55 protein-coding genes, 4 tRNA genes and 3 pseudogenes (2 of these 62 cut by a window edge) are annotated in these 57671 nt (G+C 53.1%); 44 read left to right on the top strand and 18 right to left on the bottom strand.

Features of this window, described 5'->3' with window-relative positions:
- The 6 genes from uvrY to RW65_RS10605 form a co-directional block, all read left to right on the top strand.
- A protein-coding gene (gene uvrY, locus RW65_RS10630) for a UvrY/SirA/GacA family response regulator transcription factor (RefSeq protein ID WP_039056693.1) crosses the window boundary here: on the top strand, positions 1–632 show its 3' portion. The gene continues 25 nt to the left of window position 1, outside the view; the window shows 632 of its 657 coding nt (coding positions 26–657); its start codon lies beyond the left edge, outside the window; the stop codon is at positions 630–632.
- A complete protein-coding gene (uvrC, locus tag RW65_RS10625) occupies positions 629–2461 on the top strand; it encodes an excinuclease ABC subunit UvrC (RefSeq protein WP_039056692.1) in 1833 nt (610 codons plus the stop codon). The genes uvrY and uvrC overlap by 4 nt, the downstream gene beginning before the upstream one ends.
- A gap of 56 nt (positions 2462–2517) precedes the next feature.
- Complete coding sequence (gene pgsA / locus RW65_RS10620; RefSeq protein WP_039056691.1) at positions 2518–3066, top strand: CDP-diacylglycerol--glycerol-3-phosphate 3-phosphatidyltransferase; 549 nt, start codon at positions 2518–2520, stop codon at positions 3064–3066.
- 149 nt (positions 3067–3215) lie between these two features.
- A tRNA-Gly gene (locus tag RW65_RS10615) sits at positions 3216–3291 on the top strand.
- A 54-nt stretch (positions 3292–3345) separates the two neighbouring features.
- Positions 3346–3419 (top strand) — tRNA-Cys (locus RW65_RS10610).
- Positions 3420–3432: 13 nt separating this feature from the next.
- Positions 3433–3519, top strand: a tRNA-Leu gene (locus tag RW65_RS10605).
- Between the two features lie 91 nt (positions 3520–3610).
- On the opposite strand, the pseudogene RW65_RS22660 reads toward RW65_RS10605, so the two are convergent.
- Positions 3611–3751 (bottom strand): annotated as a pseudogene (locus tag RW65_RS22660) (integrase); the annotation flags it as partial.
- Positions 3752–3815: 64 nt separating this feature from the next.
- Between RW65_RS22660 and RW65_RS10600 the strand changes: the two are divergent.
- Entirely contained in the window at positions 3816–4670 is an 855-nt protein-coding gene (locus RW65_RS10600) for a phage tail tape measure protein (RefSeq protein WP_156123993.1), read from the top strand.
- Between the two features lie 11 nt (positions 4671–4681).
- Positions 4682–5169 (top strand): annotated as a pseudogene (locus RW65_RS10595) (phage tail protein).
- Positions 5170–5241: 72 nt separating this feature from the next.
- On the opposite strand, the gene RW65_RS10590 reads toward RW65_RS10595, so the two are convergent.
- The 3 genes from RW65_RS10590 to RW65_RS23220 form a co-directional block, all read right to left on the bottom strand.
- Positions 5242–6345 (bottom strand): acyltransferase family protein, encoded by a 1104-nt coding sequence (locus tag RW65_RS10590; protein ID WP_039056689.1) that lies wholly within the window; start codon positions 6343–6345, stop codon positions 5242–5244.
- Between the two features lie 232 nt (positions 6346–6577).
- A tRNA-Thr gene (locus tag RW65_RS10585) sits at positions 6578–6653 on the bottom strand.
- 34 nt (positions 6654–6687) lie between these two features.
- Positions 6688–6918, bottom strand: coding sequence for a tail fiber assembly protein (locus tag RW65_RS23220; protein ID WP_072037743.1), 231 nt, complete (start codon positions 6916–6918; stop codon positions 6688–6690).
- A 13-nt stretch (positions 6919–6931) separates the two neighbouring features.
- Here RW65_RS23220 and RW65_RS10575 point away from each other — a divergent pair.
- A pseudogene (locus RW65_RS10575) lies at positions 6932–7234 on the top strand (tyrosine-type recombinase/integrase); the annotation flags it as partial.
- A gap of 496 nt (positions 7235–7730) precedes the next feature.
- Here the strand turns inward: RW65_RS10575 and RW65_RS10570 are convergent.
- Positions 7731–9299, bottom strand: coding sequence for a methyl-accepting chemotaxis protein (locus RW65_RS10570; protein WP_052250301.1), 1569 nt, complete (start codon positions 9297–9299; stop codon positions 7731–7733).
- A 349-nt stretch (positions 9300–9648) separates the two neighbouring features.
- On the bottom strand, positions 9649–10860 hold the full coding sequence (tyrP, locus tag RW65_RS10565; protein ID WP_039056726.1) for a tyrosine transporter TyrP: 1212 nt from the start codon (positions 10858–10860) through the stop codon (positions 9649–9651).
- A 230-nt stretch (positions 10861–11090) separates the two neighbouring features.
- On the opposite strand from tyrP, the gene RW65_RS10560 reads away from it, so the two are divergent.
- The gene (locus tag RW65_RS10560) at positions 11091–11330 is read left to right on the top strand and encodes a YecH family metal-binding protein (protein ID WP_039056687.1); all 240 of its coding nucleotides are present in this window, start codon (positions 11091–11093) and stop codon (positions 11328–11330) included.
- A 40-nt stretch (positions 11331–11370) separates the two neighbouring features.
- Here the strand turns inward: RW65_RS10560 and ftnA are convergent, their stop codons facing one another.
- Positions 11371–11868, bottom strand: a complete 498-nt coding sequence (ftnA, locus tag RW65_RS10555) for a non-heme ferritin (protein ID WP_039056686.1) — start codon at positions 11866–11868, stop codon at positions 11371–11373.
- 207 nt (positions 11869–12075) lie between these two features.
- The gene (gene yecR, locus RW65_RS10550) at positions 12076–12408 is read right to left on the bottom strand and encodes a YecR family lipoprotein (RefSeq protein ID WP_039056685.1); all 333 of its coding nucleotides are present in this window, start codon (positions 12406–12408) and stop codon (positions 12076–12078) included.
- Positions 12409–12644: 236 nt separating this feature from the next.
- On the opposite strand from yecR, the gene RW65_RS10545 reads away from it, so the two are divergent.
- Positions 12645–13283: an RpiB/LacA/LacB family sugar-phosphate isomerase gene (locus tag RW65_RS10545; RefSeq protein ID WP_039056684.1), complete on the top strand. Its 639-nt coding sequence runs from the start codon at positions 12645–12647 to the stop codon at positions 13281–13283.
- A 43-nt stretch (positions 13284–13326) separates the two neighbouring features.
- Here RW65_RS10545 and RW65_RS10540 read toward each other — a convergent pair whose 3' ends face one another.
- Positions 13327–14751 carry an MFS transporter gene (locus RW65_RS10540; RefSeq protein WP_039056683.1) on the bottom strand — a complete coding sequence of 475 codons (1425 nt, stop codon included), beginning with the start codon at positions 14749–14751 and terminating at the stop codon, positions 13327–13329.
- A 212-nt stretch (positions 14752–14963) separates the two neighbouring features.
- Here RW65_RS10540 and azuC point away from each other — a divergent pair, with 212 nt between their 5' ends.
- The 8 genes from azuC (at position 14964) to otsA (ending at position 22368) form a co-directional block, all read left to right on the top strand.
- The gene (gene azuC / locus RW65_RS22655) at positions 14964–15047 is read left to right on the top strand and encodes a stress response protein AzuC (protein ID WP_017458329.1); all 84 of its coding nucleotides are present in this window, start codon (positions 14964–14966) and stop codon (positions 15045–15047) included.
- 121 nt (positions 15048–15168) lie between these two features.
- Positions 15169–15420 (top strand): DUF2766 family protein, encoded by a 252-nt coding sequence (locus RW65_RS10535; protein ID WP_039056682.1) that lies wholly within the window; start codon positions 15169–15171, stop codon positions 15418–15420.
- 121 nt (positions 15421–15541) lie between these two features.
- Positions 15542–16099 (top strand): DJ-1 family glyoxalase III, encoded by a 558-nt coding sequence (locus RW65_RS10530; RefSeq protein WP_039056681.1) that lies wholly within the window; start codon positions 15542–15544, stop codon positions 16097–16099.
- 317 nt (positions 16100–16416) lie between these two features.
- Entirely contained in the window at positions 16417–17397 is a 981-nt protein-coding gene (locus RW65_RS10525) for an arabinose ABC transporter substrate-binding protein (protein WP_039056680.1), read from the top strand.
- Between the two features lie 70 nt (positions 17398–17467).
- Complete coding sequence (gene araG / locus RW65_RS10520) at positions 17468–18982, top strand: L-arabinose ABC transporter ATP-binding protein AraG (protein ID WP_039056679.1); 1515 nt, start codon at positions 17468–17470, stop codon at positions 18980–18982.
- Between the two features lie 14 nt (positions 18983–18996).
- A complete protein-coding gene (gene araH / locus RW65_RS10515) occupies positions 18997–19977 on the top strand; it encodes an L-arabinose ABC transporter permease AraH (RefSeq protein ID WP_039056678.1) in 981 nt (326 codons plus the stop codon).
- A 185-nt stretch (positions 19978–20162) separates the two neighbouring features.
- Positions 20163–20969 carry a trehalose-phosphatase gene (otsB, locus tag RW65_RS10510; RefSeq protein WP_039056677.1) on the top strand — a complete coding sequence of 269 codons (807 nt, stop codon included), beginning with the start codon at positions 20163–20165 and terminating at the stop codon, positions 20967–20969.
- Positions 20944–22368: an alpha,alpha-trehalose-phosphate synthase gene (gene otsA / locus RW65_RS10505; protein WP_039056676.1), complete on the top strand. Its 1425-nt coding sequence runs from the start codon at positions 20944–20946 to the stop codon at positions 22366–22368. The genes otsB and otsA overlap by 26 nt, the downstream gene beginning before the upstream one ends.
- Before the next feature lie 33 nt (positions 22369–22401).
- On the opposite strand, the gene uspC is transcribed toward otsA, so the two are convergent.
- The gene (gene uspC / locus RW65_RS10500) at positions 22402–22827 is read right to left on the bottom strand and encodes a universal stress protein UspC (protein ID WP_039056675.1); all 426 of its coding nucleotides are present in this window, start codon (positions 22825–22827) and stop codon (positions 22402–22404) included.
- 777 nt (positions 22828–23604) lie between these two features.
- Between uspC and flhD the strand changes: the two genes are divergently transcribed.
- The 21 genes from flhD to bglB all read left to right on the top strand — a co-directional run bounded on the left by flhD (position 23605) and on the right by bglB (position 46896).
- Positions 23605–23955, top strand: a complete 351-nt coding sequence (gene flhD / locus RW65_RS10495) for a flagellar transcriptional regulator FlhD (RefSeq protein WP_039056674.1) — start codon at positions 23605–23607, stop codon at positions 23953–23955.
- Between the two features lie 2 nt (positions 23956–23957).
- A complete protein-coding gene (gene flhC, locus RW65_RS10490; RefSeq protein WP_039056673.1) occupies positions 23958–24536 on the top strand; it encodes a flagellar transcriptional regulator FlhC in 579 nt (192 codons plus the stop codon).
- A 125-nt stretch (positions 24537–24661) separates the two neighbouring features.
- Positions 24662–25549, top strand: a complete 888-nt coding sequence (motA, locus tag RW65_RS10485; protein WP_039056672.1) for a flagellar motor stator protein MotA — start codon at positions 24662–24664, stop codon at positions 25547–25549.
- Positions 25546–26505, top strand: coding sequence for a flagellar motor protein MotB (gene motB / locus RW65_RS10480; RefSeq protein WP_039056671.1), 960 nt, complete (start codon positions 25546–25548; stop codon positions 26503–26505). The genes motA and motB overlap by 4 nt, the downstream gene beginning before the upstream one ends.
- A 4-nt stretch (positions 26506–26509) precedes the next feature.
- Positions 26510–28555: a chemotaxis protein CheA gene (gene cheA, locus RW65_RS10475; RefSeq protein WP_039056670.1), complete on the top strand. Its 2046-nt coding sequence runs from the start codon at positions 26510–26512 to the stop codon at positions 28553–28555.
- Positions 28556–28576: 21 nt separating this feature from the next.
- The gene (gene cheW, locus RW65_RS10470; protein WP_039056669.1) at positions 28577–29080 is read left to right on the top strand and encodes a chemotaxis protein CheW; all 504 of its coding nucleotides are present in this window, start codon (positions 28577–28579) and stop codon (positions 29078–29080) included.
- 394 nt (positions 29081–29474) lie between these two features.
- The gene (locus RW65_RS10465) at positions 29475–30044 is read left to right on the top strand and encodes a Csu type fimbrial protein (RefSeq protein WP_039056668.1); all 570 of its coding nucleotides are present in this window, start codon (positions 29475–29477) and stop codon (positions 30042–30044) included.
- Between the two features lie 76 nt (positions 30045–30120).
- Entirely contained in the window at positions 30121–30609 is a 489-nt protein-coding gene (locus tag RW65_RS10460) for a Csu type fimbrial protein (protein ID WP_039056667.1), read from the top strand.
- Between the two features lie 14 nt (positions 30610–30623).
- Entirely contained in the window at positions 30624–31388 is a 765-nt protein-coding gene (locus tag RW65_RS10455; protein WP_039056666.1) for a fimbrial biogenesis chaperone, read from the top strand.
- Positions 31364–33757: a fimbria/pilus outer membrane usher protein gene (locus RW65_RS10450; RefSeq protein ID WP_039056665.1), complete on the top strand. Its 2394-nt coding sequence runs from the start codon at positions 31364–31366 to the stop codon at positions 33755–33757. The genes RW65_RS10455 and RW65_RS10450 overlap by 25 nt, the downstream gene beginning before the upstream one ends.
- A complete protein-coding gene (locus RW65_RS10445; RefSeq protein WP_039056664.1) occupies positions 33757–34716 on the top strand; it encodes a Csu type fimbrial protein in 960 nt (319 codons plus the stop codon). Before RW65_RS10450 ends, RW65_RS10445 begins: the two co-directional genes overlap by 1 nt.
- An 86-nt stretch (positions 34717–34802) precedes the next feature.
- Complete coding sequence (tar, locus tag RW65_RS10440; protein WP_039056663.1) at positions 34803–36467, top strand: methyl-accepting chemotaxis protein II; 1665 nt, start codon at positions 34803–34805, stop codon at positions 36465–36467.
- 403 nt (positions 36468–36870) lie between these two features.
- On the top strand, positions 36871–37740 hold the full coding sequence (gene cheR / locus RW65_RS10435; protein ID WP_039056662.1) for a protein-glutamate O-methyltransferase CheR: 870 nt from the start codon (positions 36871–36873) through the stop codon (positions 37738–37740).
- Positions 37737–38786 carry a protein-glutamate methylesterase/protein-glutamine glutaminase gene (locus tag RW65_RS10430; protein ID WP_039056661.1) on the top strand — a complete coding sequence of 350 codons (1050 nt, stop codon included), beginning with the start codon at positions 37737–37739 and terminating at the stop codon, positions 38784–38786. The genes cheR and RW65_RS10430 overlap by 4 nt, the downstream gene beginning before the upstream one ends.
- A gap of 17 nt (positions 38787–38803) precedes the next feature.
- Complete coding sequence (gene cheY, locus RW65_RS10425) at positions 38804–39193, top strand: chemotaxis response regulator CheY (RefSeq protein ID WP_039056660.1); 390 nt, start codon at positions 38804–38806, stop codon at positions 39191–39193.
- A gap of 13 nt (positions 39194–39206) precedes the next feature.
- Complete coding sequence (gene cheZ, locus RW65_RS10420) at positions 39207–39851, top strand: protein phosphatase CheZ (protein WP_039056659.1); 645 nt, start codon at positions 39207–39209, stop codon at positions 39849–39851.
- A 379-nt stretch (positions 39852–40230) separates the two neighbouring features.
- Positions 40231–41382, top strand: coding sequence for a flagellar biosynthesis protein FlhB (gene flhB, locus RW65_RS10415; protein ID WP_156123992.1), 1152 nt, complete (start codon positions 40231–40233; stop codon positions 41380–41382).
- Entirely contained in the window at positions 41375–43456 is a 2082-nt protein-coding gene (flhA, locus tag RW65_RS10410) for a flagellar biosynthesis protein FlhA (RefSeq protein WP_039056657.1), read from the top strand. Before flhB ends, flhA begins: the two co-directional genes overlap by 8 nt.
- On the top strand, positions 43456–43878 hold the full coding sequence (flhE, locus tag RW65_RS10405; protein ID WP_039056656.1) for a flagellar protein FlhE: 423 nt from the start codon (positions 43456–43458) through the stop codon (positions 43876–43878). The genes flhA and flhE overlap by 1 nt, the downstream gene beginning before the upstream one ends.
- 293 nt (positions 43879–44171) lie before the next feature.
- On the top strand, positions 44172–45746 hold the full coding sequence (locus RW65_RS10400) for an MFS transporter (protein ID WP_039056655.1): 1575 nt from the start codon (positions 44172–44174) through the stop codon (positions 45744–45746).
- A 10-nt stretch (positions 45747–45756) separates the two neighbouring features.
- Complete coding sequence (gene bglB, locus RW65_RS10395) at positions 45757–46896, top strand: beta-galactosidase BglB (protein WP_039056654.1); 1140 nt, start codon at positions 45757–45759, stop codon at positions 46894–46896.
- Positions 46897–46992: 96 nt separating this feature from the next.
- Here the strand turns inward: bglB and RW65_RS10390 are convergent, their stop codons facing one another.
- The 3 genes from RW65_RS10390 to argS form a co-directional block, all read right to left on the bottom strand.
- Positions 46993–47556, bottom strand: a complete 564-nt coding sequence (locus tag RW65_RS10390) for a hypothetical protein (protein ID WP_039056653.1) — start codon at positions 47554–47556, stop codon at positions 46993–46995.
- Between the two features lie 2 nt (positions 47557–47558).
- Entirely contained in the window at positions 47559–48149 is a 591-nt protein-coding gene (locus tag RW65_RS10385) for a ComF family protein (RefSeq protein ID WP_039056652.1), read from the bottom strand.
- Positions 48150–48440: 291 nt separating this feature from the next.
- The gene (argS, locus tag RW65_RS10380) at positions 48441–50174 is read right to left on the bottom strand and encodes an arginine--tRNA ligase (protein WP_039056651.1); all 1734 of its coding nucleotides are present in this window, start codon (positions 50172–50174) and stop codon (positions 48441–48443) included.
- 146 nt (positions 50175–50320) lie between these two features.
- Between argS and RW65_RS10375 the strand changes: the two genes are divergently transcribed.
- Positions 50321–50881, top strand: a complete 561-nt coding sequence (locus RW65_RS10375; RefSeq protein WP_039056650.1) for a VOC family protein — start codon at positions 50321–50323, stop codon at positions 50879–50881.
- A 60-nt stretch (positions 50882–50941) separates the two neighbouring features.
- Positions 50942–51685, top strand: coding sequence for a copper homeostasis protein CutC (gene cutC / locus RW65_RS10370; RefSeq protein WP_039056649.1), 744 nt, complete (start codon positions 50942–50944; stop codon positions 51683–51685).
- A gap of 82 nt (positions 51686–51767) precedes the next feature.
- Here cutC and cmoB read toward each other — a convergent pair whose 3' ends face one another.
- The 5 genes from cmoB to RW65_RS10345 are packed head-to-tail and all read right to left on the bottom strand — an operon-like array spanning position 51768 to position 55345.
- Positions 51768–52739, bottom strand: a complete 972-nt coding sequence (gene cmoB, locus RW65_RS10365) for a tRNA 5-methoxyuridine(34)/uridine 5-oxyacetic acid(34) synthase CmoB (RefSeq protein ID WP_039056648.1) — start codon at positions 52737–52739, stop codon at positions 51768–51770.
- The gene (cmoA, locus tag RW65_RS10360; protein ID WP_039056647.1) at positions 52736–53476 is read right to left on the bottom strand and encodes a carboxy-S-adenosyl-L-methionine synthase CmoA; all 741 of its coding nucleotides are present in this window, start codon (positions 53474–53476) and stop codon (positions 52736–52738) included. The genes cmoB and cmoA overlap by 4 nt, the downstream gene beginning before the upstream one ends.
- A 39-nt stretch (positions 53477–53515) precedes the next feature.
- The gene (locus RW65_RS10355) at positions 53516–53911 is read right to left on the bottom strand and encodes an MAPEG family protein (protein WP_039056646.1); all 396 of its coding nucleotides are present in this window, start codon (positions 53909–53911) and stop codon (positions 53516–53518) included.
- Positions 53912–53963: 52 nt separating this feature from the next.
- Positions 53964–54782, bottom strand: a complete 819-nt coding sequence (locus RW65_RS10350) for a DUF72 domain-containing protein (RefSeq protein ID WP_039056645.1) — start codon at positions 54780–54782, stop codon at positions 53964–53966.
- Positions 54779–55345 carry a hydrolase gene (locus tag RW65_RS10345; protein ID WP_039056644.1) on the bottom strand — a complete coding sequence of 189 codons (567 nt, stop codon included), beginning with the start codon at positions 55343–55345 and terminating at the stop codon, positions 54779–54781. Before RW65_RS10345 ends, RW65_RS10350 begins: the two co-directional genes overlap by 4 nt.
- 263 nt (positions 55346–55608) lie before the next feature.
- On the opposite strand from RW65_RS10345, the gene aspS reads away from it, so the two are divergent.
- The gene (aspS, locus tag RW65_RS10340) at positions 55609–57387 is read left to right on the top strand and encodes an aspartate--tRNA ligase (protein ID WP_039056643.1); all 1779 of its coding nucleotides are present in this window, start codon (positions 55609–55611) and stop codon (positions 57385–57387) included.
- A gap of 1 nt (position 57388) precedes the next feature.
- A protein-coding gene (gene nudB, locus RW65_RS10335) for a dihydroneopterin triphosphate diphosphatase (RefSeq protein WP_039056642.1) crosses the window boundary here: on the top strand, positions 57389–57671 show its 5' portion. 161 nt of this gene lie beyond the right edge of the window; 283 of the gene's 444 nt are visible here — the first part of the coding sequence; it begins with the start codon at positions 57389–57391; its stop codon lies off the right edge, out of view.

The raw sequence follows: 57671 nt of genomic DNA, 5'->3' as shown, positions 1-57671 counted from the left end.
ACCATGAACTCGTGCGCGCAGGGATACGACGCATTCTTGAAGATATTAAGGGCATTAAAGTTATCGGCGAGGTCAACTGCGGTGAGGATGCCATTAAATGGTGTCGCGCTAATCCTGTTGACGTGGTGCTGATGGATATGAACATGCCGGGTATCGGTGGTCTTGAAGCGACGCGGAAAATCGCCCGCAGCAATACCGATACCAAAGTGATTATGCTTACTGTCCATACTGAAAACCCGCTGCCGGCAAAAGTGATGCAGGCGGGCGCTGCAGGCTACCTCAGCAAAGGCGCCGCGCCGCAGGAAGTGGTAAATGCTATCCGCTTCGTCCAGTCCGGTCAGCGCTATATTGCCTCTGATATTGCTCAGCAAATGGCGCTGAGCCAAATCGAACCCGAAAAAACCGATTCCCCGTTTGATAGTTTGTCTGAACGCGAATTGCAGATTATGCTGATGATCACTAAAGGCCAGAAGGTCAATGAGATCTCGGAACAGCTACATCTGAGCCCGAAAACGGTGAATAGCTATCGCTACAGGATGTTCAGTAAACTGAACATTCACGGCGACGTCGAACTGACGCACCTCGCTATTCGCCATGGGTTGTGCAATGCGGAGACGTTAATAAGTCAGTGACTGAAGTTTTTGATTCGAAAGCATTTCTTAAAACGGTTACCAGCAAACCCGGCGTCTATCGTATGTATGATGCCGGCGGTACGGTTATCTATGTCGGTAAAGCAAAAGATCTGAAAAAGCGGCTTTCCAGCTACTTTCGCAGCAATCTGGCCTCACGAAAAACCGAAGCGCTGGTGGCGCAGATACAGCAGATTGATGTCACCGTGACCCACACGGAAACCGAAGCGCTGCTGCTTGAGCATAACTACATCAAGCTGTACCAGCCCCGGTATAACGTGCTGCTGCGCGATGATAAATCCTATCCGTTTATCTTTCTCAGCGGTGATACCCATCCCCGTCTTTCTATGCATCGCGGCGCAAAACATGCGAAAGGGGAGTACTTTGGTCCTTTCCCTAACGGCTACGCGGTGCGTGAAACGCTGGCGCTGCTGCAGAAAATTTTCCCGATTCGTCAGTGCGAAAACAGCGTCTACCGCAACCGATCGCGCCCCTGTTTGCAATATCAAATTGGCCGCTGCCTGGGGCCGTGCGTCGCCGGGCTGGTCAGCGAAGAGGAGTATGCGCAGCAGGTTGAATACGTGCGCCTGTTCCTGGCCGGTAAAGACGATCAGGTGCTGACGCAGCTGATTGCCCGCATGGAAAAAGCCAGCCAGTTGCTGGAGTTTGAAGAAGCGGCGCGGGTGCGGGATCAAATTCAGGCGGTGCGACGCGTCACGGAAAAACAGTTCGTCTCTAACACCGGCGAGGATCTGGACGTGATTGGCGTGGCGTTTGACGCCGGTATGGCCTGCGTGCATGTGCTGTTTATCCGCCAGGGCAAAGTGCTGGGTAGCCGCAGCTATTTTCCAAAGGTGCCGGGCGGGACAGAGCTGGGTGAAGTGGTGGAGACCTTTGTCGGCCAGTTCTACCTGCAGGGCAGCCAGATGCGTACGCTGCCGGGCGAAATTCTGCTCGACTTCAACCTCAACGATAAAACCCTGCTCAGCGATTCCCTTTCCGAGCTTGCCGGGCGACGGGTGAATGTGCAGACAAAACCGCGCGGCGATCGCGCTCGTTACCTGAAGCTGGCGCGTACTAACGCGGCCACGGCGCTCGGTACCAAACTTTCGCAGCAGTCAACGATTCACCAGCGGTTGGCCGCCCTTGCCAACGTGCTGGAGCTGCCGGAAGTGAAACGTATGGAGTGTTTCGATATCAGTCACACCATGGGTGAGCAGACCGTTGCCTCCTGCGTGGTATTTGACGCTAACGGGCCGGTGCGTGCGGAGTATCGCCGTTACAATATTACCGGCATTACGCCGGGCGATGATTACGCAGCGATGAACCAGGTGCTGCGTCGCCGCTATGGCAAAGCGATCGAAGAGAGCAAGATCCCGGACGTTATCCTTATCGATGGCGGGAAAGGGCAGCTGGGGCAGGCGAAAGCCGTGTTTGCCGAGCTGGACGTTCCCTGGGATAAAAACCGGCCGTTGTTGCTTGGCGTCGCCAAAGGGGCGGATCGCAAAGCGGGGCTGGAAACGCTATTTTTTGAGCCGGAAGGTGAGGGCTTTAGCCTGCCACCGGATTCGCCCGCGCTGCATGTGATTCAGCATATTCGCGATGATTCCCACGATCATGCCATTAGCGGACATCGTAAAAAACGTGCGAAAGTGAAAAACACCAGTTCCCTGGAAACGATTGAAGGCGTAGGGCCGAAGCGGCGCCAGATGCTGTTAAAATATATGGGCGGGCTGCAAGGTTTATTGAACGCCAGCGTAGATGAAATCTCAAAAGTGCCGGGGATATCGCAAGGACTGGCAGAAAAGATCTTCTACTCGTTGAAACATTAGGGGCTCTGTAGCAACATAGAGCGAATATTTACAAACAACAGACAGTTAACGCCGCTATGCGATTTAATATTCCTACGTTGCTCACCCTATTTCGCGTCATCCTGATTCCGTTTTTTGTCCTGGCGTTTTATCTGCGTTTTCCGTGGGCGCCGTTTGTTTGTGCGCTGATTTTTCTCTGTGCGGCGGTCACCGACTGGTTTGATGGCTTTCTGGCACGGCGCTGGAACCAAAGCACCCGTTTCGGCGCGTTCCTCGATCCGGTTGCCGATAAAGTGCTGGTCGCGATTGCGATGGTGCTGGTGGCGGAGCATTATCACAGCTGGTGGGTAACCTTGCCTGCGGCCACCATGATCGCCCGTGAGATCATTATCTCTGCGCTGCGCGAATGGATGGCGGAAATGGGCAAACGCAGCCGCGTGGCCGTTTCCTGGATAGGCAAAGTCAAAACGACCTCGCAGATGGTGGCACTGGTGTGGCTGCTGTGGCGGCCGAATATCTGGGTTGAATACGCCGGGATTACGCTGTTTTTCGTTGCCGCCGTTTTAACGCTGTGGTCGATGCTGCAGTACCTCAATGCGGCGCGCGGGGATCTGCTTGAACCGTGATCGTTTCGTCGCAATTTTCAGCAAACGATCTCCGTTTTGAAAAATATCGTTGACTCAGTGCGTCAGGTAAGTAGAATGCAACGCATCGGAAGGCAGCACAGCTTGCCAGAAGATAACAAAATCAAGGGATTAGAACAAAACTTGATTATGCGGGAATAGCTCAGTTGGTAGAGCACGACCTTGCCAAGGTCGGGGTCGCGAGTTCGAGTCTCGTTTCCCGCTCCAAATTAACGCATCGGCTGGATTTAGCGGGTGCGGGTTGCAAAATCTGAAGTTTCTGGCGCGTTAGCAAAGCGGTTATGTAGCGGATTGCAAATCCGTCTAGTCCGGTTCGACTCCGGAACGCGCCTCCAATTTCCTTCCCGAGCCCGGATGGTGGAATAGGTAGACACAAGGGATTTAAAATCCCTCGGCGTTCGCGCTGTGCGGGTTCAAGTCCCGCTCCGGGTACCATGGGAAAAAAACAGAATAATCAAAGCAATAAGCAGTGTCGTAAAACCACCGAAAGGTGGTTTTTTTGTGCCTGTTTTCCGGGTTCATAATATCATTTCGTAATATTTTTCTGTCCTCCAACGACTGGAACGACAGCAATCTTACGGTCATAACGCGCAGTTTGTTCGACATTTTTATGACCTGATATTGCTTGTTTCTCGTAGATGTTCCCCTGTAGATCAGATATTCCTTTACCGGCATTGCGCGGCGGGCTGCTCACAGCATTCCTTTCGCCTGGCGTGGCAGTTGGCTCACTGGTGAAAGGTATCGGCGGTCTGGTATTGCGCCTGACCGGGCTGCCTGCCATCTGGGGGCTGATCACCACGGCGGTATCGGCCTTAGGCGGTGTGCTTTCATTTTTGCTCAGTCCGATAGGGTTGATTGGTGCGGCATTTGTGGCTGCCGGGTTGCTGATCTGGCATTTCTGGGAGCCCATTAAAGCTTATTTCCTCGGCTTTTTTAGTGGAGTCTGGCAAGCGCTGACGCCGCTGACCCTTTTAATGGAGGGGATAGGGTGGGTTCTGCAAAAGCTGGGGCTGATCCCGGTGGGGCTTGATGAAGCTAAGCGAAAAGCGGAGAGCCTGACACCCAAAGCACCGGTTATGTACGAGTGGGATCCCCAGCAGAAAAAGATGGTTCCCAAAAGCTGGAACTGGTCTCCCGATGCACCGGCGAAAACGCCTCCGCCGGTTACCACTCCGCCTGTCATCCCCGAATCGGTAACAGCGCGGCGTCTCAAGGAAATATCAGAGAACACCAAAACCACGGCTGATAACACGAAGAAGATCGGCCCCGGCGATATCGTATTCAAAAACCTGCCGCAGGCGCTGGCATTAAGTGGCGCGTACCAGGAGGCGCGGGTGATCACTCAGCCTGTACCGGGTGTTGCTGCATCGGCGGCTGGCGGGGTGCTGTCCGTTCCGTCAGCCACACAAGGGGCAGTTATTGCGCCGGTTGCAGCACCTTCCGCTGCGCCGGTGTTTCAGATCAATTTCAACGGTGTGGGAAGTAAGTCCTTGCCGGAGCTTGAAAAAATGGTGCGCGATGCCATTCGGGATGCGCTGGCCACCACCAACAGAGCTAACCGTGGTTCGTTCCGCGACCGCGATTAAGGAGCGTTTTTATGATGATGGTCTTTGGGATGTTTGTTTTTATGCTGCGCACCACACCCTATCAGCAGCTGCGTCACTCGCAGGAGTGGCGGCACGTTAAAAACGAAAGGGTTAATCAGTCTGCCAGCTGGCAATACATCGGGCGGGCGACGATACCGTGACGTTCGAGGGGGTGCTTTATCCGGAAATAACCAGCGGTAATCTGTCCCTTTCTGCACTTGAAACGATTGGCTTCGCCGGTCGGCCCTGGCCGCTGATTGAGGGGGATGGACGGATCTACGGGATGTATGTACTGACGCGCCTGGAACGCGGTAAATCTGAGTTTGACCAGTACGGCAATCCCAAAAAAATCGAATTTACCCTCAGCCTTAGCCGTGTCGATACCGATTTCAGGGAGAAATTGCAGAGCGCATCTGTCAGTGATGCGCTGGCTGAATTAAAAAACAGTGCCACAAACGCGATAAACCAAGTGAATTTATTATTGAAAATCATATTATAAAACATATTAGCAACATGAAATACTTGTCTTATGTCATTTACCATGTGGGTGACTGGCACCCACGCTAATTATTTAATAGATTTTTTTAAATAGTGTCTTATCAAATACGACATGTTTAATCATGTCACCGATGCTATATACAAGCCTGGCGAGAGCAAAGCTAGTAATGCATATTGCAACACAAAGAAAAGCATGTTCGAAACCATTGTGATGTTGCAGGTTTATCCTTCCGACAACAATATAAATTATCTGGTGGTGAAATAAAAAAGCAACGAAGGAATATTTTGATAAATATTTAACTATACGGTTTGTAACTTTCCCTCTCATAAATAAATCGTATGTCAGCATGAGCAGGATGAATGATGCTGCCATAAAAGGAATATGCCCAAGAATATCCAGACTATCATAAGAAAATGAGAAGCAAGCCCACGTAATTATTGCCAAAAAAATCACAAGGGCAATAGAGAAGCTTTTTCTCAAGTTAATTATTAATTTATCCATGTATAAGTTGATAATGAAACCACCAGTTGCAATCTCTGGAAGTCTAACAAGTGGGTTCCATGCAAATTCTTTACTCCAGAGCATAAAGTGGTCTTGCATGTACTGGTTATTACTAATAGAGATGTAAGATAGTGTAACCAGGAAAAGCAAAGTCAGATATTTATTCTTTTTATAAAACTTAAGCAATAGAGGGAATATGAAATATATAATAATTATACAGCCAGTAAACCATTCTCCTACAAGATAATATGTTCTAATTTGACTTGAGAGATATCCATCAAGGCCGGTGACTGAAAAAATAATCCTCCATACTTCCAGCTCAAAAAAAGGACGATCACGGGTAAAGAAAAATAAAATGGCAAAGAAGATATATACGACCCAAAAATAAGGAAGTAAATTAGCTATTCTTTTCTTATAAAAGCCCAGTGGTTTTATTTCTATATCCTGATAATGATAAAACAACACAGCGCCAGACAACAAAAGGAAATAAGAAACCCCAATTGCTCCGAACTTAGAAAATAATGGCCATAAGGGTTCGTGAATCCCCACCATGTCAACAATTAAATAAAAATGGAAAATAATAATTATTATTGTCGAAATGGCTCGGATGAAATGAAGATTGTATAACTCTTCTTTCGCAGCCTTTTCGTTCGTCCGCAAAGTCGTTTGTTGCATTGTAATCACTCTATTCAGTTTCTTGATAGTATTACAGGGTGTTAAATGATAATCAACTGAGTAATAAATTGTGCCGATAGCGGATTATATTCTTTCGCCTTTGCGAAACATGAGTGATAAGGGGTGTTGGTAACGGAGCAGAATGCGGTGTTGCTAACACAGTTGTATAATTATTGGTCAAAAGATTACAAGAGATTATAAAAAAACCGGCGCTATGGCCGGTTTATCAATCTGGTGCTGGCTGAATGGAATCGAACCATCGTCTTTCCGCGTACGATGCGGAAGCTCTACCACTGAGCTAAACCAGCGTTGTGCAATATAATATACATTAATTAAAAAAACTCAAATCTTTCCTGTAGTCATATCTGGCGCATTGGGCCAGATAATATGTTTTGGAAAATTTGACTGGTCAGATATATCTCTTAATGAGCGTCTGTACTTCCCCCATGCCACTTTGTCTGTGGGCGCGTCGGGTGTCATTGTCCAATCTGAATCTGCCAGCAACTTGTCTCTCTGAGCCCGAGCAGATGATGCCTGAATTTGAGTTAGCTTTTCAGAATTGGCTACTATCATTCACATGCCTCTGAAGAAGAGAGGGGTGTTATTCACCCCCTGCTATGAGGCATTTAAGGCAGCGGTGAAAAGAGCGCGGATTGAACTGCCTGACGGCCAGCTTACGCATGTGCTACGACATACTTTCGCCAGCCATTTTATGATGCGTGGCGGTAATATTCTGGTGCTCCAACGCATACTCGGGCACACCGACATTAAAATGACAATGCGGTACTCTCATTTCGCGCCGAGCCATCTGGATGCTGCTGTTGCACTTAACCCATTTGATAACCGGGAACAGGTAAGCGATGGCGATGAAAATGGAGCAGCAGCCTAAATAAGCCGTTCTTAGCCTTTTTATTTTATGATTAGAATCATGAGCTTATGATTTTAAAAGCGGCTCGATAGTTTTTAAAATCCCTCGGCGTTCGCGCTGTGCGGGTTCAAGTCCCGCTCCGGGTACCATGGGAAAGCATCAGAATAATCAAAGCAATAAGCAGTGTCGTAAAACCACCGAAAGGTGGTTTTTTTGTGCCTGTTTTTCTGGGTCGCCTTCGTTCCGCCCTTTGGTTTCGCCCTATGAAGAAGGCATTACAGCCCTCGTGACTGAAAATGGCTGAGTAGGAGCCGTCACTTAGGTATCAGCGATCGGGGGTTTACCTTCGGCAAATCGCAGGCATAAAAAAACCAACCGCAATGGGTTGGTTTCTTAGGCATTTTAGGTCGGCACAAGAGGATTTCAACCTCCGCCGCCATACTGGTACTCCTATCAAAACCGCTTTGCGCCATACCTACGTGAAAATTTTACGAGGATTTTACGGGTAGCTCCCTTTTCAGGCGAGTTTAAAAATCGCTGCCGAGCGGTTTAGCTGAGCGGCCTGATCTTCCATAGAAGCGGCAGCGGCGGCGGCCTCTTGAACCAGCGCAGCGTTTTGTTGGGTCACTTCATCCATCTGGGTAATAGCAATGCCAATATGCTCGATACCGTTCACCTGCTCGCCTGTGGCACTGTGAATTTCTGACATAATTGCTGAGACGTTGCTGATTGCGGTTACTATCCCGGTCATGGTTTTGCCTGCCTGCGCCACCAGGTCTGTACCTTCCGATATACGGTGATTCGACGCTTCAATCAGCGATTTAATCTCTTTTGCCGCCGTCGCACTGCGCTGCGCAAGAGCACGCACTTCACTTGCCACTACGGCGAAACCGCGGCCCTGCTCGCCGGCGCGAGCGGCTTCAACTGCAGCGTTGAGCGCCAGGATATTGGTCTGGAAAGCAATGCTTTCAATCGTTCCAATAATCTCGACCACACTTTTTGAACTATCAAAAATTGCAGCCATAGTGGTAACGACTTTCTCCACCACTTCGCCTCCCTGCTGAGCGATCCTGGACGCGTCGGACGACATGCTACTGGCATTTTGCGCGTTGGAGGCGTTTTGTCTCACCGTTGCCGTCAGCTGTTCCATGCTGGCTGAAGTTTCTTCCAGAGAGGCGGCCTGCTGCTCTGTTCGTGCAGCGAGATCGGTATTGCCCATCGCGACCTCTTTTGAGGCACTGTCGATAGAGGACGCGGCGGTCTGAATATCAGAGACCACTTCTTTGAGTTGCTCCTGCATGGTGGTAAGGGCAACGATCAGAATACCGGTTTCATCTTTTGAATGGGCTACCAGACGGGTAGAGAGATCGCCTGCAGCAATTGCTTGAGCCGCTTTTACCGCTTCCGCAAGCGGAAGGGTAATAGAACGTGCCAGGACGTAGCCTAAAGCGCACGCGATGACCAGACCCAACAGCGCGCCGATAAATAAGGTAATCCTGGTGTTTGTTTGAACGGTATCGACAGAACCTTGCCGTTCGTTGAGAAGCGTTGTTTCGGCTTTGATAATTTCATCAATGGTTTGACGCATTTGATCCATCTGCCTCTTACCGGTGTTGGCTTCGAAGGAAGCATTGAAATCTACTTGCGTCATTGCTCCGCTATTTAGCGCGCGACGGTGATTAAGCAACTCAGCGACAAACTTCTCCTGCCACTCTTGCTCCTGCTTTAGCAAACCATCCAGGCGCTTCTGCTGTGCAGCGTTATCGGCAGTTAAGCCTTTAGTTTCCTGCAAAAATTTAACGAAATCCTCTTTGCCTGAACTCCACGGAGCCAGCATTTCCTCTTTGCCGTTAATCGCATAACCGCGCAGACCGGTTTCCATATTCACCAGACTTAAGGTCAGTGCACGGCTTTTATCGATGACGCGCCAGCTATGAATATTCCATTCATTCGTATTAACGATGTTGGAAAAATTATTATAAAAAGTTGCGCATAATGTCAGTAATAAAAGTAAAACGGCGCCAAAGGCAAAAAATATTTTTTTATTGATAAGCAAATTTCTGAACATTTCAACCTCGATCCACATAGTTTGATAGAGCAGCCTGAAGAGCCGTAAAACATATAAGTTATCGGCAAGGTTTTATCTGGCTTTAACTAAAACTTATGAAAACGTCGCCAATGAAGATATATTCTTCTTTAGTGTATTTTTGTCTATATATCAATAGGATAATAAATTACATAAGCAACCAGACATGGATTGTGGTGCGGTGGGTTATTTTGTGAGGACGGGGTCGTAGTTATTATTTAAGTTTTAATGAAAGTTAAATCGTTAAAAATATAATATATTAAATTTGATATGGTATAGAGTAGGTTAGCAAAACAGGTGTTTGACAAAATAATGGTGCGGGCCCGTCAGGTACCCGCATCTTCTGCCCTTAACCCACGGCTGGCAATATGCCCGCGACGATCGAGAACTGAATCACAATAATCGCGATGCCGCAGATAAAGATCACGCTAAGTACCGGTTTACCGCCCATTACGCGATAGCCGCTTTGGGGATGGTGCTTACGGCTTTGCCAGGCCAGCATCGACGGTAGTAATAGCGCCAGCACCGACAGCGCAACGCCAGCATAGCCCAGCGCCATCACAAAGCCGCGCGGGTAAAAAAGTGCAAACGCCAGCGGCGGCAGAAAGGTAATCGCGCCGGTTTGCAGGCGTCCGAATGGCGTGTTGCGACGCTGGAACAGGTCGGCAAGATAATCAAACAACCCGAGCGAGACACCGAGGAATGAGGTCGCCAGCGCCAGATCGGCAAACAGATGGACCGCCAGCTCGACGTGCGGCGAGGCCACCACTTCGCGTAATGCCTGTAGCAGACCGTTCAATCCCGACTGGCTGGCCAGTAAACCGATAAAGGTGGATGAGTCGATACTGCCAAGCGTCGCCAGCTGCCAGAAAATATAAGCGACCAGCGGAATCGCGCTGCCGGTGATAAACACGCCGCGCAGTTTACGGATATTGCCATCCATATAGCTGACGATACTCGGCACGCTGCCATGAAAACCAAACGAGGTAAAAATAACCGGAATAGCGGAGAGGGCGAGCCCCTTTTCCAGCGGCATCGTCAATAAATTGGCCTGATGAACGTGCGGCATCAGCAGTGCGAGCATAATTACCAGGAACAGCAGTTTCGCGCTAAACAAAAAGCGGTTAAACAGATCGACCAGCGCGGTACCCGCGCACACTATGCCCCCGGCAAGCAGCGTGAACAGCAACACGCCCGTCGTGGGTGAAAGGGAAGTATTGAGCCATGCGCTGAGGCTGGAGGCCAGTAGCTCTCCGGCGCCGCTTATATACGCCGCCGTCAGGGCGTACATTAAAAACATCATGCTAAAGCCGGTTACCCATTGGCCGTAGCGCCCCAGATAACGCCGCGCCAGCGAGCCAAGCCCCGTATCCGCCGGGACATGCTGATAGACTTCTAATAGCAGCAGGGCGGTATAACACATCACGGTCCACAATACGAAAAGCAGGATAAACGTGGTTGCAAAACCCACGCCTGCCGCCGCCAGCGGCATCGCCAGCATACCTGCCCCGATAGTGGTGCCGGCCACGATAAAAACGCTGCCAAGTGTTCGATTCTTCACGCTTTCCTCTGTAATAAACCACATTCCCCGATCAAGATGCGGCGCAGAGTAAGGCAATTCAGCGGCTTCGTCAAATACGCGTTACATCATATGTATCAATAAGTTTACGGTGGCGACCGAAGGGTAATAAACCGGCAATGGGCTGTAAAAAGTCGAGGCTGTAAACCTGTTTTAGCGCAACGTCTGCGGCAAATGTTGCGTTTAAGATACCTCTTTTTAGCGGAGGAACTATGACGTCCATTCACGGTCATGAAGTATTGAATATGATGATTGAAACGGGAGAGCGTTACACGAAGGAGAGTCTGGCGACGGCAATTATTCAGCGCTTTGGCGAAACGTCGCGTTTTCACACCTGTTCTGCAGAAAATTTAACGGCGTCGGAGCTGGTTGAATTTTTGGCCTCGCGCGGGAAGTTTATTCCGTCAGATGAAGGGTTTTCCACTCACGTAAGCAAAATCTGCCAACATTAATAAAAAGGGCGGTAAAGAATGTTCTTAACCGCCCGTAATATTAGTTTTGCGTATCCAGCGTGGCCAGATCTTTATCGACGAAATAAAGTGCTTCGCCGCTTTTACCCACCAGCGTTAATTTATCAATGACGGATTTAAACAGTTTCTCTTCTTCGTGCTGTTCCGCCACATACCACTGCAGGAAATTAAAGGTTGGATAATCCTGGCTGGTCATAGCGAAATGGGCCAGTTCGTTAATGCGCTGTGTAATCAGCTGCTCATGGGCATAAGTGGCCTGGAACAACACATCCAGCGACGGGTAGTCTGCCACCGGTGCTTCAACAGTATTGATGCGCGGCAGGCTGCCGGTGTCCGTCAGATAATCGAACAGACGCTGCATATGCGTCATCTCTTCCTGCGCATGGCGGCGCAGAAACGCGGCGGCACCTTCAAAACTGTGGTAGCTGCACCAGGCGCTCATCTGCTGATAAAGCAGGGAAGAAAACAGTTCCAGATTCATTTGTTCGTTTAATTTTTCGATCATTTCTGCTTTTAACATGCTGCGGCTCCGGCAAAATAATTATCAGGCGAAAGTGCGCTCACTATAATTTGTTATTTAATTATTTGCAAAAGGTAAAATAAATAATCATTTCTGATAAAAAAGAGAATGCGAATAACACGCATTGCCAGCGTAATATTTTATAAATGAGAATTGTTTTTATTTTTAATTAAACATTAAGCCAGCAGAAATAAGCTGGCTTAAACATTACCAGGTAGGTTTAATTTGTACAAAGGCGACGCCGCGACACTGATACTGAATGGTCACTTTGGTGTTCATACAGACCGAGCCGCTAATCAGGCTACAGGTTTGCACCGCTTGTCCATAGGGTACTGCGGTAGCGTAACCCATCTGCTGGCACTGTTTATTCGCCGTACCTTGCGCGGTATAGCTATCATACTTCGCGTTTTGCATCATCGACTGGTTAAAACTCAGGCGCACCAGGCCGCTGATGGGATCGACGCTGCTCACTTCTGCTTCTTTGGTCATCGTGCATCCCGCGAGCAGGAGCAGCGAGGCGGCAACAACTATTCTCTTCATGAAATCACTCTATTTCATTGGGGCATGATCTCATCTTAGCGCGCTGCCCGACAGCCAATCGGCAGAATAACCCGCCAATCAACCGTTACTAATCACGACGGCGGAGTAGTAGCGGTAAAACTGTGAAGCTGCTTCTGATTTTTAAAACGTTTTTTCATTAAATTTGAAAGAATGTTTGTCAGGTAGTAAGGTTTACTCAACTTTTGCTATCTGACGCATGTAACAGGAGAGAGAAGATGAAAATTGCACTGATGATGGAAAACAGCCAGGCGGCGAAGAACGCCATCATCCTCAAAGAGCTGAAGACGGTTGCCGACGAGAAAGATTTTCCGGTTTACAACGTTGGGATGAGCGATGAGAACGATCATCATCTGACCTATATCCACCTTGGCATTATGGCCAGCATCCTGCTTAACGCCAAAGCAGTGGATTTTGTGGTCACCGGCTGTGGTACCGGCCAGGGCGCGCTGATGTCCCTCAACATTCATCCGGGCGTGGTGTGCGGTTACTGTATCGATCCGGCAGATGCGTTCCTGTTCGCGCAAATCAACAACGGTAACGCGCTGGCGCTGCCGTTCGCCAAAGGGTTTGGCTGGGGTGCAGAGCTGAACGTGCGCTTTATTTTTGAGAAAGCGTTTACCGGCCGTAAAGGGGAAGGTTATCCGCCAGAGCGTAAAGAGCCGCAGGTGCGCAACGCCGGTATTCTTAACCAGGTAAAAGCGGCAGTGGTGAAAGAGAACTATCTCGATACCCTGCGTGCTATCGACCGCGAGCTGGTGAAAACCGCCGTTTCCGGCGAGCGTTTCCAGAAATGTTTCTTTGAAAACTGCCAGAACAAAGAGATCGAAGCCTTCGTGCGCGAAATCCTTGCCTGATTATCCTAAGCCGCAGCGCCCGCTGCGGCTTGTTTCTCCAGCCTTAAACTCTTTTTTTCTGCGACACCGCGCTACCGGCATCTTTTGTTAAACGCAGCGTATCGACCATGCCGGCCAGACAAATCAACGCAATAAACACAAACGCCAGCCGGAAGCTAATCCCTTCCACCGCCGTTATCTGCAACCAGCCGCTCACCTGTTCGCCGATACGAATACCAATCGCGCCAAGGGTAATGCCTAAACCGACCGCAAGCTGCGTTGCGGTGCTGAACAAGGTATTGGCATAGCTCATTTGCGCCGAAGGCACATCCGCGAAGGCCAGCGTGCTGACGCCGGTAAACTGCACCGAACGGAAGACACCACCCAGAAAGAGAATCACAAACGTCAGCCATACCGGCGTCTGGGAACTCAGTAATGCGCACGCCAGCAGCGCCAGTACATTCAGCGTACCGTTGATCAACAGCAGTTTTTTGAACCCCAGCCAGCGGATAAGCGGTGTCGTTGCCGGTTTGATCGACAGATTACCGGCAAACACCGCCAGCACCAGCAGCCCGGCGTGGAACGGATCCATGCCGAAGCCCACCTGGAACAGCAGCGGCAGCAGAAACGGTACAGCGCTGATTGATGCACGAAACAGGGAACCGCCGTACATCGTTACGCGAAAGGTCGGTACCGTCAGCGCATCGAGGCGGATCATTGGCCAGCGGGCGCGGCGAAAATGGCGCAGGGTAAAAACAAGGCTTGCCGCACCGAGCGCCAGTAAACCTACCGTTAGCGCGCCCTGCGGATGTTGCGAACCGAGGGCTTCCATCGCATACACCAGGCTCACCATCGCTACAGAGGTAGCGATAAATCCCGTCATATCGAACGGGCGGCGCTCCTCTTCGCGAATATTCGGGATAATGCGTAATGCCAGCGCCATTGCCAGCAGGCCCAACGGCACATTAATAAAGAAGATCCAGCGCCAGTCGGCATAGTGGGTAATAAAGCCGCCAAGGGGCGGGCCAATAATCGGTGCCACCAGCGCCGGCCAGGTCAGGGTAGCGATAGCGGTGATCAACTGGTGTTTTGGTGTGGTACGCAGCACCGCAAGGCGACCCACGGGGACCATCAGCGCGCCGCCGCTCCCCTGCAGGATGCGCATTGAGACAAACATATCAACGCTGGTGGAGAATCCGCATAGCACCGAGGCGAGGGTAAAAATCAATAGCGCCAGCGAGAAAACGTTTCGTGCGCCAAAGCGGTCAGCAATCCAGCCGCTGGCCGGAATCAGTACTGCCAGCGTGATTAAATACGCGCTAATCCCAATATTGAGAGCTACGGCTTCGACGCCAAAGGTTTTTGCCATATCCGGCAGGGCGGTGGCGATCACCGTACCGTCGATAAATTCCATAAAAAAAGCGCCGGCGACCAGTAGCGCGGCGGGGGAAAGACCTCCTGTCTTTCGCGAGAGGGTGCTTTCAGTCATCTAAGCTTGCCATTTGCAAAAATAATTGAGGATGCTAAAAAAAATTTTAGCGCGCTAACTGTAGGATTTATAATTTAATTTTTAACAAACCTAGCGCATTTTTCATTTTTGAAACGTGATTTCCATCACAAAGGAATTGCATTTTGTGATGGAGTTCATATTATATGCCCATAGAGACGTAACACCTGCATAACACATCGCCGGAGCAAAAAATGAAACTGCGTAAAATTCTGAAGCACATGTTTGAAACCTATTGCAAAACTTTCAAAGACGTACCGCCAGGCGCTATGTTCTGATGAAAAAAAACCTGCCGCGAGCAGGTTTTTTTATGCGCAAACCGCAGCCTCTTTTCGGCGCGAACCTACTCTTACCCGCCATTTCCCGCTACTATGACGCCCTTGATTAAAGGAGCATCCTATGTCGCAAAATCTGTCCGTAGACGAAGAGCTGGTTTCCGATGTCGTAGCCTGCCAGTTGGTTATCAAACAAATCCTCGATGTTATTGATGTCATCGCGCCGGTTGAAGTGCGTGAGAAAATGGCCAATCAGCTTAAAAGCATCGATTTTACCAGTCATCCCGCCGCCGCCGACCCGGTAACCCGTCGCGCTATCCAAAAAGCCATTGCGCTGATTGAACTGAAATTTACCCCGCAGGGCGAAGCGCACTGATTTTTTCCTCTCTTCGCTGCCTTTAGCCGCTGGTCTGTGACGTAGTGTAAATTTTGAAACGGTGTTTTGATTTACACTAAGGCCCTATATCACAACCAACCTTAAACCTAAGGAGCAGGGAATGAAAAAAGTGGCGGTGTTGTTGGCGCCCGGTTTTGAAGAAGCGGAAGCGATTATCACTATTGATATTCTGCGTCGCTTAGAGATTGAGGTCGAAACGCTGGCCTGCGCCGAATCGCGTGCGGTGGTGAGCTATCACAATGTCCCGATGGTGGCGGACAGCACGCTCACCGAACGGCAGCAAACCCTGTACGACGCCATCGTACTGCCCGGCGGACCGCAGGGCAGCGTCAATCTTGCCGCCAGCCCGGCGGTGGTTGAATTCGTAAAATCCCACGATGCGGCAGGGAAATTTATCTGCCCGCTCTGTTCGGCCGCCGCGCGTGTGCTGGGCGGTAATGGCTTACTGAAAGGCCGCCGCTATGTCTGCTCAGGGGATCTGTTTGAAACCGTCACTGATGGCGTCTATGTCGACGCGCCGGTGGTGGAAGATGGCAACCTGATCAGCGGTAAAGGATTGGGTCTGGCCTTCGATTTTGCGCTAACCCTGGCTGCCCGTCTGCAAGGTGACGAAACCGCGGCGCGAGATCACGCCGATCATATCTACTATAGCTGGTAGCTTTTCCGCCCGGATGTACGTCGCATCCGGGCACAAGGATAAGCTGGCTGATGTTATGGATTATCCTGCTTTTACCCCCGCCATTTGTCCGACAAAATCGGCTATTTTTATGTGCTAATTCGCTGAATTTATGTACGGAATTACTGTAATTCTGCCGTGTGATGCCGCTCTCCTATGGAGAATCAATTTCCCGCTAAAACTAACTCCAGCACAGAGGACCAGGGATACATGGACTCTAATGCCTTGTTTTATGAACTTTTAAAAGAGCTGATTAGTTATTTTCCCTACATATTAGAATGCTAAAGCCGGAGTTTACCATGCACAAATTCACTAAAGCGTTGGCGGCCATCGGCCTGGCTGCCGTTATGTCACAATCCGCTATCGCTGAAACCATGAAGCTCGGTTTCCTGGTTAAACAGCCCGAAGAACCCTGGTTCCAGACCGAGTGGCGCTTCGCTGATAAGGCAGGCAAAGATTTGGGTTTTGAAGTGATTAAGATTGCCGTTCCCGACGGTGAGAAAACCCTCAACGCCATTGATAGCCTGGCGGCCAGCGGGGCGAAAGGTTTTGTGATTTGTACACCTGACCCGAAACTGGGTTCGGCGATTGTGGCGAAAGCGCGCGGTTACGACATGAAAGTAATCACCGTCGATGATCAATTCGTCAACGCGAAAGGTCAGCCGATGGAAAGCGTGCCGCTGGTCATGATGGCGGCAAGTGAGATCGGCGCGCGTCAGGGCGACGAACTGTATAAAGAGATGCAAAAACGCGGCTGGGATGTCAAACAGACCGGCGTGATGGCGATTACGGCGAACGAACTGGATACCGCTCGCCGCCGCACCACCGGTTCGATGGATGCGCTGAAAAAAGCCGGTTTCCCGGAAAAACAGATCTACCAGGTGCCGACAAAATCCAACGATATCCCCGGCGCATTTGATGCCGGTAACTCCCTGCTGGTACAGCATCCGGAAGTGAAACACTGGCTGGTGCTCGGCATGAACGACAACACCGTGCTGGGTGGCGTGCGCGCCACAGAAGGGCAGGGCTTCAAAGCGGCTGACGTTATCGGGATCGGTATTAACGGCGTCGATGCAGTAAGCGAACTGTCCAAATCGCAGGCAACGGGCTTCTTCGGCTCTCTGCTGCCAAGCCCGGACGTTCACGGCTACAAAACCAGTGAGCTGCTCTACAACTGGGTCACCAAAGGCGTTGAACCGCCGAAATTCACCGCGGTCACCGATGTGGTGCTGATTACCCGCGATAACTTCAAAGAAGAGCTGGCGAAAAAAGGACTGTAATTCTCTGTTGGTTGCGCTCCCCGCACGCGCGGGGAGCCAGACGTACAATGAACTGTTTTGCGGAGACGTTATGCAACAGTCTACTCCTTACCTCTCGTTTCGCGGCATCGGCAAGACTTTCCCCGGTGTAAAAGCCCTGAGCGAGATCAGTTTTGATTGTTATGCCGGGCAGGTTCACGCCTTGATGGGCGAGAACGGTGCCGGTAAATCAACCTTACTTAAAATCCTCAGCGGGAATTACGCGCCGACGACGGGAACGCTGGCAATAAAAGGAGAAGAGGTCTCCTTTGCCGATACCACCGCCGCGCTGAACGCCGGGGTTGCCATTATTTACCAGGAGCTCCATTTGGTGCCGGAAATGACCGTCGCCGAGAATATCTACCTGGGACAGTTGCCGCATAAAGGCGGCTTCGTAAACCGCTCGTTACTTAACTATGAAGCGGGTTTACAGCTTAAACATCTGGGGCTGGATATCGATCCGCAAACGCCGCTGAAGTATCTCTCTATTGGTCAGTGGCAGATGGTGGAGATCGCTAAAGCGCTGGCACGTAACGCCAAAGTTATCGCCTTTGATGAACCGACCAGCTCGCTGTCGGCGCGGGAAATTGACAACTTGTTTCGCGTGATCCGCGAGCTGCGTAAAGAGGGGCGCGTCATTCTCTATGTCTCTCACCGTATGGAAGAGATATTTGCCCTCAGCGACGCGATTACCGTGTTTAAAGATGGGCGCTATGTGCGCACCTTTACCGATATGCAGCAGGTCAATCACGACCAGCTGGTGCAGGCGATGGTCGGGCGCGAGCTGGGCGATATTTATGGCTGGCAACCGCGTGAATATGGCGAACAACGCCTGCGTCTTGAAGGCGTGAAAGCGCCGGGCGTACGCACGCCAATCTCCCTTGATGTGCGTCAGGGCGAGATCGTCGGTCTGTTTGGCTTAGTGGGTGCCGGGCGCAGCGAACTAATGAAAGGGCTGTTTGGCGGCACCAGGATAACAGCTGGTCAGGTGTTTATTGATGGTGAGCTCGTCAATATCCAAAAACCTGCCCACGCGATCCGTGCCGGGATGATGCTCTGTCCTGAAGACCGCAAAGCCGAAGGCATTATTCCGGTTCATTCGGTGCAGGAGAACATTAACATCAGCGCGCGGCGTAAATACATTCGCGCAGGCTGCTTAATTAATGATGGCTGGGAGAGTCAAAACGCCGAGCACCATATTCGTTCGCTCAATATCAAAACGCCGGGCGCCGATCAACTGATTATGAATCTCTCCGGCGGTAACCAGCAGAAGGCGATTCTCGGTCGCTGGTTATCGGAAGAGATGAAAGTGATCCTCCTTGACGAGCCTACGCGTGGGATCGATGTCGGGGCGAAACATGAAATCTACAACGTGATTTACGCGCTGGCTTCTCGCGGCGTGGCGGTACTGTTTGCCTCCAGCGATTTGCCGGAAGTGCTCGGTGTTGCCGACCGTATTGTGGTGATGCGTGAAGGTGAAATAGCCGGTGAGTTATTACATGGTCAGTGCGATGAACAGCAGGCGCTAAGCCTTGCAATGCCGAAAGTTAGCCAGGCTGTCGCCTGAGTGAGGAGAATACGATGTCATCTTTAACTACGTCCCGCCCGCCGAAGTCGGCGCTCAGTTTCGGGCGCATCTGGGATCAGTTCGGCATGCTGGTGGTGTTTGCCGTGCTGTTTATCGGCTGTGCGGTTTTCGTGCCGAACTTCGCCTCTTTCGTCAATATGAAAGGGTTAGGGCTGGCGATTTCCATGTCCGGTATGGTTGCCTGCGGCATGCTCTTTTGCCTGGCGTCCGGTGATTTCGACCTTTCCGTGGCCTCGGTGATTGCCTGTGCCGGTGTGACCACAGCGGTAGTCATCAACATGTCGGAAAGCCTGTGGATTGGTATTTTCGCCGGGCTGATGCTGGGCGTGGTCAGCGGCTTTATTAACGGTTTCGTGATTGCACGACTGAAAATCAACGCCCTGATCACTACTCTTGCCACCATGCAGATTGTGCGCGGACTGGCCTATATCATTTCCGACGGTAAAGCGGTTGGCATCGAGGACGAACGTTTCTTCAGCCTCGGCTATACCAACTGGTTTGGCTTGCCTGCGCCTATCTGGCTGACGGTCGGCTGCCTGATTATTTTTGGTTTCCTGCTGAACAGAACCACCTTTGGCCGTAATACGCTGGCGATTGGCGGTAATGAAGAGGCGGCAAGGCTGGCGGGCGTGCCGGTCGTCAGAACCAAAATCATCATTTTTGTGCTCTCGGGTCTGGTATCGGCGGCGGCAGGGATTATCCTTGCATCGCGTATGACCAGCGGGCAGCCGATGACCTCGATTGGCTATGAGTTAATTGTCATTTCCGCCTGCGTGCTGGGCGGCGTATCGCTGAAAGGCGGGATCGGAAAAATCTCTTATGTGGTTGCGGGTATTCTGATTCTTGGTACCGTAGAAAACGCCATGAACCTGCTAAATATCTCTCCCTTCTCGCAGTATGTTGTGCGCGGCCTGATCCTGCTGGCGGCGGTGATTTTCGACCGTTACAAACAGAAAGCCAAACGTACGGTTTGAGGCGTATCGCTCAAATTTTGCCCGCATCTTCTCGTGTAACTTCAATCCCTTACCAGCCGCAAAAGCGGCTGGTAAGTCATGTTTAAAATGGCGAGCTGCGTCACACTGTCTATACTTACATAGCTAATGATAATGAGACGCCGTACTAAACGGCTCTCAGCTAACACTGTAAGGAGGAAACCAGGGTGGAAGACGCATTATCAAAACCGCCTCTCTTTTCCGGTAATTTTGCCTTTTTTTTCGATTTGGATGGCACTCTCGCGGAAATCAAACCGCACCCGGATGACGTTTTTATCCCTGAAAATGTGCTGGCCAAACTTTCATTGCTTGCAAAGATGAATGACAGCGCAGTAGCACTGATTTCAGGGCGCTCAATCGATGAACTCGAACTGCTCGCCAAACCGTATCGTTTCCCGCTAGCCGGAGTACACGGGGCGGAGCGTCGCGACATGGCCGGACGCACCGAACGCATGACCTTACCGGATGACGTTATACAGCCTCTTGAGCGCGAGCTGCGAGCAGGCTTAGCGCCGCTCACCGGCGTGGAACTTGAAGCGAAAGGGATGGCATTTGCACTGCATTATCGCCAGGCGCCGCAACATGAAGAGGCTGTTTTTGCGCTGGCGAAATCGCTGGTCGAACGCTATCCGCAGCTGGCGATGCAGCCCGGCAAATGCGTAGTGGAGATTAAACCGTCCGGGATCCATAAAGGGGCGGCGATTGACGCTTTTTTGCAAACCCCGCCTTTTCTCGGCAGGAAACCGGTGTTTCTTGGCGACGATCTTACGGACGAAAATGGCTTCAAAACCGTTAACAAACTTGACGGCATATCGATAAAAGTCGGCGCTGGCGCAACACAGGCCAAATGGCGTCTGGCTGATGTAAAAAGTGTCTATCAGTGGCTTGAACAACTTGTCGACCATCAACAACAAGAACAACGGGCGCTAACAAACAGGAGAGATGGCTATGAGTCGCTTAGTCGTAGTATCTAATCGTATTGCTCCGCCTGATGATAAAAAATCCAGTGCGGGTGGGTTGGCTGTCGGGATCCTCGGTGCGTTAAAAGCCACCGGTGGGCTGTGGTTTGGCTGGAGCGGAGAGCTTGGGGACGAGGATCAGCCTCTCAAAAAGGTGACGAAAGGGAATATTACCTGGGCCTCTTTTACTCTCAGCGAAGAGCATTACGAGCAGTACTATTCGCAATTTTCCAACGCCGTTCTGTGGCCAGCTTTTCACTACCGTCTGGACCTGGTCAACTTCCAGCGTGAAGCCTGGGAAGGCTATCAGGACGTTAACGCGCTGCTGGCAGACAAATTACTGCCGCTGATTAAAGAAGACGATATTCTGTGGATCCACGATTACCATCTGTTGCCGTTTGCCAGCGAACTGCGTAAGCGCGGCGTGAACAACCAGATTGGTTTCTTCCTGCATATTCCTTTCCCGACCCCGGAAATCTTCAACGCCTTGCCGCCGCACGCGGAATTGCTTGAACAACTTTGCGATTACGATCTGCTGGGTTTCCAGACCGAAAGCGACCGCACTGCGTTCCTCGACAGCATCTCCATGCAAACGCGGCTGACTACGCGCGGGGGCAAAGAGCATGTCGCCTGGGGTAAAAACTTCCGCACTGAAGTTTACCCGATTGGTATTGAACCCGACGAAATCGCCCAACAGGCTGCCGGGCCACTGCCCGCTAAGCTGGCGCAGTTAAAAGAAGAACTGAAGAATGTGAAAAACATCTTCTCCGTTGAACGTCTGGATTACTCCAAAGGTCTGCCGGAACGTTTCCTCGCCTATGAAACCCTGCTGGAAAAATACCCTGAGCACCACGGCAAAATTCGCTATACGCAGATCGCGCCGACCTCCCGTGGTGAAGTGCAGGCTTACCAGGATATCCGCCACCAGCTGGAAACTGAAGCCGGGCGCATTAACGGTAAATATGGCCAACTGGGCTGGACTCCGCTTTATTACCTCAACCAGCATTTTGATCGCAAAGTGTTGATGAAAGTCTTCCGCTATGCGGAAGTCGGGCTGGTGACGCCGCTGCGCGATGGGATGAACCTGGTAGCGAAAGAGTACGTTGCCGCGCAGGATCCGAAAGACCCCGGTGTGTTAATTCTGTCGCAGTTTGCCGGTGCGGCAAACGAGCTGACCTCGGCGCTGCTGGTCAATCCGTACGATCGCGATGATGTCGCGGCGGCGATGGACCGGGCGTTGAAAATGCCGCTGGCGGAACGTATTTCCCGCCATGCTGAAATGCTCAAGGTGATTAAAGAAAATGATATCGATCACTGGCAGCAGAGGTTTATTAGCGATCTAAAGCGCATCGCGCCACGTAGCGACCAGAGCCAGCTACAAAACAAAGTGGCGACCTTTCCTAAGTTAGCCTGATTTAACCCACGCTCCCGCCCCGGCGGGAGCGCTTTACTCCCTCAGCGTCACCAGCAGAACATCTACTTCGCTTGCCAGCACAATGCTTTTCGCCGAACAGGCGACACGGGCTAAAAAGGTCCGGTTATGATTCCCACACACCACTAAATCGACGCTCTGAGTACGACAAACGTGCAGGATATGCTCGCTTAGCTCTCCTGAAGCGATGATTGTTCGTTCTATAGGATAATTCGCGTCGCGTACCAGCCCATCAAGAAACTGCTGGATCTCTTCCTGCAGAACGTTGCGTACGTTTTCCATCATCGGCGCGGCAAGTTGATTATAGAGTTCGGGATCGGAGGCTAAGGTGATAAGGGTAACGCGTGCGTTACATGGACGGGCGATATCGATGGCTTGCGCAAGGAGTTTTTGACTCTCGGTCGTAACAGCAACGGCGACCAGAAGATGAGCATAAGGCATGTTATACCCCGGTTAGAATCAAATTTTTCTCAGCATTACTCTTATTCTTTGACCAGTGCAAGCCGTGTTTATGACAGGGATGTGAAGGTTATCATAAATATTCATAAATTATTCTAACGTAACGGCATGCTTGCGAGCGGTGCGGATTAACCTAATTTAATACATTAAGTAAAATTCACGGGATAAAAGATCGAACTCTTAAACTATCAACCCTATTGATTAACAAAAGCAAAATGGTTACTTCGAGCAATTAATTAACTCCCTCCAGAATTTAATCCATTGTTTTATCGCATTTTTTATCGCTGTATCTCCAGTAGACACAAATTTGTAAATGTCAATGCGCTAGTACAATGCTCCTCAGACCAGTTAAGGATGTTAAGAGGCCTTTTTGCATGTCTATTCGTTCGTTTGGAATAGAAAAGGGCGCTAATTGTACAAAAAATGACCAATTCACAAGCCGAACTGATAGATTTATTGCTCATATTCGGGTAAATTATGTGACGTGGATCACAAAAATTTCAAATTCCCGTATGGGTCAGATTGTATGTCCCACAACCTACGAGTACAGTTGCCTGGAATTAGGAAAAATCTTAGTTTCTTTGTAAGAAAAGATGAAGCGTGTAGGAAGGCAATAACATTTGAGCGAAGCGCCTTCTCGCGAATTCCTGGTTCGTTATGCATTTAGCCTTTCTTTTTTATACCGGGTTTTTTCCCGGCGACATCACGGGGTGCGGCTTAGCCGCATAAGATACAAGTTGGTTATTCGGGATGGGAAAAATGCATACATCCGAGTTGCTGAAACATGTTTATGACATCAATTTGTCATATTTACTTCTTGCTCAGCGTTTAATTAGCCAGGACAAACCGTCCGCAATGTTCCGTCTCGGTATTAGTGAAGAGATGGCATCTACACTGGGTGATTTAACCCTTCCGCAAATGGTCAAGTTGGCTGAAACCAATCAGCTCATTTGTCAGTTTCGTTTTGACAGCCATCAGACCATTACTCGTCTGACCCAGGAATCACGCGTGGACGATTTACAGCAAGTTCACACCGGGATTTTACTTTCCACGCGACTGCTCAATGAATCTACCCAGACCGGCGACGCGGCCAGAAAGAAAAGGGCGTAACGATGAGCGAAAAAAGCATTGTTCAGGAAGCACGCGATATTCAGTTAGCAATGGAACTGATTACGCTGGGTGCGCGTTTACAAATGCTGGAGAGCGAGACGCAGCTTAGCCGCGGTCGTCTTATCAAACTCTATAAAGAGTTACGTGGCAGCCCGCCGCCGAAAGGCATGCTGCCGTTCTCCACCGACTGGTTTATGACCTGGGAGCAAAACATCCACGCGTCTATGTTCTGTAACGCCTGGCAATTTTTGTTAAAAACAGGCCTTTGCAGTGGCGTTGACGCGGTCATTAAAGCGTACCGACTTTACCTCGAACAATGCCCACAATCTGACGAAGGACCGCTGCTGGCGCTAACGCGCGCCTGGACGCTGGTTCGTTTCGTGGAAAGCGGAATGCTGGAGTTGTCTCGCTGTAATTGCTGCGCGGGTAATTTTATTACTCACGCTCATCAGCCTGTGGGTAGCTTTGCTTGTAGTTTATGCCAACCGCCGTCCCGCGCGGTAAAAAGACGTAAACTTTCCCCGGAAGCTGCCGATATTAATCCACAACTGCTGGATGAACAGATCGATCAGGCTGTTTAACCGAATCAGGTGGAAAACACTCCAGCAGCGGTGCAGTAATGCCGCTGCTTTTTTTTGCCTGCTATTCGCGTTAACCCTGTCAATGTTTGTCCCGAGCCCTTAGTCATTAGCAGAAGGATGATGTCGTGCTTATCGTATTAGGTTACCTGGTTGTTCTTGGTGCAGTCTTTGGCGGTTATATGATGACCGGCGGAGAACTTGGGGCACTTTATCAACCGTCTGAACTGATCATCATCGGGGGCGCGGGGGTAGGTGCATTTATTGTGGGCAACAACGGTAAAGCCATCAAGGGAACGCTGAAAGCGATGCCTTTGCTGTTTCGCCGTTCGAAGTACACCAAAAGTATGTATATGGACCTGCTGGCGCTGCTCTATCGCCTGATGGCGAAATCACGTCAGCAAGGGATGTTCTCGCTGGAACGGGATATTGAAAACCCGAAAGAGAGCGAGATTTTCGCCAGCTATCCGCGCATTTTAGCGGATGCGACGATGCTTGAATTTATCGTGGATTATCTGCGGCTTATCATCAGCGGCAACATGAATACCTTCGAAATTGAAGCGTTGATGGATGAAGAGATCGAAACCCATGAGAGCGAAGCTGAAGTCCCGGCCAACGCCCTCTCGGCGGTCGGCGACTCGTTGCCCGCTTTCGGTATCGTCGCCGCAGTAATGGGGGTGGTGCATGCGCTGGCCTCGGCGGATCGCCCGGCGGCAGAGCTCGGTGCGTTGATTGCGCATGCGATGGTGGGGACGTTCCTCGGTATCCTTCTGGCTTATGGTTTCATTTCTCCACTGGCCAGCGTGCTGCGCCAGAAGAGCGCCGAAACCGCCAAAATGATGCAGTGCGTGAAGATCACACTGTTGTCGAACCTTAACGGCTACGCGCCGCCTATCGCCGTAGAGTTTGGTCGTAAGACCCTGTACTCCAGCGAGCGTCCATCGTTTATCGAATTGGATGAACATGTGCGCGCGGTCAGAAACCCTAACCAACAGACGACGACTGAGGACGCATGAAAAACCAGTCTCATCCGATCGTCGTAGTTAGACGAAAAAAACATAAAGGCCATGGCGGCGGCGGACACGGCTCCTGGAAAATTGCCTATGCCGACTTTATGACGGCGATGATGGCGTTTTTCCTGGTGATGTGGCTGATCTCCATCTCCAGTCCTAAAGAGCTTATCCAGATTGCGGAGTATTTCCGCACGCCGCTGGCAACAGCGGTGACCGGTGGGCCGAGAATTTCGAACAGCGACAGCCCCATTCCGGGCGGTGGCGATGATTACACGCAGCAGCATGGCGAAGTGCAAAAACAGCCGAATATTGACGATCTGAAAAAACGCATGGAGCAGTCGCGCTTGAGCAAACTGCGCGGCGATCTGGACCAGTTAATTGAAGCCGATCCGAAACTGCGTGCCCTACGCCCGCATTTGAAAATCGACCTCGTACAGGAAGGGTTGCGTATACAGATTATCGACAGCCAGAACCGGCCGATGTTTAAAACCGGCAGCGCGGAAGTCGAACCTTATATGCGCGATATTTTACGGGCCATTGCCCCGGTGCTGAACGGCATCCCGAATAAAGTGAGCCTCTCTGGTCACACCGATGACGCCCCCTACGCCAATGGCGATAAAGGGTACAGCAACTGGGAGCTCTCCGCCGACCGCGCTAATGCGTCGCGCCGCGAGCTGGTTGCTGGCGGTCTTGATGACGGCAAAGTAATGCGCGTTGTCGGTATGGCGGCATCAATGCGCCTGGTGAATCGGGGTCCGGATGAAGCAATCAACCGCCGAATTAGTCTTTTGGTATTAAACAAACAAGCAGAAGCGGCCATTCTGCATGAGAACGCCGAAAGTCAGAGCGCGCCTTTAAGCGCCATTACACAGCCAGAGCAGGCGGCAACGGTAGCACCGGCGCCAGCAACCTCGTCTCCGGCAGCAGTTCCTGGGTCGCCCCAAGCCAATCCGAGGTGATAGCGTGAGCATGGATATTAGTGATTTTTACCAAACATTCTTTGATGAGGCCGACGAACTGTTGGCCGATATGGAACAACATTTATTGGATCTGGTGCCGGAAGCGCCGGATTCAGAACAGCTCAACGCCATCTTCCGCGCAGCGCACTCGATAAAAGGCGGTGCGGGTACATTTGGCTTTACCATCTTGCAGGAAACAACCCACCTGATGGAAAACCTGCTTGATGAGGCTCGGCGTGGCGAGATGCAGCTCAACACCGACATTATCAACCTGTTTTTGGAAACTAAAGATATTATGCAGGAACAGCTCGATGCCTATAAAAGCTCGCAAGAGCCTGATGCCGCAAGCTTCGAATACATCTGCAATGCTCTGCGTCAGCTGGCGCTGGAAGCAAAAGGAGAGGTCGTTCCTGCCGCGAGTGGTGCAAAACTCTCTGTTGTAGAGTCGGCTGCGCCCGCCTCTGACGCGCAAACCGCGCCGAATGCCGACGATGGGAAATTGCGAATTGTGCTGTCTCGTCTGAAAGAGGGTGAAGTCGACCTGCTCGAAGAGGAACTCAGCAACCTGGGCACCCTGAGCAATGTCGTGAAGGGCAAAGATACCCTGAGCGTCACGCTGGATGGCGGCGTCGGTGAAGATGACGTGATCGCGGTACTGTGCTTTGTCATCGAAGCCGATCAGATTGGCTTTGAAAAAGCGGCTGCCGCACCTGCCGCTGTTGAAGCGACGCCAGAAGTGGCAGAAGCACCGGCCGCGGCCGCTGTTCCGGCAGTGCAGGCTGCACCTGCCGCTGCACCAGCGTTAAAAGCGGTAGCGAAAGAAGCACCAGCCGGTCGTGAGAAACCAGCGGCCCGCGCCAGTGAATCAACCAGTATCCGCGTAGCGGTAGAAAAAGTTGACCAGCTGATTAACCTGGTGGGCGAACTGGTGATTACCCAGTCAATGCTGGCGCAGCGCTCTAACGAGCTGGATCCGGTAACTCATGGCGATCTGATCACCAGCATGAGCCAGCTGCAGCGCAACGCCCGCGATCTGCAGGAATCGGTGATGTCCATCCGTATGATGCCGATGGAATACGTCTTTAGCCGCTTCCCGCGTCTGGTTCGCGATCTGGCGAGCAAGCTGGATAAACAGGTTGAACTGACCCTGCAAGGCAGCTCGACTGAACTGGATAAGAGCCTGATCGAACGTATTATCGACCCGTTAACGCACTTGGTGCGTAACAGCCTCGACCACGGTATCGAAACGCCGGAAAAACGTGTGGAAGCAGGGAAGTCGCCTATCGGCAACCTGATTCTTTCCGCGGAACACCAGGGCGGGAACATCTGTATCGAAGTCACCGATGACGGTGCCGGTCTCAACCGCGAACGTATTCTGGCAAAAGCGATGTCTCAGGGCATGGCGGTCAGCGAGAATATGTCTGATGAAGATGTCGGCATGCTTATTTTTGCGCCGGGCTTCTCCACCGCTGAGCAGGTAACCGACGTCTCCGGCCGTGGCGTAGGGATGGACGTGGTAAAACGTAACATCCAGGAGATGGGCGGCCACGTTGAAATCAAATCTAAGCAGGGCACCGGGACAACAATCCGTATCCTGCTGCCGCTGACGCTGGCGATCCTTGACGGGATGTCGGTGAAAGTGAATAACGAAGTCTTTATTCTGCCGTTGAACGCGGTAATGGAATCCCTGCAGCCACGCGAAGAAGATCTGCATCCGCTGGCGGGCGGCGAGCGCGTGCTGGAAGTGCGCGGTGAATACCTGCCGCTGGTGGAACTGTGGAAAGTGTTCGATGTGCTGGGTGCGAAAACCGAAGCCACGCAGGGCATTGTTGTTATTCTGCAAAGCGCGGGTCGTCGCTACGCGTTGCTGGTCGATCAGCTGATTGGGCAGCATCAAGTAGTGGTTAAAAACCTGGAAAGTAACTATCGCAAAGTGCCAGGCATTTCCGCTGCCACCATTCTCGGTGATGGTAGCGTTGCGCTGATTGTTGATGTATCAGCGCTGCAGGGTTTGAATCGTGAACATCGTATGGCGCATACAGCCGCCTGATTCGTTAAGAAGGTATAAAACATGACCGGTATGAGTAATGTAGCAAAACTGGCGGGCGAGCCATCAGGTCAGGAGTTCCTGGTTTTCACTCTGGGCGATGAAGAATATGGTATCGATATTCTCAAAGTGCAGGAAATTCGTGGCTATGATCAGGTGACCCGCATCGCCAACACCCCCGACTTTATTAAGGGCGTCACTAACCTGCGCGGTGTGATCGTGCCGATTGTCGACCTGCGCGTGAAGTTCAGCCAGGGCGACGTTGAGTATGATGACAACACGGTCGTTATCGTGTTGAATCTCGGCCAGCGCGTGGTGGGGATCGTGGTTGACGGCGTTTCCGACGTGCTGTCGCTGGCTTCCGATCAGATTCGCCCGGCACCGGAATTCGCTGTCACCCTGTCAACGGAATATCTGACCGGTCTCGGCGCCCTCGGCGACCGTATGCTGATTCTGGTTAATATTGAAAAATTGCTCAACAGCGAAGAAATGGCGCTGCTGGACATCGCGACAACCCACGTTGCCTAATTATTGGGGCGGGTGATAAGCAGTCACCCGCCTTATTTTTCCTCTTTTTTGATGCTATAATATATATTCTGTTTTTCACGCCTGTTTATATTTTATATATCCCTCAGTGGTCCTTTTAATAATATTTTCCTAATGTGATTCATTTCACACTCTTAACTATATATTCTCCGCCTGTTTTCTGTTTCAGTATGTTTTTAATTGTTAATTGATTGAATTTGAATGGGAATTCATTTCTATATTAGATTGATTATGATTAATTAGCTAAGTGGTTGAAGCGGAAAACATAAGCTAAATTTCTGTTATTGCTTTATTTCTTGGCGTGTTTCCCTTATTTCCGCCGTGCTTTACTGGCACTGCGAAATAATTTGCACGCGGTCATATCGGAGATGGAAAGATGAACAGAAAATTACTTTATGTGCTGGCAAGCGGTGTGCTGGTGATGGCGGCGCAGAACGCGCGTGCGGTTACCAGCAGCGGGACAATTGGCGCGACATTGACCTTAACCAATGGCTGCTTAATTAATGGCTCACCCAGCCAAAACGGGATTAACTTCGGTACGCTGGACTTTGGTACCCATCCGGCGACTTTCTCGCAGCTGTCGACACAGTTGGCCGGCGCGAATGGCGGCAACAGCTTTGGTATTCAGTGCACCACCTCCGACTACGCTGTACAAATAACCGGCAACAGCAACTCTACTCCGCCGGGGACGGTCGTGGGTACGCCAGGTACACCAGGCCGCTATCTCGTTAACGCCGCCAACACGACGCAAGGGGTCGCCTACAGCCTCTACAGCGATAGCGGCTTTAGTAACGTGATTGCCAACAACACCGATCTCAGCCCCGCGTCCACCACCGGCGGCGTCGATAACTACACCCTGTACGGACGTATCACCGGCGGCGGCAACAGTGTGAGCGTGGTGCCGGGCACCTACACCGATACGATCAATGTCAGCGTGATCTACTAATTATTCGCCGATGATCTCATGCGGCATACATGTTTCCTCATCGGGAAACCGGGGAGCGCTGCGCGCAATTTTGGGGATGATGTTGTCAGGGGTACTGGTGCCGGCAGCGGCGCTTGCGGTGACGACGCAAACCTTCACCGTAGGGGCCACTGTCGCGCCCGGCTGTTCAGTCGGTCGCGATAGCGGAGGCGTGCTCGGTACCCTCAATTTTGGTACCCGCCCTGGTGTACAGAGCGGCAGGGTGACCACCAGCTTTATACCTAACGCGCAGTTTTCGTTGGCCTGTACGCCAGGCGTGGCGCTAACGATGAGCATTAACGGCGGGCAAAACTTCTCTACCGTGCGCAATATGCAACGCAGCGGCGCAATGGATCGCGTGCCGTATCGCCTTTATACCAGCAGCACGCTGGCGCCCAATAGCGAGATTGGGGTGAATCAGGCCGTTTCCGTCACTTATAGCAACAGTAATGCCATTACGCTGGCGATTTTCGGTGCGGCGCAGCTGACCGGTTTCAGCCCGGCAGGCACCTATACCGATCAACTCACTGTGACGTTGTCATGGTAACAAGGGAGAAGTAAATGAAGGTCATTTCGGCTGCGCGCCCGGCAGGCTTACTGTTGGCGGGCGCGCTGACCCTCGGCGCGGGCAATGCCTTTGCCGCGGCCACCATTCTGCTCTGGCCTATCGATCCGTGGCTGGGGGCTGATACTAACGCCACCGAGTTATGGATTCAAAACCAGGGTGACATTCCGGCAACCATGCAGGTTCGTATTGTTCGTTGGGGGCAGGAAGGGGGGCTTGAACGTTATCAACAACAAAGCGATATCGTGGCCAGTCCGCCTATTGTAAAAATCGCCAAAGAGAGCAAGCAACTGATTCGCCTGATCAAGCAGGCGAAGATTCCCGTCGGCGTCGAGCAGGCCTATCGCATCATTATTGATGAAATCCCCCAGCCCGATGATGTCGACAAACCCCAAATGGGCCTCAAACTGCAAATGCGCTACTCGATACCGCTGTTCGTATACGGTAGCGGCATCCAGACCTATACCAACGGCGCGCATCATGCGCTGGTCGATGCACAAAAGTTACGCTGGCAGGTTATTCGCCATAACGGTAAACCGGCGCTGGAGGTTCGCAACGATGACGATGTCCATGTGCGGTTAAGTAAGGTCACGATACGCCAGGGCGGGCAAAGGCGGCAGGTTGGCGAAGGTCTATTGGGCTATGTTCTACCCCACAGTGCGCGCAGCTGGCCGCTGCCCGCCGGGGTAAATCATCCTGAGACGCTGAATGCGACGATTAATAGCAAGGAAAGCGAATGGCAGTCATCCGCAGGCAATTAATTGTACCGCTGACGATTTGGCTGGCGGGCACGACTGCATGGGCGCAACAGGGAGATGATGGGCTTCCGCCGCCGCCGGATGCGGGGGCGATTAATCAACAGGCGGTGTATCACTTAAACCTGGTCATTAATCATTACGATACCCAGCGGGTGGTGGCCGTGACCCGTCGGCAGGACGCCTTTTACCTCTCCAGCGCCGATTTGTTGCAGGCCGGGATCGCCGCTGAACATCTGCCTCAGGGCGAGGTGAATGTCTCAGCGCTGGCAAAAGTGCGCAGTGAATATGACAGCGCGGGCCAGCGACTGCTGCTGTTTGTTCCCCGCGACTGGCTGCCGGCGCAGGATACCGCTTTTAACAATGGCCTGCGACGATTGGTGCCGAAATATGGTCACGGCGCGCTGCTCAATTACGATCTCTATACCAGCACAACGGGCCATTTTGGCTCCCAGGCTTCTCTCTGGCATGAGTTGCGTTACTTCAACGGTAATGGCGTGCTTACGTCAACGGGGGCGATGCGCAAGAAAATCTCCGGCAGCTTTAATCAGGCAGAGGGGTATATGCGCTATGACACCACGCTTACCTTTGCTGATGAAGATGACGCTACCCAGTGGAGCGTGGGGGATGTGATTTCCGATGCGCTCACCTGGAGTAACAGCGTGCGTATCGGCGGGGTCAGCTACGGGCGTGATTTCTCGTTGCGACCGGATCTGATCACCTGGCCGCTGCCCGCCTTTTCTGGCGAGGCGGCGGTACCGACCTCGGTGGATGTGTTTATCAACGGTTACCGCGCCGGGAATACCCAGTTACAGCCAGGCCCCTTTACCCTGACTAACATGCCCTATATCAACGGCGCGGGGGATGCTGTACTGGTCACCACCGACGCGCTGGGGCGACAGGTTAGCACCACCCTCCCTTTTTATGTCGCCAGCGACCTGCTGAAGCCCGGGCTTAGCGACGGCGCGATTACCGTCGGCTCCCTGCGGCGCAACTACGGCATCGATAATTTTGACTACGGGCCGCTGGTGGGAAGCGTGTCGTACCGCCACGGGCTCACGGATTATTTGACCCTGGAAGGGCACGCCGAAGCGGCGCGATCGCTGGCGCTGGGCGGTGCCGGAGCGGTGATCAGGCTCGGCCGCCTTGGGGTGGTAAATGGCGCATGGACACAAAGCCAAATGTTTGGCGATAGCGGTAGCCAACTGGCCTGGGGCTATCAGTACAATACAGGGCTGTTCAGCGTGACCACGCAGCACAGCCGACGCGATCGCGAATTTGGCAATCTGGCGCTCTACGATCAGCGCAATCGCAATCGCTATCAAGTCGATAACCGGACCGGGCCGATCGCAAGTCTAAGCCGCAATACCGACCAATATGCCCTGACCTTTAACATGGGTGATTTTGGAAACCTTGGCGCTGCGTGGATTGGCGTGCGCAGCTTCGATAATAAAAAAACCGAGCTGCTTAACCTCTCATGGAGCCGCAATTTGTGGCACAGCAGCAGTCTTTACCTCGCGGCAAGCCGTGATAATCAGCAGGGCGACTGGACCTTTGCCCTATCGCTGCAAATTCCGATTGGCGATTCCGACAGCGCAGCGGTGAGTGTCGAACGCAGGGCTGATTACGGCACCACTCAGCGTCTCAACTATAACCACGCGATGCCGACAGAAGGGGGCTTTAGTTGGGATATGGCGCTGGCGCGCCAGTCGCAAGCGAAACATTATCAGCAGGGCACGCTGGGCTGGCGCAACAACAATATTGAGCTGCAGGGCGGCGGCTATGGTGAAAGCAATACCATGACTTGGTGGGGCGAAGCCCTTGGCTCGCTGGTGCTGATGGATGGCCAGATCTTCCCGGCGAATTTTATCAACGATGCCTTTGCCGTTATCAGCACCGACGGTCATGCCGGCGTGCCGGTGAGTTATGAAAACCAACCCGTGGGCAAAACCGACCGTAACGGCTATTTGCTGGTAAGCGGCGTTTCCGCCTATTACCCGGCGAGCTACAGCATTGATACCCTCAATCTCCCGGCAGATACCCAGTTGAAAGAGACGGAGCGGAGGATTTCGCTGCGCCGTCGCAGCGGCTATTTGGTGGAGTTTCCGATGGTACAGGAGCGGGTTGCCAGCGTTATTCTCCATGATGAAAACGGACAAGACATTCCCGTGGGCAGCCAGGTCGATCGCGCGGGTAAAAATCCCGCCATTGTCGGTTACGACGGTCTCGCATGGCTGGAGAATCTGGAGGATGTCAACACCCTGCATATCCGTCTACCCGACGGTAAAACCTGCGATACCCGCTTTACGCTGCTTGCCAATCCGCAACATCAATTACAAACCTACGGACCCCTGACTTGCCGGAGGAACCCTTAATGCGTCGGCTATTTTTATTCCTACTCCTGTGTTGTGGACCAGCATGGTCAGCGTGCACCGTGGGTACCACTAATGGCGCATTGGGTGCCGTCACCTCGTTTGTGCTCAACGCCAGCGCGCAAAGCACGACCGCTAATTTGCTGGTGCGCTGCGATACGGTGCTTAATATTCTGACCAACGATTCGGTAACCTTAACGCTGATTGGCGCGAGCGCGACGGCCAGCAACCGGGGGGCAATGAAACGTTCCGATGATGCCACCGTGACGGATGTCATTCCACTGCGCCTTTGCGGCCGCGCCGGTTGTGCTAACAACAGCGAACTGAACATCGGCGGCAACAGTTTTACCTGGAGTGGTTCGGTATTGCTGGGGCTATTGGGAAGCCGAACGTTTACCATACCCCTCTATTTTCTTACCGTGCCGGGACAGAACGTCAGCGCCGGACCCTACACCGTCACCCTCAACTTTAGCGTTGCGTATAACATCTGTGCCCTTGGAGCCCTCAATATCTGTCTCTCGTCGCAGACCGGTACGGCGGCGACCAGCCTGCAAATTACCGGCACGGTGACAAACGACTGCACCACCATTAGCGCGCCAAACGTTAATTTTGGTAGTGCGCCGCTGGTGCGTAACTTCCCGACCGTTTCGCAATCTATTGCCATCACCTGTACCAAAGGTATGGTTTACAGCGTCGGAATCAATAACGGCGGCTATTACAGCGGCGGCGCGCGCAACATGGCCAGCGGCAGCAATCGGCTTAGCTATGAGATTTATAAAGAGGCTACCAGCAACCGCTGGGGCAGCGTGGGTGCGGAGCGCTGGGCAAGCGGCATCTCATCGCAAGTCAGCACTGACGGTCTGTTGCGAACCTACAATTACACCGCGCGGGTGCTGAGCGCGCAGAGCACGCCGCCGGGAGGAACCTATAGCGACACCCTAACCGTCGACATTACGTTTTAAGTCACAATTTTTTTCCCTTTCGCAAATGTAAAGTTCCGTGAGGGCATGCCGATAACACCGTTAAGAACTTTTCAAGAAGGTGTCGCATGTTGAACCGTATCCGCGTCGTTACTCTGCTTATGAGCGTGTTGGTGGTTTTTGCCCTGTTACAGCTCGTCTCCGGAGGTTTGTTTTTCTCATCCCTTAAGCAAAACCAGGATAGTTTTGCGGTCTCTAATGATTTACGGATGCAGCAAACTGAACTCGGTCAGGCCTGGGAACTGATGCTGCAAACGCGTATCAACCTGAGCCGCTCATCCGCACGGATGTTGCTTGATCCGAGCAACCAGCAGAGCAGTGCAAAAACCGATCTGCTGAACAGCGCCAAAGCTTCGCTTGCCGATGCGGCGAAACATTACGACGCTTTCCGCGCGCTGCCGTCGCTGCCGGAAACGGATGCTGTGCGCCAGTCGCTGGATGATAAATACCGTACCTATAGTGCAGCCCTGAGCGAACTGGTGCAGTTCCTCGAAGCGGGCAATATCAACGCCTTTATGGCGCAGCCAACGCAAGGGATGCAAAACGCCCTTGGCGAAGCGATGAAGCAGTACGCGACTCTCAGCGCGGGTCTCTATCGCAACGCATGGGAGCAGAGCGTCAGCGATTACAACTTTGCGAAATGGCAGATGGCGATTCTGGCGCTGGCAATGGCGCTGGTGCTGGGCGGTGTGTGGTACGGCATCCGCCGTATTCTGCTGACGCCGCTGTCGGCGGTGATTACCCATATTCGCGAAATCGCCGCTGGCAACCTGACGCATAAACTGACCATCGCCGGGCGCAGCGAGATGACGGAGCTGGCGCAGAGTGTCGATCATATGCAGAACGCGCTGATCGAAACGGTGACCAACGTGCGCCACGGTTCCGATGCCATCTACTCCGGCACCAGCGAAATTGCCGCCGGGAACAACGATCTCTCTTCCCGTACCGAAGAGCAGGCGTCCGCCCTTGAGCAGACCGCCGCCAGTATGGAAGAGCTGACCGCGACGGTGAAACAGAACGCCGATAACGCCCGTCAGGCTTCACTGCTGGCGCACAGCGCGTCGGAAACGGCGGAACGTGGCGGTAAAGTGGTCGCCAGCGTGGTGAAAACCATGCATGACATTGCCGGCAGTTCACAGAAAATCGCCGATATTATCAGCGTGATTGACGGTATTGCCTTCCAAACCAATATCCTGGCTCTTAACGCGGCGGTTGAAGCGGCGCGTGCCGGTGAACAGGGGCGCGGCTTTGCGGTAGTCGCCGGGGAAGTGCGTAATCTCGCCAGCCGCAGTGCACAGGCAGCAAAAGAAATTAAAGGCTTAATTGAAGATTCTGTCTCCCGTGTCGATACCGGTTCTGTACTGGTGGAAAGCGCAGGGGAAACCATGTCGGACATCGTAAGCGCAGTGACGCGGGTGAATGACATTATGGGCGAAATAGCCTCTGCGTCTGATGAACAGAGTCGCGGCATCGATCAGGTTGCGCTGGCGGTATCTGAAATGGATCGCGTCACGCAGCAAAACGCCTCGCTGGTACAACAGTCGGCTGCCGCTGCCGCGGCGCTGGAAGAACAAGCCAGTCTGCTGACGCAGGCGGTATCGGCCTTCCGTCTCTCCGCGACGAGCGGTAAACCGGCGCAGCGTGCCGTTTCACCGGCCGCCGGCGGGGCACCGGCAGCGGCGCGCAGTCGTCCGCTTGCCAGCGGGTCAGAAGAGAACTGGGAAACCTTTTAACCGTACTTCATGGGGTTCTGGCCTTTGGCGGGCGCAGCGTGAAGGCGAAAGTATCGTGATTTGATGGACGCGTCGGTTTCCCGTGCTCTGCACGCGTGAACACCACCGTGCAGATGATGTGGGAATCATCCGCGCGGTCAATCAGGTCAAGTATCAAGGGCGAGATCGCCTCCGCAGCGTTATGCGTCGCGGGATAGAGCAGGTGGCTCAGGCTGTAACGGACGGTCAGGTGAAATAACAGAACGCTGCGCTGGTCAAAAAGGCAGCTTCAGCAACCGACCCATTGGCAAACCCGCGTGTGAGGGCGCCATTTTGAAGATTAAAGAGCATGACGCAGCAAAACCCGAGATGGCACCGCCTTAGGCTGTGCTTGTTGCAACCTGAACCTAGTTGAGAAGGCGCTATGACATCAACCATGCCTAACGGGCAAACGTCATCCATATTACAACAGATGACACAGCGCCTGGCGCTGTCCGACGCGCATTTCCGTCGGATATGTCAATTGATCTACCAGCGCGCGGGGATTGTCCTCGCGGATCATAAACGCGACATGGTTTATAACCGTCTTGTCCGCCGTTTACGCGAGCTGGGGTTAGATGATTTTGGCCGCTATCTGAGCATGCTGGAGGCGAATCAGAATAGCGCTGAGTGGCAAGCGTTTATTAACTCGCTGACCACCAATCTCACCGCTTTTTTTCGCGAAGCTCATCACTTCCCGGTTCTGGCGGAGCATGCGCGCAAACGCTCGGGGGAATATCGCGTCTGGAGCGCAGCTGCGTCAACCGGCGAAGAGCCGTACTCACTGGCGATTACCCTCGCTGACGCGTTAGGTATGGCACCGGGTCGCTGGAAAGTGTTCGCCAGCGACATTGATACGGAAGTGCTGAGTAAAGCGCGTAATGGCGTTTACCGTCAGGACGAGTTGAAAACCCTCTCGCCTCAGCAGATGCAGCGCTATTTTATGCGCGGTACCGGTCCGCACTCGGGTTTGGTACGCGTACGGCAGGAGCTGGCGAACTACGTCGATTTCACCACCGTGAACTTACTGGATAAACAGTACAATGTTCCGGGGCCATTCGACGCAATTTTTTGCCGTAACGTAATGATTTATTTTGATAAAACGACGCAACAGGACATTCTGCATCGTTTTGCTCCGCTGCTTAAGCCGGACGGATTATTGTTTGCCGGGCATTCGGAGAACTTCAGCAACCTTGTGCGCGAGTTTACCCTGCGTGGGCAGACGGTTTATGCGCTGAGTAAGGAAAAAGCATGAGTAAAATCAGGGTATTGTCCGTCGATGATTCCGCTTTGATGCGCCAGATCATGACAGAAATTATCAATAGCCACAGTGATATGGAAATGGTGGCGACGGCGCCGGATCCGTTGGTTGCCAGGGATCTGATTAAAAAATTCAACCCTGACGTGTTAACGCTGGATGTGGAAATGCCGCGCATGGACGGGCTCGATTTCCTTGAAAAATTAATGCGTCTGCGCCCGATGCCGGTAGTGATGGTCTCTTCGCTGACGGGAAAAGGCTCGGAAGTCACGCTGCGCGCACTGGAGTTGGGGGCGATTGATTTTGTCACCAAGCCGCAAATCGGCATTCGTGAAGGTATGCTGGCCTACAGCGAAATGATCGCCGAGAAAGTGCGCACCGCATCGCGCGCACGTATCGCGGCGCATAAACCGATGGCGCCGCCCGTAACATTAAAAGCCGGGCCGCTGCTCAGTTCGGAAAAATTGCTGGTGATTGGCGCGTCAACGGGAGGAACAGAGGCAATTAGGCATGTACTCCAGCCATTGCCGCTCTCAAGTCCGGGTATTCTTATCACTCAGCATATGCCGCCGGGCTTTACCCGCTCCTTTGCCGAACGCTTGAATAAGCTCTGTCAGATAAGCGTAAAAGAAGCGGAAGATGGCGAACGCGTACTGCCGGGACATGCCTATATTGCGCCTGGGGATAAGCATATGGAGTTGTCCCGCAGCGGGGCGAACTATCAAATCAGGATCCACGATGGTCCGCCGGTTAACCGGCACCGTCCGTCGGTGGATGTACTGTTTCATTCGGTGGCGAAACATGCGGGGCGCAACGCCGTGGGGGTGATTCTCACGGGGATGGGCAACGATGGCGCGGCCGGAATGTTAGCAATGCACCAGGCGGGCGCCTGGACGATTGCGCAAAACGAGGCAAGTTGTGTGGTGTTCGGCATGCCGCGTGAGGCCATCAATATGGGTGGCGTCAGCGAAGTGGTCGATCTTAGCCAGGTAAGCCAGCAGATGCTGGCGAAAATCAGTGCCGGACAGGCAATACGTATTTGAACCAGGAGTAATTTTTTATGGCGGATAAAGAACTTAGATTTTTGGTCGTGGATGACTTTTCCACCATGCGTCGCATTGTGCGTAACCTGCTAAAAGAGCTGGGATTTAACAACGTTGAAGAAGCTGAAGACGGTGTTGATGCGTTAAACAAATTGGCGGCGGGTGGTTTCGGTTTCGTTATTTCCGACTGGAACATGCCAAATATGGACGGTCTGGAACTGCTGAAAACCATTCGCGCAGACAGCAATATGGCCTCCTTGCCGGTACTGATGGTGACGGCGGAAGCAAAAAAAGAGAACATCATCGCGGCGGCGCAGGCTGGTGCGAGTGGCTATGTCGTCAAACCGTTTACTGCTGCCACCCTGGAAGAGAAACTCGGTAAGATCTTCGAGAAACTTGGCATGTGATGAGGACTGGATAATGATTCAACCATCAATTAAACCTGCGGACGACCATTCTCCCAGCGACATCATTTCCAGGATCGGCAGCCTGACGCGTATGCTGCGTGATAGCCTTCGCGAATTAGGTCTCGATCAGGCAATTGCGGAAGCGGCGGAAGCGATTCCCGATGCCCGCGATCGCCTGGACTATGTGGTGCAGATGACCGCACAAGCGGCGGAACGCGCGCTGAACAGCGTTGAAGCCTCTCAGCCGCACCAGGATGAGATGGAAAGAGGCTCGAAAGAGCTGAGCAAACGCTGGGACGAATGGTTCGAAAACCCGATTGAGCTGGCCGATGCCCGCGAACTGGTCACCGATACGCGTAAGTTTCTTGGCGAAGTGCCGGGTCACACCAGCTTCACCAACGCCCAGCTGCTGGACATTATGATGGCGCAGGATTTCCAGGACCTTACCGGTCAGGTTATCAAGCGCATGATGGATGTGGTCCAGGAGATTGAACGTCAGCTGCTGATGGTGCTGCTGGAGAACATTCCGGACCAGTCCGCGCGGCCGAAACGTGAAAATGACAGCCTGCTTAACGGCCCACAGCTCGACGCAACCAAAGCGGGTGTGGTGGCAAGCCAGGATCAGGTCGACGACCTGCTCGACAGCCTGGGCTTCTGATTTGCCGGTCAGCTCTCTTCAATTTCTGTGAAGAAGCGTGACCAACGGGCAAAAGCCAAAGGGAAGGGTTTCCTTCCCTTTTTTTGCCTGTCCTGCGTCTTGCATGGAAAAGTGACTTTTCCATAGCGCAGACGTGATGCATTGCCGTAAAACCAATCAACAGATCGGCGAAATTGTCGGTATATTTTCTGTTTTTGTCGGGTTATCTCTGACCTTTGGCTATTTTTTTAACTCATTCCCTTGCCAGTCACGGCCTCATGCCAAACCCTTATCGAAAATTCAAATAGCGAAAACCCCCTGTTTTTAGCGCTTACTCTGCCCATTGGCGCGAAGGCTCTCTGGCAATATGTCATCAAACTAACCCGTGGATGTGTTGCCCGTGGCCTCGGAAGATAACGAAGACAAAACAGAAGCCCCCACAGCGCACCGACTAGAGAAAGCGCGCGAAGAAGGGCAGATCCCCCGATCCAAGGAACTGACATCATTACTGATTATGTTGGTCGGCATCGGCATTCTGTGGTTCGGCGGCGAAGCGTTCGGCCGTAAGCTGTCGCTGGCACTCTCCACCGGGCTGCGCTTCGATCACAAAATTATCAGCGACCAGAATCTGATCCTCGGCAAGATTATCGTGATGCTGAAAAGCGTACTGATGGGCATGTTACCGCTGATGACGGGGGTGGTGATTATTGCGCTGATTGCGCCGGTAATGCTTGGCGGCCTGGTATTCAGCACTAAATCCCTGGAGTTTAAGTTTTCCAAACTCAACCCAATTAGCGGGGTGGGACGTCTGTTCTCGGCGCAGGTCGGTGCGGAGCTGTTTAAAGCGCTGATGAAGGCGCTGTTGATGGGCGGCGTATCCGGGATGTTTTTGTGGCAACACTGGCCGGATATGATGCGCCTGATGAGTGAGTCGCCGCTGACGGCAATGGCCAGCGCCCTTAACCTCGCCGGGCTCTGCGCCATGTTAGTGGCGCTGAGTATTATTCCGATGGTGGGATTTGACGTCTTTTGGCAGATCCACAGCCATGTGAAGAAATTGCGTATGTCCCGTCAGGATATCCGCGATGAATTTAAACAGAGCGAAGGCGACCCGCATATTAAAGGGCGTATTCGCCAGATGCAGCGTGCGGCTGCGCGTCGTCGCATGATGGCCGATGTCCCGAAAGCCGATGTGATTGTCACTAACCCGACACACTACTCTGTCGCGCTGCAGTATGACGAGAACAAGATGAGCGCGCCGAAAGTAGTGGCGAAAGGCGCGGGAATGGTGGCGCTGCGCATTCGCGAGCTGGGCATGGAAAACCGTGTGCCAATCCTCGAAGCCCCGCCGCTGGCGCGTGCGCTCTATCGGCATGCTGAAATTGGTCAACAAATCCCCGGCCAGCTGTATGCGGCGGTTGCCGAAGTGCTGGCGTGGGTTTGGCAGTTGAAACGCTGGCGTCTGTCCGGCGGGCAACGACCTGTTAAACCTGAGAATCTCCCGGTGCCTGAGGCGCTGGACTTTATGAACGAGAAGGACACCGATGGCTAATCTGGTAGCAATGCTGCGTCTGCCCAGCAATCTGAAATCGACCCAATGGCAGGTGCTTGCCGGGCCGGTGCTCATTTTGCTTATTTTGTCGATGATGGTGCTGCCGCTACCGGCGTTTATCCTCGACCTGCTGTTCACCTTTAACATCGCGCTGTCGATCATGGTGCTGCTGGTGGCGATGTTCACCCAGCGCACGCTGGAATTCGCCGCGTTCCCGACCATTCTGCTGTTTACCACCTTGCTGCGCCTGGCGCTGAACGTGGCCTCAACCCGTATTATCCTGATGGAAGGGCATACGGGCTCGGCGGCGGCAGGGCGGGTAGTTGAAGCCTTTGGCCACTTCCTGGTGGGCGGAAACTTCGCCATCGGTATCGTGGTGTTCGTGATCCTCGTTATCATCAACTTTATGGTTATCACCAAAGGTGCGGGACGTATCGCTGAAGTGGGCGCGCGTTTCGTCCTCGACGGGATGCCCGGTAAACAGATGGCTATCGACGCCGACCTCAACGCCGGGATTATTGGTGAAGATGAAGCGAAACGTCGCCGCTCTGAAGTAACTCAGGAAGCAGACTTCTACGGCTCGATGGACGGTGCGAGTAAATTCGTTCGCGGTGACGCCGTCGCCGGGATCCTGATCATGGTGATTAACGTCATCGGCGGGTTGCTGGTGGGCGTTTTGCAGCATGACCTGTCGATGGGCGATGCTGCGCAAAGCTATACCCTGCTGACCATTGGTGACGGCCTTGTCGCACAGATCCCGGCGTTGGTTATCTCGACCGCAGCGGGCGTTATCGTAACGCGCGTCAGCACCGATCAGGATGTCGGCCAGCAGATGGTCGGCCAGCTGTTCAGCAACCCACGGGTGATGATGTTAAGCGCCGGTGTGCTCGGACTGCTGGGGATGGTGCCGGGGATGCCGAACTTCGTCTTCCTGCTGTTTACCGCCGCGCTGCTGGGTCTGGCCTGGTGGCTGCGGGGTAAAGAGCAGGTCGCGCCTGCAGAAGCCGCGCCGATGAATAAATTGCCGGAAAATACCCAGGCGGTGGAAGCCACCTGGAACGACGTGCAGCTGGAAGATTCTCTCGGTATGGAAGTGGGCTACCGCCTGATCCCGATGGTCGATTTCCAGCAGGATGGCGAGCTGTTAGGCCGTATCCGCAGTATTCGTAAGAAATTCGCCCAGGATATGGGCTTCCTGCCGCCGGTGGTGCATATCCGTGACAATATGGATCTGCCGCCCGCGCGCTACCGTATCCTGATGAAAGGGGTAGAGATTGGCAGTGGCGAAGCCTATCCGGGACGCTGGCTGGCAATTAACCCTGGCACGGCTGCGGGTACGCTGCCGGGCGAACCGACCGTCGATCCGGCCTTTGGTCTGGCGGCTATCTGGATTGAGAGCGCACTGAAAGAGCAAGCGCAGATTCAGGGCTTCACCGTGGTGGAAGCCAGTACCGTGGTGGCAACCCACCTGAACCATATTATTAGCCAGTACTCAGCGGAGCTGTTCGGCCGCCAGGAAGCGCAGCAGTTGCTCGACCGGGTTAGCCAGGAGATGCCGAAGCTGACGGAAGATTTAGTTCCGGGCGTGGTCACCCTGACGACGCTGCACAAAGTGCTGCAAAACCTGCTGGCGGAGAAAGTGCCGATTCGCGATATGCGTACCATTCTCGAAACCCTGGCCGAGCATGCGCCGTTGCAAACCGATCCGCACGAACTTACGGCGGTGGTGCGTGTTGCGTTGGGTAGGGCGATCACGCAGCAGTGGTTCCCCGGTAACGATGAAGTGCAGGTTATCGGTCTGGATACGCCGCTGGAACGTTTGCTGCTGCAGGCATTGCAGGGCGGCGGCGGGCTGGAGCCGGGTCTTGCGGATCGTCTACTGGAGCAAACTCAACAAGCGCTGGCGCGCCAGGAGATGTTGGGTGCGCCGCCGGTGTTGCTGGTCAACCATGCGCTGCGCCCGCTACTGGCACGTTTCCTGCGCCGTAGTCTGCCGCAGCTGGTGGTGCTGTCGAATATGGAGATGTCTGACAACCGCAGTATTCGTATGACTGCCACCATCGGGGGCAAATAATGCGTTATCTCGCCTGGTTAATCGCCTTACCACTTTTGGCTCAAGCCGCTGTTCAGGGTATTGGTGAAGGAATGTGGCAGGCCAGCAGTATCGGCATCCGGCTGGATAACCGTGGCGTGGTGGCCTCATCATCACCCCTGGGGCCGGAGCAGCCGGTAAACGGGCTGATGACGGATGTCTCCTGGCGCTATGAGCTCAACGGCCCGACGCCCGCCGGACTAGTGGTGCGCCTCTGTTCTCAGGCACGCTGCGTCGCGCTGGACGGGCAGAGCGGCACCACGCGCGCCTTTGCCGATGTTCCGGCACTGGAAGCGCTGCGGTTTGTCTGGGAAGTACCGGGCGGTGGGCGTTTATGGCCGCCGCTGCAGGTGCGCAGCAATAAAGTGCTGGTAAATTACCGTCAGCCCGTCGCGCAAAATTAACTGCCTCGTCTTAACCTGGACGTCTGTTTTTTGCACGATAATCCCGCCGCCCCGGCGGGATTTTGTTATCTGTCCCGCACTTTTTGACCCCGCCTTTTGAGCGAAAAGAAACGCTGTTTTATAAATCAGTGACGCGCGTAATGGCACTCTTTGCATTTTTGCCAGTCGCGCAATATTGATGGCAGAAACATAAAGGTTTCCCAAAGCACATCCTTTTACTTTAGCCGTGTGAGAAATTCCTTTGGCTATGCCGGATCGTCAAAGGTCCCCAAAAATGAACAGGGTTGACGGCAATGAAAACACGAAAAATTGGATTGGCTAATTATCTCGCCTATGGTTCAGGCGATTTTCTGGGTGCGGGTACCACCGCGTTAACCGCAGCATGGTTACTCTACTTCTATACGACCTTTTGCGGGTTGTCGCCTATCGAGGCAACCTTTATCTTCGCAACCGCAAGGGTGCTGGATGCGGTCGTCAGTCCGCTAATGGGCTTTTTAACAGACAACTTTGGTTCGACCTGGCTTGGCAAGCGCTTCGGTCGTCGTAAGTTCTTTATTCTGCTGGGTATTCCCTGCGTGTTCAGCTACTCGATTATGTGGGTAGGGGACATGAGTTTCTGGTACTACCTGGTCACTTATCTGATCTTTGATGTGGTCTACACCATGATTCTGGTGCCGTACGAAACGCTGGTACCGGAAATGACCGATGATTTTAAACAGAAAACCAAATTCTCCGGTGCGCGTATCTCTATGGCGCAGATGTCGGCGATTCTGGCCTCCTTCCTGCCGGGCATTCTGCTCAGCCACTTTGGTAAAGACAACCCGGTCTCCTTCTTCTATGCAAGCCTGGTGTTCTCCGTGCTGTGCGCGGTGATGCTGACCTTCGTCTGGTGTTTTACCTGGGAACGCCCGCGTGAGGACTGGACCGAAGCTGCTTTGCGTGCCGAAGAGGAGAAAAAGAGTCTTTCGCTGGGGCAGAGTTTGCGCCGTCTGTTTGTTGAACTCAGCTCGACTCTGCGTATCAAGATTTTCCGCCAGCACCTGGGTATGTACCTTGGGGGCTATATTGCGCAGGACGTCTTTAACGCCGTGTTTACCTATTACGTGGTGTTTGTGCTGATGCAGGAAGCCTCGCTGGCATCCAACCTGCTGGGTACGATGGCGATTTTCCAGTTTATCGCCGTGATCGCGATGATCCCGCTGTGCATCCGCTTCGGGCCTGCGCCGTCTTACCGGATGGTAGTGGTGCTGTTCGGGTTGAGCGCCGCGTCTTATGCCGTGCTCTATTACGCCGGGCTTAGCGATGTTTACTCGCTGCTGTTGCTGGTTTCCGCCGTTGCCGGTCTGGGACGTGGCGGTATCAACTATGTACCGTGGAACACCTACACCTATATCGCTGACATTGATGAAGTGGTCACCGGCCAGCGTCGCGAAGGTATCTTTGCCGGCATTATGACTTTAACCCGTAAAGCCTCTCAGGCCGGCGCGGTCATGTTGGTAGGGATCATTATGCAGGCTTCCGGCTTTGTTTCCGGCCAGAAAACGCAGGTACCGGAAGTGAGCCACACCATTTTAATGATTATGTGCTTCGGTACTATCGCCGTGCTGTGCTGCGGCTTCCTGGTCTCCTTGCGCTTCAAGCTGAATCTGAAAACCCACAGCGTGCTGCGTGAAGAGACGGCGAAAATGCGCCAGAGCGGCCGCGCCATGCCGGAGAGCATCACACCGCAAGCGCGTGAAACCGTCGAGATGCTGGCAGGTATGCCTTACGAATCCCTGTGGGGTAATAACAATATCGGCTTCCTGAATCGCAATAAGCCAGCCGCGCCAGCATTAAAAGAAGCATCACTGAAATCGACTTACAATTGAGGTTAAGAATATGAAGGTTTGGCCTGTCAAACACAGCCCGTTACTGCGTCAGCCAGAGCGTTTTATCGCCCGTGATGAATTGAAAGCGTTGATCCGTAAGGTGACGCATAACCTGGTCAATATTCACGATAACACCGGCGAGTTCTTACTCCGTCTCGACGATGGGCGCGTGATTGATACTAAAGGCTGGGCTGGCTGGGAATGGACTCACGGTGTGGGTCTGTACGGAATGAATCAGTATTACCGTCAGACCGGCGAAGAAGAGATTCGCGAAGTGATTGATGGCTGGTTCGCCGACCGCTTCGCGGAAGGCGCTACCACCAAAAACGTTAACACGATGGCACCGTTCCTGACGCTGGCTTATCGCTATGAGGAGACGGGCAATCCAACGTATCTTCCCTGGCTGGAAAGCTGGGCCGAGTGGGCGATGAACGAGATGCCGCGCACCGACTGCGGCGGGATGCAGCACATTACGCTGGCGGAAGAGAATCACCAGCAGATGTGGGACGACACGCTGATGATGACGGTGTTGCCGCTGGCGAAAATCGGTAAGCTGCTCAATCGCCCGGAATACGTGGAAGAGGCGGTGTATCAGTTCCTGCTGCATGTGCAGAATCTGATGGACCGGGAAACCGGGCTGTGGTTCCACGGCTGGAATTACGACGGTCACCATAATTTTGCCAACGCTCGTTGGGCGCGCGGTAACAGCTGGCTGACCATCGTTATTCCGGATTTCCTTGAGCTGGTGGATCTGCCAGAAAACAATGCGGTGCGTCGTTATCTGGTGCAGGTGCTGAATGCGCAGATTGCCGCGCTGGCGAAATGTCAGCATGAAAGCGGTCTGTGGCATACGCTGCTTGACGATCCGAACTCTTACCTGGAAGCCTCAGCGACCGCTGGTTTTGCCTACGGCATCCTGAAAGCACTGCGTAAGCGTTATATCAGCGCAGACTACACGGAAGTGGCGGAAAAAGCGGTGAAAGCGATTGTTAATAATATCTCGCCGGAAGGGGAGCTGTTGCAGGTATCGTTCGGCACCGGGATGGGGAGTGATCTGGAGTTTTACCGCCAGATCCCGCTCACCTCAATGCCCTACGGCCAGGCGATGGCGATGCTGTGTTTGACTGAGTATTTGCAAAGATATTTCTGATAATGCAAAAATAAAAAACCCCGGGCAACCGGGGTTTTTTATTTGAGAGCGAGGCTGTTGATATTAATGCGATGAATCCCGGCAGCAGCTTTAAATTCAGCTTGCAGTAAACATCGCTATTTGCTGATTTTTCAACGTGTCTATCTTTTCGCTTAACTTTATCTTTTCATCAGCCTTTGCATAATCAGCCTGCGACATAAAATTAACTAATTTTTCCACGTCTTCAGCGGTTTTAACGATGACAAATTCTCTTTTCTGATTAATGAAAACGACGGCATTTTTCTTCCGCATCAGTAGTTCAATAACATTACTCAGGGTGCCGGTACTTTTGCTATCCCATATCATAAGACCACAATCTGCCGTCTCAGCCATCTGTAAATCTTTAGCGGTGTAAAAATCACGCGTTCCGCGCCGAAAATCGGTTTTCACGACCTGTACAGGCCAGCCACCAATATTGTTTCGTGGCTTAGGAGAGCTACTAAAGATCGTTGCGCTATTACATTGCATCTGCTGCAACGCCTGCTGCACAGAGGAATCTACGCCGTTGGCGTCGCCGACAACCACAGGATAGTTGTTATCGACAATTTTCTTCAAGCGTTCCATGACGAGCGGATCGAGTTTCTTGATGGTGATTGAGCCAGCAATGAAAATCGTCGTCATTTTTATCTCCAGGTCAGTGCAGCAACAAATATTTTGTTCACCCTATTATAATCGCGTAACGTCGCGCATGCAGCTTCCATTGATGCCCCGGTATGGTAGATATCATCTATCAACAACACGTTCCAGCAGCCTTGCTTGCTGATAACAGGATTTACATAAAATCGGTTAGCCAGCGCCGCTACTTTTTGTTGCTTTGTATGCAGATTTTTACTCGAAGCATCTGCAGCCCCTAATGATGTATTTATTAGAAGTTTGTCAAAGCAAGGTCTATTGGCGCGTTGTGCTAATGCTTTTGCAATATCTGTTACAGGCTGACGGGGTCTTATTGTAGATGCGGGCATCGGGACAATGAATCCGACTCGTTCAAATAATGGGTAGGCTTCAATATACAAACATTCAGCCAGGGGGCCAACTTTATTCCAGTCCGATTGATATTTGAGTTGATAGAGTGCTTCACCGACCTCTGTGCGCGCCGTGTCAAAACTATTATAACCCCACTGATTATTCCCGGTGAATATGCTGCGCTTACTGTGTTTGTCCATCACAACACCAAAATCCCAATTGCCGCTGATTTCCTTGATATTTACTTGCATGGTTGATCCCTCTTTATTTAACTGCCATAAGGCAGCATGCTGAAAGAGAGAATCATCATACAAAGCAATCTGTTAGTTCATTCTTTTGATCACAACCTCGCCCGAATAAGGACTTCTACCGAATGCTGGCATTGGATTTGGCAGGAGGTTTAAAAGACCAACAGAACTGTGCGGGTCAGAGATTGAAACTGAAGGAATAGTGTCGCATAAAAAACTGCATCCTTATTCGTTGGGAATCCAACTTTCGGGATGCAGTTCAGCAAACGGGGTTTTACACCTGAAACGGCGCGATTACATGCGTTCGACGGTTTCGATACCCAGCGTATCCAGGCCCAGCTTCAGGGTTTTCGCCGTCAGCAGCGCCAGCTTCAGGCGGCTTTGACGGATCTCTTCGCTTTCGGCGGTAAGGATCGGGCAGTGCTCGTAAAAACCGGAGAACAGGCCCGCCAGATCGTACAGATAGGCACACATAACATGCGGCGTCCCTTCGCGGGCAACAACGGTCAGGGTTTCTTCAAACTGCATCAGACGTGCGGCCAATTGGGATTCACGCTCTTCGGCAATCACTACCGGCGCATTTGTCAGCACGCTCTCGTCGATGCCCGACTTGCGGAATACTGACAGTACGCGCGTGTAGGCGTATTGCATATAGGGTGCCGTATTGCCTTCGAAGGCCAGCATATTGTCCCAGTCGAACACGTAATCGGTGGTGCGGTTTTTCGAAAGATCTGCATATTTCACCGCGCCAATGCCGACCGTGTTAGCCAGCTTCTCCAGCTCATCGGCGGGCATATCCGGGTTCTTTTCCGCGACCAGGCGACGGGCGCGCTCCAGCGCTTCATCCAGCAGATCGGCAAGTTTTACCGTACCGCCCGCGCGGGTTTTGAACGGTTTGCCGTCTTTGCCAAGCATCATGCCGAACATATGGTGTTCCAGCGGCACGGAATCCGGCACATAGCCAGCTTTGCGCACGATGGTCCACGCCTGCATCAGGTGCTGATGCTGACGAGAGTCGATGTAATAGAGTACGCGATCCGCATGCAGCGTTTCGTAACGGTATTTCGCGCAGGCAATATCCGTGGTGGTATAGAGATAGCCGCCATCCTTTTTCTGGATGATAACGCCCATCGGCTCGCCTTCTTTGTTTTGGTATTCGTCGAGGAACACCACCGTCGCGCCTTCGCTCTCGACCGCCAGACCTTTGGCTTTCAGATCCGCCACGATGCCCGGCAGCATCGGGTTATACAGGCTTTCGCCCATCACATCTTTGCGGGTTAGCGTTACATTCAGGCGTTCGTAGGTAATCTGGTTCTGACTCATGGTGATGTCGACCAGCTTGCGCCACATCTCACGGCAATATTCGTCACCGCCCTGCAGCTTCACCACGTAGGCGCGCGCACGTTCTGCGAACCCGGCATCTTCGTCATAGTGCTTTTTGGCTTCACGGTAGAAACCTTCGAGATCCGCCAGCGCCATTTCGCCCGCGTTTTCCTGCTGCTTCAGCTCAAGGAAGGCAATCAGCATACCGAACTGCGTCCCCCAGTCGCCAACGTGGTTAGCGCGGATGACGTTATGGCCGAGGAACTCCAGCGTACGGACCGACGCATCACCAATAATGGTTGAACGCAGGTGACCGACGTGCATCTCTTTGGCGACGTTCGGCGCGGAGTAATCGATAACCACCGTTTGCGGCTCGGGCTGCGTTACGCCGAGGCGTTCGGATTTCAGCGCGGCATCAACCTGGGCGGCCAGGTACTCAGGGGCGAGAAAAATATTGATAAAACCCGGACCGGCGATTTCGACTTTATTGGCAATCCCATCAAGAGAGAGGTGAGACAGAACCTGCTCGGCCAGTTGTCGCGGCGCCATGCCCAGTTTTTTCGCAACCGCCATCACGCCGTTAGCCTGATAGTCGCCAAACTGAATTTTTGCTGATTGACGAACCTGCGCTTCGCAATCTGCTGGCGCGCCTGCCGCAATCATGGCCTGACTGACTTTTTCTGAGAGAAGAGCCTGAATATTCACCGGGATACCTTACTTTGAGGACACCGCGTAGCAGATGCAGCGTCCGGGTGTTTAATAAAGGCGGGAGTATACTGCAAATGCCCGGTGGCGTCAGCACTGCATAACAGGGTAGATTATGCCCTTTGTTATGACTTGCGAGCACCGTTATGCGCCCCTGGCAAACTATTGAAGAGTTGCAGGATATCGTGGAAGATTTGCCGCGTTTTGCTGCTGATTTGCACCATTTAACCTCCCATCTGAAACTGGATATCGCTCCGTTAAACGCCGATCATATCTCGCTGCGCTGCCATCAAAACGCCACGGCGGAACGCTGGCGGCGCGGCTTCGAACAGTGTGGCGTTACGCTTTCGGAAAACATCATCAATGGTCGACCCATTTTGCTGTTCAAACTGCATGAACCGATCTGCGTCGCGCACTGGCAGTTTACGGTGATTGAACTGCCGTGGCCGGGGGAAAAGCGTTACCCGCACGAAGGCTGGGAGCACGTCGAAATTGTGCTGCCGGGCGATGTCGCCACACTTAACGCCCGCGCGCTGGCGCTGCTGGCGGATGAAGGTTTAAGCCAGCCGGGCATTTGGGTGAAAACCAGCTCGCCAAAAGGCGAACGCGAACGGCTGCCTAATCCAACACTGGCGGTCACGGACGGCAAGGTCACCGTCAAGTTCCATCCGTGGAGCATTGAAGAGATTGTTGCCAGCGAACAGTGAAGTCCGCTGCTGTAAATGCATACGTGCAAAGCCGTTGCTGAATAGACAGAGGGAGATGAAATGGCATTACTGGAAATTTGTTGTTACGGGGTCGATGACGCGGTGATTGCCGAACAACGCGGCGCCGATCGCATTGAATTTTGCGCTGCGCCGAAAGAGGGCGGTTTAACCCCGTCCTTCGGTGCGTTAAAGGCCATTCGTCAGGCAGTAAGTATTCCGGTTCATCCGATCGTGCGCCCGCGCGGCGGCGATTTTTGCTATCGCGCCGATGAGTTCGCCGCCATGCTGGAGGATATCACTGCGCTGCGTGAACTGGGTTTTCCAGGGCTGGTCACCGGCGTGCTAACGGAGGACGGCGAGGTTGATCGTGCCCGCATGAAGGAGATTATGCAGGTCGCGCAGGGAATGGCGGTGACTTTTCATCGTGCTTTCGATATGTGCGCACATCCGCTACAGGTGTTTGATACCTTAGCGGAATTAGGGGTAAGCCGCGTGCTTACTTCCGGGCAGCAATCGTCGGCGGAAAAAGGACTTTCATTTATTAGGGAACTAAATAGCCGATCGGGTGTTCCAATCATTATGGCCGGCGCAGGTGTGCGTCCGCAGAACCTCGACATGTTTCTTGATGCGGGAATTAAAGAGGTGCATAGCTCGGCGGGTCGCTGGACCGCATCGCCGATGCGCTATCGCAATCCAGGATTATCGATGTCATCAGATGCAACGGCGGATGAATATGCCCGCTACGGTGTAGATGGTGACGCGGTGGCGGTGATGAAAGAGCAAATTTTGCGCCGTCGCCCGTAACAGTTTTTACCGCGCATCATGTCGCCCAATATGATGCTTGTTTGTACCAGGCCCCTGCCATTAACAGGGGCCTTTTTTTGTCTTATGGTTTGCGGGCAATCAACACCGCGCGAACCGGTGCCGGATAGCCTTCAAGGGTTTTGCTGCTGTCATTGGGATCGAGGAAATCCGCCAGCGATTCCGTCACCATCCACGAGGTACGACGCTGCTCCTCGAGGCTGGTTACGCCCATATCCACAATACGCACATCCACAAAGCCGCATTTTTCCAGCCAGTTTTTCAGCGCTGCCGCAGAGGGGATAAAGTAAACATTACGCATCTGCGCGTAGCGTTCACCGGGCACCAGCACGCTATTTTCATCGCCCTCTATCACCAGCGTTTCCAGCACCAGTTCGCCCTCTTTGACCAGTTGATCTTTTAACTGCCATAAGTGTTCAAGGGGAGAGCGACGATGGTAGAGCACGCCCATGGAAAAGACCGTATCGAAGGCATTCAGGGCCGGAAGCTGTTCAATGCCCAGCGGCAATAAATGCGCGCGACGATCGTCACCCAGCAGCTTACGCACGGCTTCAAACTGGCATAAGAACAGCTGAGTTGGATCGATACCGACCGCCAGCTGCGCGCCTTCGCCGACCATCCGCCACAGGTGGTAACCGCTGCCGCAGCCAACATCGAGAATGGTACGGCCTTTTAACGGGGAGAGGTGCGGACGTACGCGCTCCCATTTCCAGTCGGAACGCCATTCCGTATCGATATCAATGCCGTACAGTGAAAAGGGCCCTTTGCGCCATGGCATCAGGTTACGCAGCAGGGTTTCCATCCCTTTAAGCTGCCCGGCGCTAAGAGGCTCGGCGCTTGCTGCCGTCACGCTATGCAGCAGGTCGAGCTGTACTGGCACGATGGTGGGCAGGAATTCTACCGCGTTGTTCCACTGCTTAAATTGCCCGTGCAGGGATTCACGCTGCCATGCGGCGATTTGCGCGGGTAAGGTTTCCAGCCAGTGGGCGAGGGTACCGGTGGCGATTTGCTGATAAAAACGGCCGAACTCGATCATGCTGCAACCGCCTTCAACGCCACCAGCGAACCGAAGTTAAAGCACTGGAACCACAGCTCGCTGTGCTCGAAACCGGCACTGCGCAGGCGCGCTTTATGCGCTTCTACAGAGTCCGTCAGCATCACGTTTTCCAGCATGCTGCGTTTCTGGCTGATCTCCAGCTCGCTGTAGCCGTTAGCGCGTTTAAAATCGTGGTGCATATTGAACAACAGTTCGCCAACGGTGCGGTCTTCAAAACTGAATTTTTCCGACAGCACTAACGCGCCGCCGGGGTTCAGCCCCTGATAAATTTTCTGCAACAGCTTTAAGCGGTCGTCCGGGTCAAGAAACTGCAGGGTAAAGTTGAGCACCACCATCGAGGCGTTTTCGATTGTAATATCGCGGATATCGCCTTCGATAATCTCGACCGGCGTCGGCGCTTTGTAGGCGTCGATATGACGACGGCAGCGCTCTACCATGGCGGGCGAGTTGTCGACCGCGATAATTTTACAGCCATCGTGCAGGATGTTACGGCGCACCGAAAGCGTCGCCGCGCCCAGTGAGCAACCGAGATCGTAGACCTGCGTTGCGGGCTGGACGAAGCGCTCCGCCAGCATGCCGATCATCGAGATAATGTTGGAGTAACCCGGTACGGAACGCTGGATCATGTCCGGGAAGACTTCGGCTACCCGTTCGTCAAAGGTCCAGTCGCCCAGGCGGGCGATAGGCGCGGAAAAAAGCGTGTCGCGGTGAGACATAGTGTATAGATCCGGGAAAACAAAGGGCCGTATTGTGCGCTAATGCACGGAGAAAACCAACTCCCAGGGCATATACCACAGATTCGCCAGCACCATCAGCAGCAGCGAACAGAAGGTTGCGCCCATACCGGAACGACGCCAGCGGATCAGGCGGTGATGAAAGCCGTAATAATGCATCAGGCGACCGGCGATCAGCAGCACCCCGCAAACATGCACCAGCCAGGTCTGCGCGCCATCCATCTCCATAAACAGCATCAGGATAAGAGCAACAGGAAGGTATTCCACCGCATTACCGTGAATGCGTATCGCGCTTTGCAGCTCGCTAAAACCGCCATCGCCGTAGCTGACGCGGTATTGCGTACGCAGGCGAATAACGTCAAACGAAAATTTGATCAGTAACATTGCACCCAGCACGGCATAAAGCGCGCTAACCATACTAACTCCCTTTAAGGCTCTGGAGACCGCTTAACAATGATAGGTGTTTCGCTCAGAAAAGAGAAGATTGCTGCGGCAGCGCAGGGACAGGGCCAACGCCCGGTAAGGCTTTCTGCAAATCCGGCCATAGAGTTTGCACCAGTTCCGGTGCCTGGGCGAGATCGGGGGTATGTAAAAATAGCCATGGCGTGGCGGTGTGTTCCCACAGCGGCAGTTTTTCCAGCCAGACGGCAAACAGCTGGCGATTTTGTTCCATATTGTCGCTACCGATAAAACGCACCAGCGGATCCTGCGCGGTAACAAGAGCGTGCACCGGCACTTTCGGCTTTTGCTGCTGCGCCTCAATCACCGCTTTACTGCGTGCGATAGCGCTGTGCACCGGTCGGCTGTCAAGGATCACGCGGTTCACGCCGCGCGCATGCAATCCCTGATTAAGGGCTTTTTCCTCTTCGCCTTTGGCGAAAAAAAGCGGATGGCGCACTTCAACGCCGTAGGTGAAATCATTAGGCAGCGCGTCGAGAAACGCCCACAGGGCAGGGAGGTCGGCCGGGGAAAAGGTGGCCGGCAGCTGCAGCCAGTACTGGCCTATACGGTTGGCCAGCGGCGATAAGCGATCAAAAAACTCCGTGGTCAAATCGCGACAGTCACGTAGCCCCGCCTGGTGGGAAATGGTGGCGGGAAATTTAAAGCAGAAGCGGAAATTATCCGTTGTCTGCTCCCGCCAGCGCGTAACGATTTCTGCTTTCGGCAAAGCGTAAAGGGTGGTATTGCCCTCGACACAGTTAAAGTGACGGGCGTACTCTTCCAGGCTGCTGATGCCAAGGCGCACCCATTTCGGGTGCGACCATTGCGGCAGGCCGATATAGATCATAACGCGCTAAGGATCTCGTCCGTGCTGCGCACGCGACCGATACGCGGGAAGATATACGTCATGCTCCCGGTGTGCTGTTCGCTGCTGCCGGCGCTGCAGGCATCTTCGGCAATCACCAGCGAGAAACCAAGCTCCCAGGCGTTACGCGCGGTGGATTCGACGCCGATATTGGTGGAAATACCGCACAGCACAATGGTGTCGATGCCGCGACGGCGCAGCTGCAGTTCCAGATCGGTGCCATAAAACGCGCCCCACTGGCGTTTAGTGATTTCGATATCGCTCTCTTGTTTGCCCAGTGCCTGCGGGTAAACCCACCAGTTGTCCGGCAGGCTATGGCCGCCTGTCGCGACATCGACAGGCTGTTTTAGCGCTTCGGTAAAATCAGCGGACCAGCCGACGCGTACCAGAATCACCGGTGCACCGTTGGCGCGGAATTTTTCAGCAAGTTTCGCGGCGCGATCGACCACCTGTTGCGCCGTGTGCGGGCCGCCAGCGAAAGGCAGAATGCCTTCCTGTAAATCGATCACCACCAGTGCGGTCTTCTGCGCATCAAGCTTAAGCATATGAACTCCTGAAAAATGAAAAGTTGGGATACCTTACGCGTGATGCGTGCCGGGTCCGTTGAGAAATTTTGTTAAATTTTGTGAGAATGCGCAATAAGCGCGCAGCAAACGCGCGTACGAACCGTCGCGGGCTTATCGTCAGTGAGAATTTCCAGTATAATAGCCCCCTTTTTTCATCCAGTTGTGACATACGAAAATTGCTGCCACCGAAGTGCCTGCCCCGCAGGCGGCGGGTCGCGCGCAGCTAATTCAAGGGATATCTCATGCGTACAGTATATTGCGGGCAGCTCAATCAGTCCCATGTTGGACAGCAAGTAACGCTTTGTGGGTGGGTCAACCGTCGTCGTGACCTCGGTAGCCTTATCTTTATTGATATGCGCGATCGTGAAGGTATCGTGCAGGTGTTTTTCGACCCGGACCGTCAGGATGCGTTCCAGCTCGCCTCTGAACTGCGTAATGAGTTCTGCATTCAAATCACCGGTACCGTACGTGCTCGCGATGGCAAAAACATCAACAAAGATATGGCTACCGGTGAAGTGGAAGTGTTCGCGACCGAGCTGAATATCATTAACCGCTCAGATGTGCTGCCCCTTGACTCCAACCATGTTAATACCGAAGAAGCGCGCCTGAAATATCGCTACCTCGACTTGCGTCGCCCGGAAATGGCCCAGCGCCTGAAAACCCGCGCGAAAATCACCAGCTTTGTGCGCCGTTTTATGGACGATCACGGCTTCCTCGATATCGAAACGCCGATGCTGACTAAAGCGACGCCGGAAGGTGCGCGTGATTACCTTGTGCCTTCCCGCGTACATAAAGGTAAGTTTTACGCGCTGCCGCAGTCACCTCAGCTGTTTAAACAGCTGCTGATGATGTCCGGTTTTGATCGTTACTATCAGATAGTTAAATGTTTCCGCGACGAAGACCTGCGCGCTGACCGCCAGCCGGAATTTACCCAGATCGATGTGGAAACGTCATTTATGACCGCGCCGCAGGTGCGTGAAGTGATGGAAACGCTGGTACGTGAACTGTGGCAGGAGATTCGCGGCGTCGATCTCGGCGACTTCCCGGTAATGACCTTCGCCGAAGCGGAGCGTCGCTACGGCTCCGATAAGCCGGATCTGCGTAACCCGATGGAGCTGGTGGACGTGGCCGATCTGCTGAAAGCGGTCGAGTTTAAAGTCTTCTCCGGTCCGGCAAACGATGCGAAAGGCCGCGTTGCCGCACTGCGTGTGCCAGGTGGCGCACAACTTAGCCGTAAACAGATTGACGACTACGGCAAGTTTATCGAAATTTACGGGGCGAAAGGCCTGGCTTACATTAAAGTCAATGAAGCGGCGAAAGGCCTTGAAGGTATTACCAGCCCGGTGGCGAAGTTCCTCAATGCCGACATCGTGAGCGCGATCCTCGAGCGCACCGGCGCGCAGGATGGCGACATGATCTTCTTCGGCGCGGATAACAAAAAAGTCGTTGCCGATGCGCTGGGCGCGCTGCGTCTGAAGCTGGGCAAAGACCTGAATCTGACGGACGAAGGGAAATGGGCGCCGCTGTGGGTGATTGACTTCCCGATGTTTGAAGACGACGGTGAAGGCGGTCTGACTGCGATGCACCATCCGTTCACCTCGCCGAAAGACATGACCGCGAGCGAGCTGAAAGCCGCGCCGGAAGAGGCCGTGGCCAACGCATACGATATGGTGATTAACGGCTATGAAGTCGGCGGTGGTTCGGTGCGTATTCATAGCGGCGAAATGCAGCAGACGGTGTTTGGCATTCTGGGCATTACTGAACAGGAACAGCGCGAGAAATTCGGCTTCCTGCTTGATGCGCTGAAATACGGTACGCCGCCTCATGCGGGCCTGGCATTTGGTCTGGATCGTCTGACCATGCTGCTGACCGGCACCGACAATATCCGTGACGTTATCGCCTTCCCGAAAACTACGGCGGCGGCCTGTCTGCTGACGGAAGCGCCGAGCTTCGCTAACCCGGCTTCACTGGCTGAACTGAGTATTTCCGTGGTCAAAAAAGAGACGCCGGAGAATAAATAAGATGGCCTTTAAGCATCCCGTTTCCGTGCTGGTGGTGATTTATGCCGAGGACACGAAACGGGTGCTGATGTTACAGCGACGCGATGATACTGAATTTTGGCAGTCGGTCACCGGCAGCCTTGAACCGGGGGAAAGCGCGTCGCAAGCCGCCATGCGTGAAGTAAAGGAAGAGGTCGACATTGATGTTGCGCTTGAGCAACTGGCCTTAGTCGACTGTCAGCGCACGGTGGAGTTTGAAATATTTAGTCATTTACGTCATCGCTATGCGCCGGGCGTTACGCACA

The sequence above is a fragment of the Enterobacter sp. Bisph1 genome, assembly GCF_000814905.1.
Lineage (GTDB): Bacteria > Pseudomonadota > Gammaproteobacteria > Enterobacterales > Enterobacteriaceae > Kosakonia.
Note: the sequence above shows the minus strand (reverse complement) of the source record. Positions and strands in the feature narration are given on the sequence as shown.

Coding starts and splice junctions, on each gene's coding strand:
- pgsA (WP_039056691.1), top strand. CDS start 2,518: ATGCGATTTAATATTCCTACGTTGCTCACCCTATTTCGCGTCATCCTG.
- RW65_RS10590 (WP_039056689.1), bottom strand. CDS start 6,345: ATGCAACAAACGACTTTGCGGACGAACGAAAAGGCTGCGAAAGAAGAG.
- RW65_RS23220 (WP_072037743.1), bottom strand. CDS start 6,918: ATGATAGTAGCCAATTCTGAAAAGCTAACTCAAATTCAGGCATCATCT.
- RW65_RS10570 (WP_052250301.1), bottom strand. CDS start 9,299: ATGTGGATCGAGGTTGAAATGTTCAGAAATTTGCTTATCAATAAAAAA.
- RW65_RS10560 (WP_039056687.1), top strand. CDS start 11,091: ATGACGTCCATTCACGGTCATGAAGTATTGAATATGATGATTGAAACG.
- ftnA (WP_039056686.1), bottom strand. CDS start 11,868: ATGTTAAAAGCAGAAATGATCGAAAAATTAAACGAACAAATGAATCTG.
- yecR (WP_039056685.1), bottom strand. CDS start 12,408: ATGAAGAGAATAGTTGTTGCCGCCTCGCTGCTCCTGCTCGCGGGATGC.
- RW65_RS10545 (WP_039056684.1), top strand. CDS start 12,645: ATGAAAATTGCACTGATGATGGAAAACAGCCAGGCGGCGAAGAACGCC.
- RW65_RS10540 (WP_039056683.1), bottom strand. CDS start 14,751: ATGACTGAAAGCACCCTCTCGCGAAAGACAGGAGGTCTTTCCCCCGCC.
- azuC (WP_017458329.1), top strand. CDS start 14,964: ATGAAACTGCGTAAAATTCTGAAGCACATGTTTGAAACCTATTGCAAA.
- RW65_RS10535 (WP_039056682.1), top strand. CDS start 15,169: ATGTCGCAAAATCTGTCCGTAGACGAAGAGCTGGTTTCCGATGTCGTA.
- RW65_RS10530 (WP_039056681.1), top strand. CDS start 15,542: ATGAAAAAAGTGGCGGTGTTGTTGGCGCCCGGTTTTGAAGAAGCGGAA.
- RW65_RS10525 (WP_039056680.1), top strand. CDS start 16,417: ATGCACAAATTCACTAAAGCGTTGGCGGCCATCGGCCTGGCTGCCGTT.
- araG (WP_039056679.1), top strand. CDS start 17,468: ATGCAACAGTCTACTCCTTACCTCTCGTTTCGCGGCATCGGCAAGACT.
- araH (WP_039056678.1), top strand. CDS start 18,997: ATGTCATCTTTAACTACGTCCCGCCCGCCGAAGTCGGCGCTCAGTTTC.
- otsA (WP_039056676.1), top strand. CDS start 20,944: ATGAGTCGCTTAGTCGTAGTATCTAATCGTATTGCTCCGCCTGATGAT.
- uspC (WP_039056675.1), bottom strand. CDS start 22,827: ATGCCTTATGCTCATCTTCTGGTCGCCGTTGCTGTTACGACCGAGAGT.
- flhD (WP_039056674.1), top strand. CDS start 23,605: ATGCATACATCCGAGTTGCTGAAACATGTTTATGACATCAATTTGTCA.
- flhC (WP_039056673.1), top strand. CDS start 23,958: ATGAGCGAAAAAAGCATTGTTCAGGAAGCACGCGATATTCAGTTAGCA.
- motB (WP_039056671.1), top strand. CDS start 25,546: ATGAAAAACCAGTCTCATCCGATCGTCGTAGTTAGACGAAAAAAACAT.
- cheW (WP_039056669.1), top strand. CDS start 28,577: ATGACCGGTATGAGTAATGTAGCAAAACTGGCGGGCGAGCCATCAGGT.
- RW65_RS10465 (WP_039056668.1), top strand. CDS start 29,475: ATGAACAGAAAATTACTTTATGTGCTGGCAAGCGGTGTGCTGGTGATG.
- RW65_RS10460 (WP_039056667.1), top strand. CDS start 30,121: ATGATGTTGTCAGGGGTACTGGTGCCGGCAGCGGCGCTTGCGGTGACG.
- RW65_RS10455 (WP_039056666.1), top strand. CDS start 30,624: ATGAAGGTCATTTCGGCTGCGCGCCCGGCAGGCTTACTGTTGGCGGGC.
- RW65_RS10450 (WP_039056665.1), top strand. CDS start 31,364: ATGGCAGTCATCCGCAGGCAATTAATTGTACCGCTGACGATTTGGCTG.
- RW65_RS10445 (WP_039056664.1), top strand. CDS start 33,757: ATGCGTCGGCTATTTTTATTCCTACTCCTGTGTTGTGGACCAGCATGG.
- tar (WP_039056663.1), top strand. CDS start 34,803: ATGTTGAACCGTATCCGCGTCGTTACTCTGCTTATGAGCGTGTTGGTG.
- cheR (WP_039056662.1), top strand. CDS start 36,871: ATGACATCAACCATGCCTAACGGGCAAACGTCATCCATATTACAACAG.
- RW65_RS10430 (WP_039056661.1), top strand. CDS start 37,737: ATGAGTAAAATCAGGGTATTGTCCGTCGATGATTCCGCTTTGATGCGC.
- cheY (WP_039056660.1), top strand. CDS start 38,804: ATGGCGGATAAAGAACTTAGATTTTTGGTCGTGGATGACTTTTCCACC.
- cheZ (WP_039056659.1), top strand. CDS start 39,207: ATGATTCAACCATCAATTAAACCTGCGGACGACCATTCTCCCAGCGAC.
- flhA (WP_039056657.1), top strand. CDS start 41,375: ATGGCTAATCTGGTAGCAATGCTGCGTCTGCCCAGCAATCTGAAATCG.
- flhE (WP_039056656.1), top strand. CDS start 43,456: ATGCGTTATCTCGCCTGGTTAATCGCCTTACCACTTTTGGCTCAAGCC.
- RW65_RS10400 (WP_039056655.1), top strand. CDS start 44,172: ATGAAAACACGAAAAATTGGATTGGCTAATTATCTCGCCTATGGTTCA.
- bglB (WP_039056654.1), top strand. CDS start 45,757: ATGAAGGTTTGGCCTGTCAAACACAGCCCGTTACTGCGTCAGCCAGAG.
- RW65_RS10390 (WP_039056653.1), bottom strand. CDS start 47,556: ATGACGACGATTTTCATTGCTGGCTCAATCACCATCAAGAAACTCGAT.
- RW65_RS10385 (WP_039056652.1), bottom strand. CDS start 48,149: ATGCAAGTAAATATCAAGGAAATCAGCGGCAATTGGGATTTTGGTGTT.
- RW65_RS10375 (WP_039056650.1), top strand. CDS start 50,321: ATGCGCCCCTGGCAAACTATTGAAGAGTTGCAGGATATCGTGGAAGAT.
- cutC (WP_039056649.1), top strand. CDS start 50,942: ATGGCATTACTGGAAATTTGTTGTTACGGGGTCGATGACGCGGTGATT.
- cmoB (WP_039056648.1), bottom strand. CDS start 52,739: ATGATCGAGTTCGGCCGTTTTTATCAGCAAATCGCCACCGGTACCCTC.
- cmoA (WP_039056647.1), bottom strand. CDS start 53,476: ATGTCTCACCGCGACACGCTTTTTTCCGCGCCTATCGCCCGCCTGGGC.
- RW65_RS10355 (WP_039056646.1), bottom strand. CDS start 53,911: ATGGTTAGCGCGCTTTATGCCGTGCTGGGTGCAATGTTACTGATCAAA.
- RW65_RS10350 (WP_039056645.1), bottom strand. CDS start 54,782: ATGATCTATATCGGCCTGCCGCAATGGTCGCACCCGAAATGGGTGCGC.
- RW65_RS10345 (WP_039056644.1), bottom strand. CDS start 55,345: ATGCTTAAGCTTGATGCGCAGAAGACCGCACTGGTGGTGATCGATTTA.
- aspS (WP_039056643.1), top strand. CDS start 55,609: ATGCGTACAGTATATTGCGGGCAGCTCAATCAGTCCCATGTTGGACAG.